This window comes from Streptomyces sp. NPDC054794 (assembly GCF_053611585.1).
On the sequence record NZ_JBSHAQ010000063.1, the window covers coordinates 1 to 55780 of the forward strand.

Here is a 55780-nt window from a genome sequence, read left to right on the forward strand (position 1 = left end):
CGCCCGGTTACATTCCGAACCCGGAAGCTAAGCCTCACAGCGCCGATGGTACTGCAGGGGGGACCCTGTGGGAGAGTAGGACGCCGCCGAACAAATTTTGAGAAGGAGCCCCAACTCCGGGTGAAAACCCGTGAGTTGGGGCTTTTTCGCGTTCACACCACGGTCATGTCCACGCCATGGCGGGTCCATGGAGTCGTCAACGCTCCGTGTCACCGTCGTGACCCATGGTCCGCAGACGCAGAAACAGACGTCGAGTTGTCACTGTGCTGGCAGGTGCCGCCGTGCTCGTCACCGGAGCCGCTGTCGCCCTCGCGGCCGTCGGTGGACAGGGCACCGCAGGACCGAAGGACGACGGGACCGCCGTAACTCCCGTCGGCTACAAGGTCACCCCCGCCGGGCTCCAGTCCCGGCTCGGCAATCTTCCCCTCAACGCCGTGCTGTCACCGGACGGGAGCATGCTCCTGGTGACCAACGCCGGCCAGGGCACCCAGTCCCTCCAAGTGGTCGACCCCGAGGACTCGGAGGTCGTACAGACCATCTCGTACCCCAGCCCCCAGGCCGTCTTCACCGGGCTCGCCTTCAGCCCCGACGGCAGGCGTGCCTACGCCAGTGGCGGTGGACGGGAGATCATCCACACCTACGACGTGCGCGACGGCCGGCTGACCGAGATCAGCCCCATCAAGCTGCCCACGAAGAACCCCGAGGGCCAGCCGGTGAACATGTATCCGGCCGGTCTCGCCGTGACCCCCGACGGCAAGCGGCTCGTCGTCGCCGACCGGCTCGCGGATGCCGCCACCGTGGTGAATCTGGGAGACGGATCCATGGCGACCGTGGCCGTGGGGCACGCGCCGTACGCCGTCGCCCTGGCGGAGGACGGCAGGACCGCGTTCGTGACCAACCAGGGCGGGGACACCGTCAGCGTCCTCGACCTCAGCGGGGCGAGTCCCGTCCAGCAGACCGCGGTCAAGGTCGGCACCCATCCCAACGCCGTCATCACCGACGCCGCGCACCGTACCCTCTATGTCGCGAACGGAGACAGTGACCAGGTCAGCGTGGTCGATGTCGTCACGCGCAAGGTGACGCGGACGATCGGGCTCGCGCCGTACAGGCACGCCCCCGTCGGCAGCAATCCCGACGCGCTCGCCCTGTCGGAGGACGGCCGGTGGCTCTACGTCGCCAACTCCGGCAACAACGACATCGCCGTCGTCGAGCTGAGGAACGGGCGTACGGCCGGGCTCATCCCCACCGCCTGGTATCCGACCGCCGTCGTCGCACACCACGGGAAGCTGTACGTCACCAACGCCAAGGGACTCGGGGCCGGCCCCAACAACGGTCCCGGATACCCGAATCCGACCTCCACCGCCCCGACCTCGCCCGACCAGTACTCGGGTTCGATGATGAAGGGCACCCTGTCCACCATCGCGCTGGACGGCGGGGCGAAGCAGCTGCGTCGGTGGACGCGGACCGTCGTCGCCAACAACGGGTTCGCCGAGGGGAACGGCCCGCGGGCCGTCGGTGCCGTCGTGCCGCGGCGGATCGGGGAGAAGACGCCGATCAAGCACGTCATCTACGTCGTCAAGGAGAACCGGACCTACGACCAGGAGTTCGGCTCCCTGGAACAGGGCAACGGGGACGCCTCCCTCAACCTCTTCGGGGACGAGTCCGCGCCCAACGCCCGCGCGCTGCAGCGGCAGTTCGTCACCCTCGACAACTTCTACGCCGACGCCGAGGTCAGTGCCCAGGGCTGGAACTGGACCGTGGCCGCCAACTCCAACCCCTACAGCGAGCAGGGCTGGCCGGCCAACTACTCCGGCCGCAACCACACCTACCCGTCCGAGAACGGCGATCCGGCGATCGCGCCCAACAAGGACCCCGAGCACGCCTATCTCTGGCAGCGGCTCCACGACAAGGGCGTGAGCTTCCGCAACTACGGGTTCTATGTGGGCGCGGATGCGAGCGGGAAGGCCGTCGCCGAGGATCCCGTGCTGAACGCGGGCACCGACCGCGACTTCGGGCCGTACAACCTCAGTTGCCCGGACTCCGCCGGCACTTTCCCGGCGCGCTCCGCGATCTGCGGCAGTCCGCGGATCGAGGAGTGGAAGAAGGAGTTCGCCCGGTACGAGGCGAGCGGGGAGCTGCCCGCCTTCGAGATGGTGCGGTTGCCCAATGACCACACCTCGGGGACCAAGGCCGGTATGCCGACCCCGAAGGCCTATGTCGCCGACAACGACTGGGCGCTCGGGCAGCTCGTCGACGCCGTCTCGCATTCGAAGTTCTGGAAGTCCACCGCGATCTTCGTGACCGAGGACGACGCCCAGAACGGTCCCGACCATGTCGACGCGCACCGGACGATATCGCAGGTCATCAGCCCGTACACGCGCACCGGGCGGGTCGACTCGACCTTCTACAGCACCGCCTCCATGGTGCGGACGATCGAGCTGCTGCTGGGGCTGTCGCCCATGACGCAGTTCGACGCGTACGCCACCCCGATGGTGAACTCCTTCACGGCCCGGCCCAACGCGGCGCCGTACGACGCCGTGCGGCCGACGACCGACCTCACGGCGGTGAACACGGCCGGCTCTCCCCTGGCCGAGGTGTCGGCGAAGCAGGACCTCACCAAGGAGGACCAGATCGACGAACGGACCTTCAACGATGCGATCTGGAAGAGCGTGCGCGGGGCCGGGTCCGTGATGCCGGAGCCGAGGCACGACCTGTACGGGGCCGTGCCGAACGACCAGGCCGAGGAGCTGGAGGACGGCGACTGACCGGACGGCCGACGCGCCGGCCGTCCCGGGACGCGGCTAGAAGGTCACCTCCGCCGTGTCGACGGTCCCGCCCTTGCGGCCGGGTGCGCCGTGGAACTTCCAGTAGAGGTTCGTGTGGGCGATCACCAGGTCCGGGGCGGGAGCGCCGTACTTGGTGAGGTCCTCCGTCGTGTGGGCGTCGGCGACCAGCGTCGCGTCGTACCCGCGAACGATGGCGCCGTGCAGCGTCGAGCGCACGCACATGTCGGTCTGGGCGCCCGTGACGACGAGCCGGCCCACACCGTGCTCGGCCAGCACGGACTCCAGGTCGGTGTCCTCGAAGGAGTCCGGGTAGTTCTTCGCGACGAGGGGCTCGGTGTCGCGGCGCTTGAGTTCCGGGACGTACTCCCAGCTCTCGCTGCCGTGGACGAGCTCCTCGTCGGAGTGCTGCACCCAGACCACCGGCACGTCCTGTGCGCGCGCCCGGTCGACGAGGGTGTCGATGTTGGCGATGACGGTGTCGCGGTTGGGGGCGCCTGCCACCACGCCGTTCTGGACGTCGATGACAAGCAGTGCGGTGTTCGGGCGGTTCGGCAGAGTTGTCATGGGAGTCACGGTAGACCGTGCCACTGACAACGGCCCCGGCTTATATGAGGTGAAGGGCCGGCGAGCGGGTACTAGCGTGGCCGCATGAACAGCTTGATCAGCGACGACTATGTGATCCGGGCGATACGAGCCGACGAGTGGCCCGCCGTGCGGCGGTTGCGGCTCGACGCGCTGCGGGACCCGGTCGCGCCGCTCGCCTTCCTCGACACGTACGAGGACGCGGCCGCCCGGGCCGACTCCTTCTGGCAGGAGCGGGCCGCGAACTCCGCCGAGAACGCGAGCGGGGTCCGGCAGCTCATCGCCGAGGCCTCGGACGGGGAGTGGGTCGGCACGGTGACCGTGCTGGTCGAGGAGGCCGGGTCGACCGATTGGGCGGGATTCCCGGTCGAGCGGCGGCAGGCGCATGTCGTCGGTGTGTTCGTACGGCCCGAGCACCGCGGGAACGGGCTGATCAAGGCGCTGTTCGAGGCCGGCCTGGAGTGGGCGTGGGAGCGCGGTGCCGAACGGGTGCGTCTGCTCGTGCACGAGGACAACTCCCGGGCCCAGGCCGCCTACCGGAAGGTGGGGTTCGCGCCGAGCGGGGTGACCGTGGCGCTCGCCGGGGACACGGGCGAGCAGGAGCTGGAGTTCGTCCTGCCGCGCTCCTAGGGCCCGTCCGGCGGATCGGGCCCTGACGGGGACCTCTGTCCCCGAGAGAAGGTCTGTGTGGGGTATCCCGTGGACGAGTGCGGATTCGTACACTCAACTCCATGGGAAAACAGGACCACTCCATCATGCACCTCCTGCCCGACGAACTGCAGCGGGCGCTGCGGGCGCAGGGGACGGAGGTGCGGTTCCCGGAGGGGCAGGTGATCTTCTGGGAGGGGCAGCCCTCCCACTCGGTGCTGGTCATCGAGGAAGGTCATGTGAAGGTGACGCAGCGCGCGAGCGACGGCGCGGAGGTCATCCTGGCGATCCGCGGTCCCGGTGAGGTGATGGGGGACGAGGGCGTCCTGATGGAGGAGCCCCGGTCCGCGACGGTCACGACCATCACCGATGTCGTCGGGGTCGACATCGCGGCCGACGACCTCCTGCGGTTCGTGGAGGAGCAGAGGCTGTGGCCGGAGATGTACAAGGCGGCCGTCCGGCGCCGCCGCCAGTCCGACCAGCAGGTGCTCCTCGCCCGGCTCGGCGTGCGGAACCGGCTCGCCCGTTGGCTGCTGGAGCTGGCCAACGAGATCGGTGAACAGACCGGCGACGGCTGGGTGCTGGCGGTGTCGATGTCCCAGCAGGACCTGGCCAGCCGGATCGGCGCGTCGCGCGACGCGGTCGCCATCGAGCTGCGCAAACTGCGCGAGCAGAAGCTGGTCACCACGGGACGGCGTCAGATCACCTTGCACGACCTGGAGGCTCTCCGCAGATTCACACTGTGAGCCGTATGGACACCCATCCGAGAGTGTGGAAAATTACATACAGGCAAGCTGAATGACTCGTCGAGGGGGATGTATGAGTCTGCAAGTGCTGGGCGCTGTATGTATCGCCGTCGCGATCGTCGGAGGGGGGTTGAAGATCAACGAAGTGGAGATCCCGCAGCTCTCCCAGCGCCGGATGATCACGCTGGTCCTGGCGGGATTCCTGTTCCTCGGCTCGGGGTTGCTCATGGGGCAGGGGGTCGACCCGGCGGTACTGACGACGTAGACAGAAGGTGGCGGCGTGGAGGAAGAGCTCGGTCCGTTCCAGGACATCTGGGATGCCTGGCAGGAAGTGCACGACGAGGTGGCCGACAAGCCCCTGTCCCACTTCCGGCGAGCCACGGACATCCAGTTCGACGAGCTGGAGGAACATCTCGCGGTCGGCGACCGCGACGCCGCCGCCCGGGAAGTCGTGGACATCATCAGCATCGCGTTGAACACCATGCGCTGGCTCGGGCACACCCCCGCGGAGATCGCCGAGATCGCGCGGGCCCGAGCCGAACACCGCATGAAGGGGCAGGCGGCCCAGATTCTCGCCAAGTACCAGGAGAAGTACGGGATCTGACAGCCGGTCCGGCCGCGGCTCACACAGGCAGTTCGTGGTGCGGCCAGCGGGCGCGGCCCTGCTCGTGGGAGCGGAACAGGGCCAGCGTCGGCATTCCCCGCTCCGCCCCGCCGGCCAGCAGGTCCGGGAGCCCGGGGAGCGGGGCGACGGCAGCGATGTCGTCGAGCACGAGGGTCAGTGGTGGGTCGAGCCGACCGGAGGATGACCGTTCGGCCATGCGCCGGCCGCGCTCGACCACGCTGGAGACGAGGGCCGTCAGGAGGGGCATCGCCCCGGGGTTGGTCCTGGGGTCCTCGATGGATTCACCGACCACATAAAGCGTGCCCCCTTCGTTGACGAAGGAATCCAAGGCAAGCGCATCATTTCGGTTTGCGGTGCACGACTCGCGGATGTTGACCGTGGAGAGCGCGGACAGCGCGCGGCTCGTCAACTGCTGCGCCATGTCCCGGCGTTCGGGGTGTCCGGTGAGCGCCGCTTCGAGCTCGCCCGCCGCGCCGGGGGCCGCCTTCGGATTCGTGCGCAGGGTTCGTACCGCGTCCTGGATCTGGGTGCCCTGGGTCCAGCGGTGTACGTGGCGGATGGTGCGGTTGTCGATGGCGGCGCCGTGCAGATAGCTCCGCAAGAGGGTTTCGGCGGTGTCCGCGAGGGCCTGGTCGACCTTGGCCGTGGGTCTGATGGGGGCGAGGAGGGCGGCCGCTCTCGCCGCCGCCGTCTGCTTCTCCTCGCAGCCCGTCGTGGGCGGCCAGTGCAGGCGGGCCGGGGTGTCGCAGAGGTGGGTGGGGTCGTAGAGGAGGGTGGGGCCGAGTTTGGCCCGGGCGTCCTTCGTGTCCAGCCAGAGGGCGGGGTTGGAGGTCACGACCAGGACGGGGCCTTCCGCGTCGCGGATCGCCTGGGCCGCGGTGGCCTGCCGGCTCTCCCGCGGGGCCACGAGGGTCTTTCCCCATCCGTCCACGCGATCGCCGTCGGCCGGGAAGCGGGGGGCGGGCTCCTGCGGGGCCGTCGCCTGCAGGACCTTCGTCTGCTGCGGCTCCGGCTGCGGCCGGGATTCGGGGACCGGCGGTGCTTCCGGCTCCGGGGCCGCTGACTGTGCCTCTCGCTGCGGCTGGGACTGCGGCTGGAGGTCCTGTTCCTGGCGCGGTACCGGTACCGGTACTTCGTGCCGCGGCCCGGTCGCCGCGGCCGCGCGCCCCTTCGCCGCCCGCTGCTCCGAGCGTCGCCGGGCCTTCCCCGCTCTCCAGCGGGCCAGTGTCCCCATGACGAACACGGTGAGGACGAACAGCACCATCAACTGGCCGATGAACAGGCCCCAGAACAGCCCGTACCCGGAGAGCTGGTCCGCGGGCGTGTCCGGCCAGGCGCCCGTGATGTCGTGCGGACTGCCGATGAGGTGCCGCATGGCCAGGGGGGTGCGGGTGAAGGTGACGGCCGACGGCCAGGCGCCCCGCGAGAACCACCCGGCCAGTCCCGTCGCCGTCCACACCAGCAGGGTCATGCCGAGGAGGAACGCGAGTATCCCGATCAGCAGGCCGTCGGGAATCCCGCCCTGGGTCTCCCGCCGGCGGTCTTGGTGATCGTCCGGTCTCACGATGTCCCCCTACGCCACCGTCGATTCGGAGTCCCCGAGGTGCTGCTCCACGAAGGCCGCCGCCCGTTCCTCCGCCTCCAGCTCGGCGGCCCGCAGCGCGTCGTCGGCCTCCAGGTCGGTGGACGACTCGGTCATCGCGCGGTCGGTGAAGACCAGCGGCCGCTCCGTCTCGGTCACCAGGTGCTTGACCACCTGGACGTTGCCGTTGACGTCCCACACCGCGATACCGGGTGTGAGAGTGGGGATGATCTCCACCGCCCACCTGGGCAGGCCCAGCACCCGACCCGTCGCCCGTGCCTCGTCGGCCTTCTGGGCGTAGATCGTCCGCGTCGACGCCATCTTCAGGATCGCCGCGGCCTCCTTCGCCGCCGCGCCGTCGACGACGTCGGACAGATGGTGGACCACCGCCACGAACGACAGACCCAGCCGCCGCCCGAACTTCAGCAGCCGCTGGAACAGCTGCGCCACGAACGGGCTGTTGATGATGTGCCAGGCCTCCTCGACCAGGAAGATGCGCTTCTTGCGGTCGGGGCGGATCCAGGTGTGCTCCAGCCACACGCCGACGATCGCCATCAGGATCGGCATGGCGATGGAGTTCCGGTCGATGTGCGAGAGGTCGAAGACGATCAGCGGGGCGTCCAGGTCGATGCCGACCGTCGTCGGGCCGTCGAACATGCCCCGGAGGTCACCGTCGACCAGGCGGTCCAGGACCAGCGCCACGTCCAGGCCCCACGCCCGTACGTCGTCTATGGCGACGTTCATCGCCTCGGCCGACTCCGGCTCGGGGTGCCGTAGCTGCTCGACGATGTCGGTCAGCACCGGCTGGCGCTCGACGATCGTCTCGTTGACGTACGCGTGCGCCACCTTGAGCGCGAACCCGGACCGCTCGTCCAGGCCGTGCCCCATCGCGACCTCGATGATCGTGCGCAGCAGCGCCAGCTGACCGGTCGTCGTGATCGACGGGTCGAGGGGGTTGAGCCGGATCCCGTGGTCCAGTGCCGCCGTCGGGTCCAGCCGGATGGGAGTTATCCCCAGCTCCTGGGCGATGAGGTTCCACTCGCCCACCCCGTCCTCGCCCTGCGCGTCCAGGACGACGACCTGCCGGTCGCGGAAGCGCAGTTGGCGCAGGACGTACGTCTTCTCCAGCGCCGACTTGCCGTTGCCGGACTCCCCGAGGACCAGCCAGTGCGGGGCCGGGAGTTGCTGGCCGTACAGCTGGAAGGGGTCGTAGATGTAGCCCTTCCCGGAGTACACCTCGCGGCCGATGATGACGCCGGAGTCGCCGAGGCCGGGGGCGGCGGTCGGGAGGTAGACCGCCTGGGCCTGGCCCGTCGACGTGCGCACCGGCAGCCGGGTCGTCTCGACCTTCCCGAAGAGGAAGGACGTGAAGGCGTCGGTGAGGACGGACAGCGGATCCCGCATGCTTTGCCCTACCTTCGGATGCCGGTGGCGAACGGGAGTGTGTTCACGAAGGCCCGGTGGTGCTCTCGGTCGCACCATTCCAGCTTCAAGTACGACTTTCCGGCCGAGGCCCTTATCGTCCGCTTGTCGCGGGCCAGGGACTCCGGGGAGCGGGAGGACACGGTGATGTAGCCGACCAGGTTGACGCCCGCGGCGCCGCTGGCGAGGTCCTCGCCGCGCTGGTCGAGACGGTTGTGGGCGGCGACGTCGCGCGGGTCGACGGTGCGGTTCATCTTGGCGGCGCGGCTGGCCTCGGCCTCGTCGTTCGTCTTCTCGGTCAGCATGCGCTCGATGGCGACCTCGGTGGGTTCGAGGTCCATCGTGACGGCGACCGTGCGGATGACGTCCGGGGTGTGGACGAGCAGCGGGGCCAGGAAGTTGACGCCGACGGGCGTCATCGGCCACTCCTTCACCCAGGCCGTGGCGTGACACCAGGGCGCGCGGGTGGCGGACTCCCGGGTCTTGGCCTGGAGATAGGTGGGCTCCATGGCGTCCAGCTCGGCCGGCCAGGCGTTGCGCTTCGTCATCGCCTGGATGTGGTCGATCGGGTGGTCCGGGTCGTACATGGAGTGCACGAGCGAGGCGAGCCGGCCCTGGCCGAGCGGCTGCCGCACCCGGATGTCCGCCTCCTGGAGCCGCGAGCAGATGTCGGTCAGCTCGCGCGCCATGACGACCGCCAGCCCCGCGTCCCGGTCCAGCTTCCGCCCGGACTGCGGCCGCGCGGCCCGCGCCATGGCGTGCGCCTCGGCGGCCAGTTCGCGCGTGTAGTGCATGCAGGCCACGAGATAGGCGCGGTGCTGCTCGCTGCTGGTGGACACCATCGACTGCAACTGGTCGTACGACTGCTGCAGCCACGTCAGCGCCTTCTCGTCGCCGCGCAGCGCGACGTCCTTGGCGTGGGCGTCGGGGTCGGCGGGCAGGGTGCGGGCGAGCATCTGGAGCCGGGTGACGAAACCGTCGCCGTTGGCCACGTGCTTGAGCAGTGTCCCGAAGCGGTCGACGAGGGCCTCCTGGTCCTCGGAGTCGCGCAGGCCGACGCCGGGTCCCTCGATCTCGATGGCGGCGGTGACCATCTTGCGGTCCGCGTGCAGCAGGACGGCGATCTCGTCCGGGCCGAACGGCGCGGCGAGCCAGGTGATCCGCCCGATCCCGGGCGGCGGCCCGACCTCGATCTCCCGCCCGTCGAGATGCGTACCGGCCTCCATCACGCCGCTGCGGTACACGGTGCCCCGCCGCAGGGTCCGCTTGTAGCTGCGGTTGATCTCGAACCACTTGTAGAACGTCCGGCGCTTGTACGGCACGTACACCGCCATCAGCGCCAGCAACGGGAAGCCCGTCAGCAGCACGATGCGCAGGGACAGCACGGGCACCAGGAGACCGCACATCATGCCGAGGAACGCGCCCGCGACGATCAGCGCGATCTCGCCGGACTCACGGTTCCGGCCGACGATCGCGTTCGGCCGGGCGCGGCCGATGAGATATGTACGGCGGGGCGTGACCGGATGGGACATGTGGGACTCGGTCGTCAACGCCCTTCACCTCCCGAGCGGTTGCTGCTGTTGCGGGTGTTACTGGCATGCGGAGTGTTCGCGGGGCTGGGCGCGCGCGGTGCGGGTGTGGCGGAGGGGACGGATCCGCCGCCGCCACCGTTCGAGGAGCGTGTGCTGTGCGCGGCGACTCCGCCCTGGGCCGGGTTGGCCGGGCGGGGGCCGCCGGAGCCGGACTGGCCGCCGCCCCCGTTGTTGTCGGCGCGGGCGCTGTGCGTCTTGATGCCCTGCGCGACCAGGGTGGCGGGGGAGCTGATGACCGCGGCGGCCTTGCCCTCCGCGCCCTGCATGATGCGGTTGTTGCGGCCGTTCGCGATCTCGTCGCCGAAGCCCGGGACGAAGCGGTAGATCATCGCGCTGGCGAAGATGGCGAGCAGGATGATGGCGAGGCCGGAGACCACGGCGGAGAACGCGTTGGGGCCGTCGTCGCCGGACAGGGCGCCGGCGAGGCCGAGCACGATGACGATCACCGGCTTGACCAGGATGACGGCGATCATGATGCCGGCCCAGCGGCGGACGTGGCCCCACAGGTGCTTGTCGACCAGCCCGGCGTAGACGACGGTGCCGAGGAGGGCGCCTACGTACAGCAGGGCGGCGCGGATGACGAGCTCCAGCCACAGGATGCCGGCGGCGAGGATCGACACCAGCGACACGACGATCAGCATGATCGGGCCGCCGCCGATGTCGTCGCCCTTGCCGAGGGCGCCGGAGAAGGTGCCGAAGAAGGTGTCCGTCTGGTCGCCGGTGGCCTTGGCGAGGACGTCGGTGACGCCGTCGGTCGCGGAGACCACGGTGTACAGGATCAGCGGGGTGAAGGCGGACGCCAGCACCGTCAGCCACAGGAAGCCGATGGCTTCCGACAGGGCGGTGGTGAGGGGGACGCCGCGTACGGCCCGCTTGGCCACGGCCAGCAGCCACAGCAGGAGCGTGAGGATCGTCGAGGCGGCGAACACGACGGCGTACTGCTGCAGGAACTTGGCATTCGTGAAGTCGACGTTCGCCGTCTCCTTCACCGCGTCACTCAACTTCCCGATCGTCCAGGACGCGGCATCCGCACAGCCCTTGGCAAGCGAGGAGAGGGGGTCGAGGGTGGTGGAGAGGGGGTCGGTGCCGGTGCCGGTGATGCCTTTGGAGCCGGAGTCTCGTTCGCAGTATTGCTTGGCGGGGCCGATCAGCAGGTCACACGGGTTGTTGCTCTTCGACGGTGACGGACTCGGAGTAGGTGCGGCGACGGCACGGGCGGCCAGGAGTACGGCGGTTGCCTGCACAGCGGCCACCGTGCCGGTGAGCCTGAGGACGCGACGCGGGTTACCGGGCATACGTGAACCCTCCGTACTCCTCGATGGCCTTGCTGATTTCGTCGGAGCCTGCGGCCTTGTCGTCTCCGGGGACTGGTGCGGGGCCGTCCTTCTGCGTGTCCGTGTCGATCTTCCAGTCACCGTCGACCCACTGAAGGTCGAAGGTCCAGGTCTTCCAGGTGGAGCTCACCGGGTCGGTCGAGTTCGACGACGACATTCCGATGAGGCCCATGTACCAGACCGAGATTTTGGCGCTGCTGCCGCTGTACTGCTCGCCCTTGGTTCCCACAGGAATGGTGCGCGATACGAAGTTGCTGCCCTGTGGCGCGTTGCCGTTCGCGTCGAGGCCCAGCTTGCTGAGGAAGCCGGCTGAATAGGCCTGGTCCATTGCGTTCTGGAGCTTGGACACTGCAGTCGGTGTGTAGACGCTGTCGACGATTCTGTGCCGGCTGTCCTTGTTGAACATGCCCGTCGAACCCAGCACCACCGCGTAGTTCGCCGCCGCACTCTGCGCCCCCTGCTCACTGTGCGCGAACCCCGAAGGAATCCCCCCGGCCTTCGACTCCACCGGCTTTTCTCCGGTTGCCGCGGTTGGTGAAGTTGCCGGCTTGTCCTGGTTGGTGTCGGAGGGCGACTTCGTGTCGTCGCCGCCGCGGTTCGCGAACGCGATCGCGGCGATGAGGAGGACGACCACACCGACGACCGTGACCAGGCTTCTGGAGGAGGACCGGGCGCCCCGGCGCGCACCGCCGTACGGATCGCCCTCGGGGAGCCGCGTGCGGGTCTGCCCCGTCTCGGCGTAACCCCCGGAGGAACCGTGCTCGTCATCGAGACTCATGCCGCGTACGCCCCCTCGACGTCGTACCGGACACCGTAGAAGTACGACGGTAGCCGTGCTGGTTCCCGCGCGGGCGCGGTGTGATGACTCGACATCAGGGAAACGTAACCTCAGCCGGTGGGCGCGACGGGCGGGTGAAGTCGGGGGGACCGGGCGTGCCCGGAGCGGACGCGAGGACGTGAGGGGCCTGCGGCTACACGGCCATGCCGTAGACGATGGTGAACAGCGTGCCGAGCGAGCCGATGATGAAGACTCCGGTCAGACCGGCGATGATGAGGCCCTTGCCCTGCTCGGCGCTGAAGGTGTCCCGCAGGGCCGTGGCGCCGATGCGCTGTTTGGCGGCACCCCAGACGGCGATGCCGAGGCAGAGCAGGATGGCCACGGCCATCACCACCTCGATCATCACCTTCGCCTCGTTGCCCAGGCTGCCGAAGGGGCCCCAGTCCGGAGCGATCCCGCCGATGATGGTGTTGATGTCTCCCTTGTCGGCCGCAAAGAGCATGTAAGTCACCGCCCCTGGTGGGTAGTTCCGCTAGCCCCCTGCGCTGCGCAGAGGTCAGGCCTCATTCTCGCCGACAATGACGCCGTCGTATGTCGACTTGACGTCATTGATTGGCGGGTTTCGTACACGTGCCCCGTACGGTCACTCTGTGTATCACGGCAGGTCACGCCGGGCAATGAGGCCTGAGCGGAACCTGTCGTGTGGTTCCGTCGTTGACCCTCTTCACGGCCGACGCGGGTTTTTGACGGCTGGTCGGGTGAGTGGTCGACTCGATGTTCTCACGCCGGCCCGGGCGGCCTGAACGGCCGCATGTCCGCACGGACTTCCGCGTTGCAGGCTCAGCGGGGCTTGAGGCCGTGCAGCAGGTGGTGCACGTGCTCGTCCAGGCCGGCCAGGGCCTGTTCCGCCGGGATCGAGCCGTTGGCGGCGAAGGTGGCGAGGCCGTGCAGGCTCGCGGCCGCGACCAGGGTGATGCGTTCCGGGTCGCCCGCGACGACCTCGCCCCGCGCCTGTGCGTCCGCGACCAGTCGCATGAAGGAGCCGACGGACCGCTCGACTTCGGCGGCGAGCTGCGCCGAGGCCTCGGGTTCGTGCTTGCGCGTGAACATCAGCTCCAGCAGCGCCGCGTTCTCGACGGCGAACCCGACGTACGCCTTCGCCAGTGACGACAGCCGCGGCTCCAGGGGGAGCGCGGGGTCGTCGGCGGACTCCAGTGTGCGCGCCAGCCGTTCGTACCCCGTCACCGCCAGGGCGTCGAGCAGTGCCTGCTTGTCCTTGAAGTGCCGGCCGGGGGCGGCGTGGCTGACCCCGATCTCGCGGGCCAGTTCGCGCAGGGACAGCGCGCCGGCGCCGCGGTCGCGCAGGGTGCGCTCGGCGGCCGTGAGGAGGGCGGAGCGCAGGTCTCCGTGGTGGTAGGGGCGGCTCTCGGGCATGCGGACCATCGTATCGGGATGTAGTCGGCGGCAGCATTGTTGTCGCCGTCACCATTGTTGTCATTGACAGCATTGTTGCCGCTGCCTACATTGGCGGCATGGCTGACAAGACCGACGCGCTCAAGGCGCGCACAGGGAACGCGACCCACCTCCCCGACCTCTCCGGCCGCACCGCCGTCGTCACCGGCGCCAACAGCGGCATCGGTTTCGCCGCCGCCGACGCGCTGGCCCGCGCGGGCGCGCACGTGGTGTTCGCCGTACGGGACCTCGAACGCGGCGGGGCCGCCGCCGCGCGGGTGGGCGGCAGTACGGAGGTACGGCTCCTCGACCTGGCCGACCTGGCCTCCGTGCGCGAGTTCGCCGCCTCCTGGGACGGCCCGCTGGACCTGCTGATCAACAACGCGGGCGTCATGATGCTGCCGGAGCAGCGGACCGCGGACGGCTTCGAGATGCAGTTCGGCACGAACCACCTCGGCCACTTCGCCCTGACGAACCTGCTGCTGCCGTACGTCACCGGCCGGGTGGTGACGGTCGCCTCCGGCGCCCACCGCATGGGCGACCGCGTGATCCACTTCGACGACCCCAACCTCACGGGCCGCTACACCCCGCAGCGCGCCTACTCCCAGTCCAAGCTGGCGAACCTCCTGTTCACCCTGGAGCTGCAGCGCCGCCTCACCGAGTCCGGCTCACCCGTACGGGCCCTCGCGGCCCACCCCGGCTGGGCGGCCACCAACCTCCAGAGCCACACCGCGAACCCGGTCGCCCGCGTCCTCATGCAGGTCGGCAACCGTTTCCTGGCCCAGGACGACACGGCGGGCGCCCTGCCCACCCTCTACGCCGCGACCCAGGACCTCCCCGGCGCCAGTTTACGTCGGTCCCGACGGCCTGGGTGAGATGCGCGGCGCGCCCACCCTCGTGGGCCGTATCGCGGCGGCGAGCGACCCGGTGGCGGCGCAGCGGCTGTGGACGCTGTCCGAGGAGCTGACCGGGGTCAGCTGGGGGCTCAAGATCGCCGCCGTCCTGTGACCGGGGCGGCGGGACCGGGGCGAGCGGGCACGGTTACCGTGAGCGGAATCAACCGTTCAAGGAGGTGGCCGGATGTGCTCGGGCGTCGTGGACTTCACACTCGGCGGGCGTACGGCCCTGGTCACCAGCTCGTCACGGGGCCTGGGCCTGGAGATGGCCCGTGGCCTGGCCGGGGCGGGCGCCCGCGTGATCCTCAACGGACGCGACCCCGCCGCCCTGGACGCCGTGGCCGCGCGGCTGCGTGACGATGGGCTGGACGTGCTGTGCGCCGCCTTCGACGTCACCGACCGCGTGGCCGCCGAGGAGGCGGTGACCGCCCTCGGCCCCATCGACATCCTGGTGAACCACGTCGGCCACCGCCGCAGCGGCATCGAGAAGATGACCCCCGACGAACTGGACCGCCTGCTCGACGTCCACCTGACCTCGGCGTACGCCCTGAGCCAGGCCGTCGCCAGGGGGCTGTCCGAGCACGGCAGGCCCGGCCGCGTCATCAACGTCTGCTCGACCGTCGGCGAGCTCGCCCGCACCGGGGACGTCGCTCACGCCACCGCCAAGGCGGGCCTCGACGGCCTGACCCGCGCCCTCGCCGCCGACCTCGGCCCCAGCGGGACCACGGTCAACTCGGTGGCGCCGGGCACGTTCGCGACGGAGGCCGACGGCCGAGCGGCGGACGACCCCGCACGGGACCGCTGGCTGCGTACCCGCACCGCCCTCGGCCGCTGGGGCCGTCCGGCCGAGATAGCGGGCATCATCGTCTTCCTGGCGAGCGACGCGGCGTCCTTCGTCACCGGCCAGACGATCGCGGTCGACGGCGGCATGACGACGACGTTCTGACGTTCCGACCTCTGCCCTCCCGGGCGATTCACGGAAAATTCTCAGTCACGTCGGGGAGCGATTCTCACCTTCCTGGGACAGAGTGATGCCTGATGAAGCGCTGCTCACGCATCTCAGGTACCTCGCGTCCCGTCCTGCTCGGCGGCGTGATGGTGTTGCTGGCCGCCACCTCGGCTTCCGTGGCCGCGGCCGACGACGGGCCGGGCCCGCTGGGGGTCACGGCCGTGGCCGCCACCGGCGCGCACAGCGTGCGGGTCGGGGCGTTGTTCAGCGCCGACCGGGCGGACCGCCTGGCCGGGGGCCACTTCTGCACCGCCTCCGTGGTCCACAGCCGGGGGCGCAACCTCATCGTCACGGCGGCGCACTGCGTGGAGACCGACACCGACGACGATGCCGACCTCGTGTTCGTCCCCGGCTATCGGGACGGGAAGGCGCCGTACGGGGTGTGGCGGGTCGGCCGGAGATTCCTGCCCGACGGCTGGTCCAACGGGCAGGACGAGGACAGTGACGTCGCCTTCGCCGACGTGGACGAGCGGGACGGGAAGCAGATCGAGGACGTCGTGGGCGGGAACCACTTCGCCGCGGGGGTGGCGACCGGCGCCACGGCCGTGACGGTCACCGGCTATCCCGACATCCGCGAAGCCCCCATCAGCTGCACCAACAAGCCCTCCGCCCACAGCAGCACCCAACAGCGCATCGACTGCCCCTCCTTCAGCAGCGGCACCAGCGGCAGCCCCTGGGTGAACGGCGACCACGAGGTGGTGGGCGTACTCGGCGGCCACGAACAGGGCGGTTCCACGGACGACACGTCGTACAGCGTGGTCCTGGGCGAGGAGGCGGCGCGGTTGTACGAGGACGCGGCGCGGGCGAACTGATCTTTGTGGCAAGGTCGGTCGGGTGGACCCACTCAAGCCTCAGGACCCGGCGCACATAGGCACGCACACGCTGCTCGCACGGCTCGGCGCCGGCGGCATGGGGCAGGTGTACCTCGGACGCTCGCCCGGCGGGCGGCTCGTGGCCATCAAGGTGATCCGGGACGAGATCACCGACCATCCCGAGGCACTGGCCCGGTTCCGACGCGAGGTGGAGACGGCCCGGGCGGTACGCAGCGCGTACACCGCCAACCTCATCGACGCCTCGTTGGACGCGGCGCCGTACTGGCTGGCCACGGAGTATGTGGCGGGGCCTACGCTCGGTGGGGCGGTCGGGAAGAGTGGGGCCTTCCCCGTGGACAGCGCGCGGCGGTTGTTCGCCGCCCTCGCCGAGGCCCTGGCAAGTGTGCACGGGTACGGGATCACCCACCGGGACCTCAAGCCGCAGAACGTCATTCTGTCCCCGCGCGGGCCGCTGCTCATCGACTTCGGCATCGCGCGCGGCGTGGCCGACACCGCTCTGACCCAGACCGGGCTGGCACCTGGGACGCCCGGGTACACCGCGCCCGAGGTGCTGACCAGCAATCAGGTGACTGCGGCTGCGGATGTGTTCGCCCTGGGTGCGACGCTGGCGTACGCCGCCACCGGCCGCCCCCCGTTCGGCTCCGGACCTGCGCACGCGGTGTCGTACCGGGCCGTGCACGAGGAGATCGACCTCGCCGGCGTCGAACCGGACCTCGCGGTGCTGATCCAGGAGTGTGTCGCCAAGGATCCGGCCCAGCGGCCTGAACTGGGCTCGGTCATCGGGCGTTGTGCGGTGTCCTCCTCCCTGGCCGAGGACCCGTTCTACGGGCGGCTCACCGCCGACGCCGAAGTGCCGCCCGCCGATCTGCCCGCCGCCGTCGCGTCCGGGCTGGTGGCGCCTGGGGCCCAGCAGCCCACTGTCGGGCCCGGATACGCGCCCGTGCTCGCGCCGGGATACGTGCCGACGCTCGCCCCCGGCGCCCAGCAGCCCACCGTACCGGTGGGCAGCCGCTCGCGACGTACTCCCTGGATCGTGGCCCTCTCCGTCGCGGTCGTGGTGGGGGCTTCGTCCGCCGTCGTGCTGAGGATGATGGAGGGGGGAGGGAAGGGCGGGAGCGGATCGGCGAAGGGTCCCTCGGCCCAGGCCCCGTCCTCGTCCTCCTCGTCTCCCTCCACCGCGGCGGCTCAGAAGGTGCCCTCCTACATCGAGAACAACCGGATCTCCCGCGACTACTGGACGCTGTCGACGAATCCCGACGAAGCGGCACACGGCATCGGCCAGTGCCGGCAGATCGGCACGGTGAACCCGCCGGCGGAAACGCAGACCAGCGTGGGCGACGTGGACGACCCCGAGGCTGCCTCCGTCCATCAGAGGGCGAGGATCGCCTTCCGGTTCAAGTACGCGGAGCTCAAGCCCGAGAAGCCCCAGCCGTACTACGTCTCGGTCGGGGTGAAGCCGCCGCACGAGATCGACTCGGACACGGGCAAGCCGTACGACGTGATGATGGAGAGCAAGAACGTCGGCTACACCAGCAAGCCCGTCGACATCTACACGCACTGGAAGGACGGCGGGTTCATCGAGTTGACGTATCCGGAGGACTTCCAGAGCCACTTCGAGGGCGAGACCCGACCCGCGATCCCCGTCGCCAACGATCCGGGCGACTGGACGGCGGTGCTCTACCACGTCAAGGGCGGTCCGACCGACTACGAGAGCTTCGGCTGCACCGGCTTCCACGTCGAATAGGTCGAACAGGCCGTGGGCGTAGACCGTGAGAGCGTCTTGAATAGGCCGAAATGTTGGTGGGGCGGGCAGGCGCGACCACAAAGGTGACGTGAACGGGCCGTCGATGGGGGAGGGTTGAGCCGTGCGGAAAGTATGGGTGGCCGGTGCGGCGGCGGTGGGGCTCGGGCTGAGCTTCGTCATGCTGCTCGTCATCGGGGTGTACGTCGTCGCCGGGAACCTCGTCAACGGCGTCGGCCGGGGCAGCGTGGGGCTCGCCAAGGGAGCCGTTCCGGCTGCCTACACGACGCTCGTTCAGAAATGGGGCAACCTGTGCCCCTCCCTCAACCCGGCTCTGCTGGCCGCGCAATTGTACCAGGAGAGCGGCTTCAACCCGAACGCCAAGAGTCCGGCGAAGGCGCTGGGGATCGCGCAGTTCATCCCGGGGACGTGGGCGACGCACGGAGTTGACGGGGACGGCGACGGCGACCGCGACGTCTGGGACCCGAATGACGCGATTCCGTCGGCCGCGTCGTACGACTGCGAGCTCGCGAAGTACGTCAAGGACGTCCCGGGGGACATGTCGAGCAACATGCTCGCCGCCTACAACGCGGGGGCGTACGCGGTCATCAAGTACGGGGGTGTGCCGCCGTACAGCGAGACCCGGAACTACGTGAAGACGATCACGACCCTGGAGAAGAGCTTCGCCGCCCCCGTCTCCCGCGTGGATCCCTCCCGGCAGGCCGCCGGGGCCATCTACTTCGCTCAGAAGAAGCTCGGTACTCCCTATCTGTGGGGTGGTAACGGCACTGCTGACCAGGGTGGGCGGTTCGACTGTTCGGGGTTGACGAAGGCCGCCTACGAGAGTGTGGGGGTCACGCTTCCTCGGGTCGCCAACGATCAGTACAACGCGGGGGCGCATCCGGACCGGGACGAACTGCTGCCGGGCGATCTGGTGTTCTTCTCGGACGATCTGACCGACTCCCGGGCCATCCGGCACGTGGGCATCTACGTCGGCGGCGGGTACATGATCGACGCACCGCGGTCGGGGGCCGTGATCCGGTTCGACCCGATCGACACCCCGGACTACTTCGGTGCCACCCGCGTCACCGAAGATGGCGCGAAAGCGCTGCCCACGACGGTGTGAGCGGACCGTGAACCCACCCCCTGAGCTGCGGCGATGTGTCTCTCTTCGATAACGTCTGCGTGATCATTCGGTGGAGTGTGGAACGTATCAACGGGGGTCGTGCGTTCCTGTTGACGTAGCCGAGCGGACGTCAGTGCAGCGGAAGCGGATCTACAGACCACGGGGGTGGCAGGAGCGGCGCACGCGAGGTGCGTCCGGGAAGACGACGAAGGGGCCGCAGCACGATGGCTGTACTCGCCGAATCCGGATCGAACCCCGACGTCAACCTGCTCTATGACATCAACGGCCTGGCCAAGAGCGCGCCCGCCTGGTTCGACCGGGTCATGGAGTTCGTGGGTGAGTACGGGCTGTTGATCGCGCTCGTGCTGCTCGTGGTCTGGTGCTGGTGGTCCGTGCGGCGGCGCGGCGCCCAGGATGCCCCGTCGTCGATCGCCGCGCTCGTGTGGGCGCCGCTGGCCGCCGCCATCGCCGTCCTCGTCAACGTGCCGATACGGGGGTTCGTCGAGCGGCCCCGGCCGTTCCGTGATCACCAGGGGCTCGACGTCCTCGTCTCCGGGAAGACCGACTACTCCTTCGTGAGCGACCACGCGACGATCACCATGGCCCTGGGGGTAGGGCTGTTCGTCGCCAACAGGAAGTTCGGTCTGGCCGGCATCGGGCTCGCGCTGCTCGAAGGGTTCTGCCGGGTGTACATGGGCGTGCACTACCCGACGGACGTCGTCGGCGGGTTCGCCCTCGGCACGGCCGTGGTGCTGCTGCTGTCGCCGCTGGCCATGGCCCTGCTCACGCCGGTGATGAAGGCGGTCGAGCGGTCCCCGAGGGCGGGCCGGCTCATCCGCCGGACGGCTCCGGCGACCGGCACGGGCGACGCCCTGGTCCCCGGCTCCCGGACACCGGCGGCGTCCGGGGAACGGGACCTGGCGGCATGACCCCGGCGTTCGAGACACGGGGCCCGGCCGCCCAAGGGGGACCCGGCCGTCCGGCCCGGACTACAGCGCCTGCGGGTAGCTGAAGAAGCGGTTCGGGTCGTACTTCGTCTTCACCTGCTTCAGGCGGGCCGCCGCGTCCCCGTAGTACGCCTTGCGCCAGTCCTTGAGCGTCGGGTCCGTGTAGTTCTGGTACGCCGCCCCGGACGCGTACGGCTTCATCGCGTCGTGGGCCGATGTCAGCCAGGACTGGGCAGCGCTGCCGGAGGCGCCCGCCCCCCAGGAGGCGATGTACTGGGCCAGCATGCGGGAGCGGCGGTGGACGAACGCCGTCGCCGTGGGGGAGACCCGGTTGACCGCGCCGCCGAGCGCGGTGAGGGCGATGCTGCCGGCGCCGCCCCGGACGGCAAGCATCTGCGCGAGCAGCGTCTGGATGCCGGCCGCCGAGAGCGAGCGGTCGAAGAAGTCGGAGCGGGCCGCGTAGGTCTCGCGTCCCAGCGCGCCCCGGGCGGAGCGGCCGGGGGTGGAACCCGGCAGGTGGCACTGGGCGTCCGTGGAGAAGGAGGAGCAGCCGGCGTAGATCTCCATCGCCTCCTCGTAGCCGCGGCGGTGCAGCGACACGCTCGTCGCGTTGGCGCCGACCTTGTCGGCCAGGCGGTCCACCGCGTTCTTGAGTTCGCCGTAGGTGCCCAGGGAGAAGGCGGCCACCGAGATGGTGGGGGAGCCGCCCTGCGACTTCGCCAGGTGGAGCGAGGACCAGATCTCGTCCGGCTGGCTGGGGCCCCACTCCTGCCATGCCTTGATCACCGCGGCCGCCTTCGCCCACGGCCAGGTCAGGTAGCCGGTCACGGCCTGGGGCGCGGGGTGGGTCTTGAACTGGAGCTCGGTGACGACGCCGAAGTTGCCGTTGCCCGCGCCGCGCAGGGCCCAGAACAGATCCGCGTTGGTGCTCGCGTTGGCGGTGAGCTGCTTACCGTCCGCCGTGATCAGCGTGGCCTGGGTCAGGCTGTCGCAGGTCAGGCCGTAGGCGCGGGACACCACTCCGTGACCGCCGCCCAGGACCAGGCCGGACACTCCGACCGTGGGGCAGGAACCCGCCGGGATGGTCACGCCCTTCGCGCCGAGCGCGCGGTAGACGTCGATCAGCTTGGAGCCGGCCCCGACCACCGCCTGGCCGCCGCTCACCCGGATGCGGTTCAGCTTGGAGACGTCGAGTATCAGGCGCCCGTTGCCCGACGACCACCCCGCGTAGGAGTGGCCGCCGTTGCGTATCGCCACGTGTATGCCGTGGGCCCGGGCGTACGCCAGCGTCGTACGGATGTCGTCCGGGTGGGACACGTAGGCGACCGCGGCGGGCTTCAGCCCGTCGAAGCGTGTGTTGTACAGCTGGTGTGCCGTCTTCCACGTAGCGTCACCGGGGCGGATCAGGGGGCCGTCGAGGTCACGGGCGAGGGCCGCCCAGTCGGCCGCGGCCGCAGCACTGGTGGTCTTCAGCGACGTACGCGAAGATGTGGTCGAAAGTGACGTACCGGCCGTACCGGGCGAGGAGCTCGTGGCGGCCGGGCCGCCGCCTGTGCCGCATCCCGCCACCGTGGCCGTCGCCAACGCGGCCGCGCCGCCTGAGATGAACGTACGCCGTTCCATACCCGTGCCTTTCGTCGGCTTCCGTGGAACGAGACGAACCCGTGGGTCGGAGGGTTCCACCGGGTTCGCATACGTGTGCGCGGCGGGTTTGCACTCATCGCGGATGCCGCGCGGACCGCCTGTGTAACCCTTGGGAAGTCGGGACCTGCGCGTGCCCTCCCCGTGAGCATTCCGTGACCTAACCAGGCCGACGGCAGGGGTTCACCCGCCGTTCACTTATGGCCTTCGGCGGCTTCACCTGTTCTGCCTAATTTCGGCCTTACCCGGTGCGGAGTGCGACCTAGTCGGCACTCGCACCACGACGACTTCGCACGCCGCCGACGGTGGCGGCTCCTGGAAGGAACTCCCGAAAGTGAAGCTTCAGCGCAAGAACCGGCTGCGCGCCCTTTCCCTCGGTGCTGTCGCCGTCTCCGGCGCCCTGGCCCTGACGGCGTGCGGCTCGGACGACACCGGCAAGAACGACTCGGGCAGCAAGTCGACGGCTTCGGCCAGCGCCGGCTCGATCAAGTGCGACGACGCCAAGGGTCAGCTGCTCGCCGACGGCTCCTCCGCGCAGAAGAACGCGATCGACGCCTGGGTGAAGCAGTTCTCGCAGGCCTGTGGTGTGCAGATCAACTACAAGGGCGGCGGCTCGGGCGCGGGCGTCACCGCGTTCACGCAGGGTCAGGTCGCCTTCGCCGGCTCCGACTCCGCGCTGAAGCCCGAAGAGGTCACCGCCTCCAAGAAGGTCTGCTCCGGCGGCCAGGGCATCGACCTGCCGATGGTCGGCGGCCCGATCGCCGTTGGTTACAACGTCCCGGGTGTCGACAACCTGGTCCTGGACGCGCCGACGCTTGCGAAGATCTTCGACAGCAAGATCACGAACTGGAACGACGCGGCGATCAAGAAGCTGAACCCCGGCGTGAAGCTTCCCGACCTCAAGATCCAGCCGTACCACCGCTCGGACGAGTCCGGCACCACGGACAACTTCACCAAGTACCTGATCGCCACCACCCCGAACAACTGGAAGTACTCCGGCGGCAAGGCCTGGCAGGCCAAGGGCGGCCAGTCCGCTCCGCAGTCCGCGGGTGTGGCCCAGCAGGTGAAGCAGACCTCCGGCGCCATCGGTTACTTCGAGCTGTCGTACGTCGCCGACGGCATCAAGGCGGTCTCCATCGACACGGGCGCCAGCAAGCCGGTCGCGCCCAGCACCGACAGCGCCACCGCCGACATCGCGGCCGCGAAGGTCATCGGCACCGGCAAGGACCTGTCGCTCCAGCTCGACTACAACACCAAGGCCGAGGGCGCCTACCCGCTCACCCTGGTCACGTACGAGATCATCTGCGACAAGGGCAACAAGGCGGACACCCTGCCCGCCACCAAGGCCTTCCTGCGCTACATCGCCAGCGAGGACGGCCAGAAGGTCCTTTCGGGCATCGACTACGCGCCCGTTCCCGACGACATCATCGCCAAGGTCCGCACCACCATCGAGGGCCTGAGCTGACCTGATCCGAGTGTGCGGGCCCGATCCCAACCAGGTCCGGGCCCGCACCGTCCGGTGCACCGCCGCCCGGAGCCCCGCACCCGTGAGATCACCTCACGGGTGCACCGGCTCCATGGAGCCGCCCACCCCGCGGCTCCGCAGACCGGAGAACCCGATGGACATATCGACACAGACGACAGACGCATCTCCCCCCACCCCCCAGCCTTCCGCGGCCGAGCAGAAGCGATCCGCCCGCGGTGCCACCCGGCCCGGTGACCGCATTTTCCTCGGTCTCTCCCGCGGGTCGGGCATTCTGCTGCTGGTGATCATGGCCGCGATCGCGGTCTTCCTCACCTACCGCGCCTCCCTCGCGATCAGCAAGGACCACGGCAACTTCCTCACCACCTTCGAGTGGAACACCAACCTCACGCCGCCGACCTTCGGCATCGCGGTGCTCGCTTTCGGCACGATCGTCTCCTCGATCGTCGCCATGGTCATCGCGGTCCCGATCGCGGTCGCCATCGCGCTCTTCATCACGCACTACGCGCCGCGCAGGCTGGCCGGCCCCGTCGCGTACGTGATCGACCTCCTCGCCGCCGTGCCGTCCATCGTGTACGGCCTGTGGGGTGCGCTCATCCTCGTACCGCACATGAACGGCCTCTACGGCTGGCTCAACGACTACTTCGGCTGGACCGGCATCTTCTCCTGGCAGGGCGGCGCCCCTCGGTCGATGCTCACCGTCGGCATCCTGCTCGCGATCATGATCCTGCCGATCATCACCAACGTGAGCCGTGAGGTCTTCCGCCAGGTCCCGCAGACGCACGAGGAGGCGGCCCTGGCCCTCGGCGCCACGCGCTGGGAGGTCATCCGCATGTCGGTGCTGCCCTTCGGCCGCTCCGGCGTGATCTCCGCCTCGATGCTCGGCCTCGGCCGGGCCCTCGGCGAGACGATGGCCGTGGCCACCGTCCTCTCCCCCAGCTTCGACATCCAGGCCAGCCTGCTCGACCCGGGTGGCGGCACCTTCGCCCAGAACATCGCCAGCAAGTTCAGCGAGGCGACACCGGACGGCCGTGACGCGCTGATCGCCTCCGGTCTGGTCCTGTTCGTCATCACCCTGCTGGTCAACGGCGCGGCCCGCGCGATCATCGCCCGCCGCAAGGAGTACTCGGGGGCCAACGCATGAGCACCGCAGCCGTCAGCCACAAGCGCGTCAGCACGCTGCGCGGCGCCAGCCTCCCGAAGTGGTCCCCCTGGGCCATCGCCGGCGGCTCCCTCGCCGTCGCGATCGGCATCGGCCTCGGGGCCGGCCTGGACAGCAAGGTCCAGTGGGGTCTGATCGCCGCGGTCCTCTTCCTCCTCGGCACCTACGGCATCGCTGCCAAGGTCGAGGGCCGGCGCCAGGCCAAGGACCGCATCGCGACCTCGCTCGTCTGGGTCGCCTTCCTGCTCGCCGTCGTCCCGCTGGTCTCCCTGATCTGGGTGACCGTGGCCCGCGGCGTGAAGGTCCTCGACGTCTACTTCCTGTCCCACTCCATGGGTGTCGTCGCCGACTCCGAGCCGGGCGGCGGCATCTACGCCGCCATCATCGGCAGCCTGGAGCAGGTCGGCCTGGCCACCCTGATCGGTGCCCCGATCGGCATCCTCACCGCGATCTACCTGGTGGAGTACGGGCGCGGGAACCTCGCCCGTGCGGTCACGTTCTTCGTCGACGTGATGACCGGTATCCCGTCGATCGTCGCGGGTCTGTTCATCCTCAGCCTCATGCTGATCTTCGACATGCAGCCCTTCGGCTTCGCGGGTTCGCTGGCCCTGGCCATCCTGATGATGCCCGTCGTGGTCCGCTCCACCGAGGAGATGCTCAAGCTCGTACCGAACGAGCTGCGCGAGGCCTCGCTGGCGCTCGGTGTGCCGAAGTGGCGGACTATCCTCAAGGTCGTCCTGCCGACCTCCATCGGCGGTATCACCACCGGCGTGATGCTGGCCATCGCCCGTATCGCGGGTGAGACCGCGCCGGTGCTGCTGCTGGTCTTCGGCAACCCCTTCATCAACAACAACCCGTTCGAGGGCGCGCAGGCGTCGCTGCCGCTGTACATCTACCAGCAGTACTCGCAGAGCGCGGGTGCCAACGCGGCGTACGACCGCGCGTGGGCCGCCTCGCTCACGCTGATCGCCTTCGTGATGATCCTCAACATGGTGGCCCGCGGCATCGCCCGCTGGAAGGCCCCGAAGACCGGTCGCTGACGCGGCCATACAGCGACCGAAGCTTGAATTTCTGGAAGTGAAGTAGACACATGGCCAAGCGAATCGACGTAAGCGGACTCACCGCCTACTACGGCTCCCACAAGGCGATAGAAGACATCTCGATGACGGTCGAGCCGCGCTCCGTGACCGCGTTCATCGGTCCCTCCGGCTGCGGCAAGTCGACGTTCCTGCGCACCCTCAACCGGATGCACGAGGTCACCCCCGGTGGCCGCGTCGAGGGCAAGGTGCTGCTGGACGACGAGGACCTGTACGGCGCCGGCATCGACCCGGTGTCGGTCCGCCGCGAGGTGGGCATGGTGTTCCAGCGCCCGAACCCGTTCCCGACGATGTCGATATTCGACAACGTCGCGGCGGGCCTGCGCCTGAACGGCAAGTTCAAGAAGAGCGAGCTCAACGACGTCGTCGAGAAGTCGCTCAAGGGCGCGAACCTCTGGAACGAGGTCAAGGACCGGCTGAACAAGCCCGGCTCGGGTCTGTCCGGTGGTCAGCAGCAGCGTCTGTGCATCGCCCGCGCGATCGCGGTCGAGCCGAAGGTGCTGCTCATGGACGAGCCCTGCTCCGCCCTGGACCCGATCTCCACCCTCGCCATCGAGGACCTGATCGGTGAGCTGAAGGAGCGCTTCACGATCGTCATCGTGACGCACAACATGCAGCAGGCGGCGCGTGTCTCCGACCGTACGGCGTTCTTCAACCTCGCCGCCGTCGGGCAGCCCGGCCGGCTGATCGAGATCGACGACACGGAGCGGATCTTCTCCAACCCGTCGGTCCAGGCCACGGAGGACTACATCTCCGGCCGCTTCGGCTGAGCCGATGCCGGTGGAATAGAACCCCTCGCGGTGCTGCATGGCGGTGCCACCGCGAGGACGAAAAGGGCCCGCCCCTGGCTCCCGGGGGCGGGCCCGTTCGTTTTTCCCGTGTCCCGGTACCTGCCGCCACGCCCCCAGGGGGCTCCGCCCCCTGGACTCCCGCCCCTGCGCCCACCCACCACCCGACTCGGTTGGCCGGGAGGTGAGGGCTTGGGGTGCGGGTTGGTGGGGCGGCGAGTGCTCGGTGGACCGACGGCGAACCCTCGGTGTGCTGGAGGCAGGCGCTTGGCGGGCCGGCGGCAGGTGCTCGGTGGCTCGGAAGTGGGCGTGACCGTGTTGCCCGGGGGCACCTTTCAGGTCACCGAGAAGGGTGGCTGGGTGGGTGGGAAACAAAGGGGCCCAGGGAGCCGAGCCCCTCGGGCTACAGGAACACCAGGTTCACGGCGCCGAAGGCGAGCGCGGCGACCGCCGCTGCCGCCGGCATCGTGATGAACCAGCCCATGACGATGTTCTTGGCGACCCCCCACCGCACGGCGTTCACCCGCTTCGTCGCACCGACACCCATGATCGCCGACGTGATGACATGCGTCGTGGAGATCGGCGCCTTGAAGAGATACGCCGTGGTGAACATGATCGACGCACCGGTCGTCTCCGCCGCGAACCCCTGCGGCGGATCCAGCTCGATGATCTTCCGCCCCAGCGTGCGCATGATCCGCCAGCCACCCGCGTAGGTGCCCAGCGACAGCATCACCGCACAGACGATCTTGACCCACGCCGGGATCGGGTCGCCGTACGTCTCATGGCCGGAAATGACCAGGGCCATCACCACGACGCCCATGGTCTTCTGCGCGTCCTGCAGACCGTGTCCGAGGGCCATGCCCGCCGCCGACACCGTCTGCGCTATCCGGAAGCCGCGCTTGGCCTTGTGCGGGTTGGACCGCCGGAAGATCCACATGATCGCCGTCATGACCAGGTAGCCGACGACGAGGCCGACCAGCGGCGACAGGAACATCGGGATGATGACCTTGTCGAGGACGCCGTTCCACAGCACGGTCGTGCCGCCGGCGAGCGCCGCGCCCACCAGGCCGCCGAACAGGGCGTGGGAGGAAGAGGAGGGCAGACCGAAGTACCAGGTGATCAGGTTCCAGGTGATCGCGCCGAGGAGCGCCGCGAACAGGATGCCCATACCGTGGGAACCCCGGGGCGTCTCGATCAGGCCTTCACTGACCGTCTTGGCGACACCGGAGCCCAGGAAGGCACCGGCCAGATTCATGACCGCGGCCATCGCCAGAGCCGCCCGCGGCGTCAGCGCCCGCGTCGACACCGACGTCGCGATGGCGTTCGCCGAGTCGTGGAAGCCGTTCGTATAGGTGAAGAAGAGCGCGACCGCGATGGTCACGACCAGAGCGAAGGTGTCCATGGACGCCTCAGGACTCCTTGACGGCGATGGTCTCCACCGTGTTCGCCACGTGCTCGAAGGCGTCCGCCGCTTCCTCCAGGACGTCCACGATCTGCTTCAGCTTGAGCACCTCGATCGCGTCGTACTTGCCGTTGAAGAGGTGGGCGAGAAGCTTTCTGTGGATCTGGTCGGCCTGGTTCTCCAGCCGGTTGACCTCGATCCAGTACTCGGTGAGGTTGTCCATGGTGCGCAGGTGCGGCATGGCCTCCGCGGTCAGCTCGGCCGCCCGCGCCAGCACCTCGATCTGCTGCTCGACGCCCTTGGGGAGCTCCTCGACGTTGTAGAGGACGACCAGGTCGACGGCCTCCTCCATGAAGTCCATGATGTCGTCCAGGGACGACGCGAGGGAGTAGATGTCCTCACGGTCGAACGGCGTGATGAACGAGGAGTTCAGCTGGTGGAAGATCGCGTGCGTGGCGTCGTCACCCGCGTGTTCCGCTGCCCGCATACGCTCTGCGATCTCGGCCCGGGCGGATGCGTCCGCCCCGAGCAGTTCCATGAGGAGTTTCGAGCCAGTGACGATGTTGTCCGCGGATGCGGCGAACATGTCATAGAAGCTCGTCTCCCTGGGGGTCAGACGAAATCGCACGTGGGGTCCTCGGGGTGCTTCGGTTTCGGTCAGGCTGATGCTAGGCGCAACATTCGGCCACGGCTATTGGGCCGTCCTCAAGTGTCGCCCATTGGACAAAGTGATCATCACGGGGGCGTTCACCAAGGGCCCTATACCCAGCAAAGTTCGCTACGATATACCCTCTAGGGGTATCTGTCTGGACCGTCTGAGAGGGAGGCCGCGATGACGACCACCGAGGCCGATGCGACAGCCCCCTCCGGGGGCCCCACGCACGGATACCACAAGCGGAAGGAAGAGCACCTCAAGCGGCTGCGCCGGATCGAGGGGCAGATCCGCGGTCTGCAGCGCATGGTCGACGAGGACACGTACTGCATCGACATACTCACCCAGGTGTCCGCCTCCACCAAGGCCCTGCAGTCCTTCGCGCTGCAGCTGCTGGAGGAGCACCTGCGGCACTGCGTCGCGGACGCGGCCCTCAAGGGCGGTGACGAGATCGACGCCAAGGTGGAGGAGGCGACGAAGGCGATCGGCCGGCTCCTGCGCACCTGAGCCACGCCCCGCGGATGCGGGCTCGGCGCGTACCCGGGCTCACTGCGCGGAGGCGTCCCGCTCCTCGGCCACGCGCAGCACCTCGTCGATGCTCTCCAGGCTGAGCCGCTCCTCGGCGGCCGAGGCCGCGATGATCAGGTCTCCGCACAGCTCGATCTCGGCGAGGGCCACGTGGTCCTGTACTGCCGTACCGCCGACCGGAGCCACGCGCATCACCTCTTCTCTGCCGTACCGACTTCCTAGAGTAGGCAGTGGTCTACACACCGCGCATGGCACGGAAGGGCTAGTTCGCGAGATGGTTACCGGCTAGTTCTCCGGCTGATTTTCGGCGATTCGTCCCGCGTAGATGTCCTTCGAGCGCGGCAGCCGTACGTCCGCCGGGACGCCGAAGTCGTACAGCAGCGTCGTCGAGGCGACCGCCACGGTGGCCTTCTGCTGCCCGTTGACGAAGCTGAAGCGCTGCCGGAGCTTGCGGATGCGGCCCTGGTCGTCGAGGTAGGCGTCGAACGGAACCTCGGCCGTGGCGAACCCTTTCGCCGCCGCTGCCAAGGAAGGCTTGTTGCCCGCCGAGGCGCTCTTCGCCGCGGTGGCGAGATCGGCCGTGCCCCGGAAGTGCCGCACCTCGGTTCCGGCCAGCTCGGTCCGCCCCAGGTAGGTCGCCGTGCGGGTGCCGCGCAGCAGCTCCGCCGCGGCGTACGGATCCGTCGCGCCGCCCGTCACGAGGTTGCCGTCGGAGAGCGTCGCCGTCTCGACCCGGACCCACTTGTCGGCGGGCACGCCCGCGCCGCGGTTCTTCATGAACAGGGCGCCGGGCGCGAGGAGCTCGGTGATCGGCCGGTGCTCGTCGGCCCCCGAGGGGTCCTGCGGCAACTGCACGGTGAGCCGGCCCAGCCGGCGCCGGTAGTCGTACACGCCCCTGCCGCGGATGGTGACCCGAGTGCCGCCGGTGGCCATCTCCATCGAGGTGGTGGCCTTCGAGCTGCCCGCGTCGCGCAGGGCGTCGGCGGCGCGATGCAGCGTGCCGACGGCGTCCTCCGCGCCGCGGGCGTCCTCCGCGGCGGCGCCGCTGCCCGCGCACCCCGTGCCGCACACCCCCAGCCCGATCACGAGTCCCATCGCGGCGACCGTCACACCCGCGCCCCTGTACTGCCGCCGATCCATCGCCTGCCTACCCCCAGCCGGTACGTCCGTCACGGGCCCCCTGTCGTTCCGGTTAACGACGGGCGGTCCCGGGCCGTCACGCGTTGGCCGGGGCATACCGAAGGGTGGGAAGGGCTTTACTCCGGTGTGGGTAACGTTGTCCATGTGACGCAGCAGGAGGGGCCGGAGCGCGCCCCGCAGTTCCCGGAGCACCACACCACGACGTATGAACAGGGCCGCTTCTGCCTCGCCCGGTGCACCTGCGGCTGGCGCGGCCCGGCCCGCAGAGCCAGAAGCCAGGCCAGGACGGACGCTCAGGGCCACCGGGCGGGCCACTGAGAGCAGGGGGCGGGCCGCGCGGCCCGCGGCCCTTCTACGAACGCTCCGGGCCGCCGGCTACGTGTGTTCGAACTGCCGGATCAGTGCGTCGACGAGTTCCCGGTCGCGCGGCTGAGTCAGGCGTGCCCGGGCCGCGGTGGGGGACAGCCACAGGATGCGGTCCACCTCGTCGTTCGGGGTGAAGCGACCCGAGACGGCCTCGGCCGCCCAGTAACGGACCTGCTTGGGGCGGCCGTTGGCCAGATAGTGCGCGGTGGGCAGCGCGGCGCCGACGACGGCGGAATAGCCGGTCTCCTCCGCCACCTCCCGCACCGCCCCGGCGAGCGGGTCCTCGCCGCGCTTCAGCTTGCCCTTGGGGTGGGACCAGTCGTCGTACTTCGGCCGGTGGACGAGGCAGACCTCCAGGCCGCCGTCCACCGGCGAGCGACGCCACAGAACGCAGCCCGCGGCCTGGACAGTGGTGTCCTTCGCATACGTCACCGGATGTCTTCACCGCCTCCTGGGGAGGGTCAGGGTGCGCTAACCGTCTGTTTCTGCCACGACTGCTGGAACGCGAACCGCGCCGCCTCCACCTCGTGCCGCTGATCGGCATGGAGCACGCCGAGGGCGTATGCCGTCGCCGGGGCGATGCGCGGGGTGCGCGCCGCCTGGGCCGCGGCCGCGGCCGCCTCCGAGGCGTCGCGGTGCCGGTTCAGGGCCTGGCCGGCGGCGAGCAGGCGTACGTCCACGGGTGCGCCGCTCCCGTAGAGGACCTCGCGGGCGTAGCGGTGCAGGCGCAGCAGCAGGCGGACCTGGTGCCAGGGGCCGTCCTGCGGGTGCGGGGCCGGGTCCGGGGACAGGCCGTGGATCAGCGCCTCCGCGTTGTAGGGGTGGCCGGCGGTGACCAGGGGCAGCGTGGCGATCGCGTCCGTCAGCCGCTCCTGGGCAGCCGCGGCGTGCGGCCGCAGGTCGGCGGTGGGGGCGGCCGGGGTCAGCGGCACCTCGCTGGCCAGCACGGCGACCTTGTCGGCCACCGCGTGGAAGCGCGAGGAACCCAGGGCCTGGAGCGCGGTGGAGTGGGCGCGGGTCCGGGCCAGGGTGAGCTGCCGTTCGAGCAGCGCCCCGGCCTTGGCCGCGCCGACGGTGAGGTTGCCGCGCTCCGGGACGGCCGGGGCCGGCACGGCCGGACCGGTGCCGCCGGATGCCCTCGCGCCCGCGGACCGGCCGGCTCCCGCGGAGCCGGCCGTCTGTCCCGGGAACGCGGTCGACCCCGACAGCCGGTGCAGCGCGAGCAGCAGCCGTTCCAGCCTCGCCTCGTACGCGTGCTCCAGCCCCAGCGTCCCCGACAGCCAGGCCAGTTCGGGGCGGATCTCCTCCGACCAGTCGGAGTCGAGGAGCGGGCGGAAGGTGTGCAGGCTGCCGCTGATACGGCGGGCCGAGCGGCGCAGGGCACGCGCCGCGTCGACGGATTCCTCCGGGCCGCAGGCCGCCCCGTTCTCCCGGTGCAGCCGCAACGCACGGAGGAACTCCGTGGCCTGGGCACGCAGGTAGCCCGCCAGGGCGTCCCCGATGGGGGCGCCTCCCTGCTCGAGCGCAGTCGAGAGCTTGGGGGAGACCGCGGCCGAGGGGTCCGTCGGGTCAAGGTGTTGCTGTGCCACGCCGGCGCCTCCGGGCGTCTATGAGCATCTCCTGGATGTTGCGGAGGGGCTGTCCGTCCGCATCCGTCGCGTGCCGGGTCCACTCCCCGTCCGGGCCCAGGTGCCAGGAGGAGGTGGTGTCGGACATGCCGGTTTCGAGGAGCCGGTTGAGCGCGGCTCGATGCGCGGGGTCGGTGACCCGGACCAGCGCCTCTATCCGGCGGTCGAGGTTGCGGTGCATCATGTCGGCGCTGCCGATCCAGACCTCGGGCTCGCCGCCGTTGCCGAAGGCGAACACCCGGGAGTGCTCCAGGAAGCGGCCGAGGATGGACCGTACGCGCATGTTCTCGGACAGGCCGGGGACGCCCGGGCGCACCGCGCAGATGCCGCGCACCCATACGTCGACCGGCACGCCCGCCTGGGTCGCGTGGTAGAGCGCGTCGATGACGGCCTCGTCGACGATGGAGTTGACCTTGAAGCGGATGAACGCCGGACGGCCCGCACGGTGGTGCTGGACCTCCTTGTTGATCCGTGAGATCAGGCCGTCGCGCAGGGACTTGGGGGCGACCAGCAGCCGGCGGTAGGTCTCCCGGCGGGAGTAGCCGGACAGCCGGTTGAACAGGTCGGACAGGTCCGCGCCGACCTGCGGGTCGGCGGTGAGCAGGCCGAGGTCCTCGTACAGCCGCGCGGTCTTCGGGTGGTAGTTGCCCGTGCCGACGTGGCTGTAGCGGCGGAGCGTCTCGCCCTCCTGGCGCACCACCAGGGACAGCTTGCAGTGCGTCTTCAGGCCGACCAGGCCGTAGACGACGTGGCAGCCGGCCTCCTCCAGCTTGCGCGCCCACTTGATGTTGGCGTGCTCGTCGAAGCGGGCCTTGATCTCGACCAGCACGAGGACCTGCTTGCCGGACTCGGCGGCGTCGATGAGCGCGTCGACGATCGGGGAGTCGCCGGAGGTCCGGTACAGGGTCTGCTTGATCGCGAGGACGTCCGGGTCGGAGGCCGCCTGCTCCAGGAAGGCCTGCACGGACGTCGAGAAGGAGTCGTACGGGTGGTGCAGCAGCACGTCCCGGCTGCGCAGCGCGGCGAAGATGTCCGGCGCGGAGGCGGACTCCACCTCGGCCAGGTCGCGGTGCGTGCCGGCGATGAACTTGGGGTACTTCAGCTCGGGCCGGTCCAGGCCGTGGATGCGGAACAGGCCGGTGAGGTCGAGCGGACCCGGCAGCGGGTACACCTCGGCCTCGCCGATCTTCAGCTCGCGCACCAGCAGGTCGAGGACCTCGCGGTCGATGGACTCCTCGACCTCCAGGCGCACCGGCGGTCCGAAGCGGCGCCGCATGAGTTCCTTCTCCAGGGCCTGGAGCAGGTTCTCGGTGTCGTCCTCCTCGACCTCCAGGTCCTCGTTCCGGGTGAGCCGGAACGCGTGGTGCTCCAGGACCTCCATGCCCGGGAAGAGCTCTTCCAGGTGGGCGGCTATGACGTCCTCCAGCGGGACGTAGCGGCCCGGGGCGGCCTCCAGGAAGCGGGACAGCAGCGGCGGCACCTTCACGCGGGCGAAGTGCTTGTGGCCGCTGACCGGGTTCCGTACGACCACGGCCAGGTTCAGGGACAGGCCGGAGATGTACGGGAAGGGGTGCGCCGGGTCGACCGCCAGCGGGGTCAGGACCGGGAAGATCTGGTGCCGGAACAGCGTGAAGAGCCGGGCCTGCTCCTTCTCCGTCAGCTCGCTCCAGCGGACCAGGTGGATGCCCTCCTCCGCGAGGGCGGGCGCGACGTCCTCGTGGTAGCAGGCGGCATGCCGGGCCATGAGCTCGCGCGAGCGGGCCCAGATCATCTCCAGCACCTCACGGGGCTGGAGGCCGGATGCCGAACGGGTGGCGACACCCGTCGCGATGCGGCGCTTCAGACCGGCGACCCGGACCATGAAGAACTCGTCCAGGTTGCTGGCGAAGATCGCCAGGAAATTGGCACGCTCCAGAAGGGGCGTGTTCGGATCCTCGGCGAGTTCGAGGACGCGCTCGTTGAACGCGAGCCAGCTGCGTTCCCGGTCGAGGAATCGACCCTGCGGCAGCTGGGACCCGTCAGCCTGCGACTCCTCGTACGCGTCGAGGTCGGCGTCGATGTCGGGTTCCAGGTCGGAGACCGCCGCCGCCACCGTGTGGGGGCGGTGCGCGGCTATGGAGCCCACGGAGGGCTGCGCGTGCTGGACCTGTGCCTGGGCGTTTGGCTGACTCATGACCCCATTGTTCCGCGCCAGGGGCGTGTCGGGCGCGTCGGAACGTGCGGGTGGGAGCGTCACGGAACCGTTGCGCGCGGGCCCCTCGGGGGGCTGTGAAGGCTCTGGCACGGCAGGCTGCATTGGCTGAGGGTCGCAAGTCCACCTGAATCGATGGTTACGGAGACATGACGTGCGGGATATGCGGGAGCGGCTCCCGGGCGTCTACGCCGACCGGGTTCCCGTACTACGCCGAAGGTGGCGGCGGCTGCGCCGAGCGTCTGGCGGCGGGCCCGGAGCCGCTCCCGTACGTGCCTCTTTCGTGACCGTGAGCCACGGTTTCACGTCTCCGTGCGGTACATCAGGTCCGTCTCGTGCGTCAGGAAGCCCAGCCGCTCGTACACCGAGACGGCCGCCTTGTTGTCGGCGTCCACGTACAGCATCGCCGTCGGCATGCCCTGCGCGGCCAGGTGCCGCAGGCCGACGGTGGTGAGGGCCTTGCCGAGCCCGCCGCCCTGGGCCCCCGGGGCGACCCCGAGGACGTACACCTCGCCGAGTCCCTCCTCGGCGTGCACCTTGGTCCAGTGGAAGCCGACGATCCGGCCCTCGCGCTCGGCCAGGAAGAAGCCGGCCGGGTCGAACCAGGGCTCGGCCATGCGGTCGTCGAGGTCGCGCTGGGTCAGGGAGCCCTGTTCGGGGTGGTGCGCGAAGGCGGCGGCGTTGACGGCGAGCCAGGCCGCGTCGTCCTGCCCCGGCGCGAAGGCGCGCACGCGCACACCGTCCGGCAGCTTCGGGTCGGGCAGCTCCAGGTCGGTCAACGGCCGCCGCATCTGCCGCAGTTCACGGAACAGGGTGAGCCCCAGGACCTGGGCGAGGTGCCGGGCGGCGGAGTGCCCGCCGTGCGCCCACACCCGCAGCCGCTTTCCGGAGGCGGCGAGCAGCGCCGAGCCGAGCGCCCGCCCGTGCCCGTGCCCGCGGTGCGAGGGGTGTACGACGAGTTCGGCGGCCGGCGCCTCGACCGGATCGGTGTCCTCCAGCTGGGCGTACCCGACGAGTTCGCCGCCCACGGTCAGCAGCAGATGCGAGACGCCCTCGCGCGTGCCTCCGCGCAGTTGCAGCCGCCCCTGCTCGGACACCGGCTGCTGCCCGTCGGTCCGGGCGGCCTCCGCGAGCAGCCCGAGCACGGCCTCGGCCTGGTCATCGGAGAGCGCGGAGTAGGTCTCGATGGAGCGGGAGGGAAAGGCCCGTACGGTGTCGTCGCTGGTCATGCGTATGAGGGTACGGCGAGCCCCAGGCAAAGTGGCGGTAAGGGAACAGGCAAAGGAAAACCAGGATGTAACCACGAACCCCCTGTCCCGCTACGCGCGTTGACCCTAGGCTGCGCCGGACCGGCCCACTTCCAGCACAGCCGACCCACAGGGGGGTCCCATGCCAGCCACGCCCCGTGGCACCAGACGCCGCACGTACGCGCTCCTCGCGACGACGGCCGCCCTCGCCACCGCCGCGGCCCTGGCCGCCGCGCTGCCGGCCCAGGCGCACGGCGACGAGCAGGGCGCGCAGCGCCCGAGCCGTTACCAGGACGTCCAACTCCTCTCGTTCAACGACCTGCACGGCAATCTCGAACCGCCCTCCGGTTCCTCCGGCCGGGTCACCGAACTCCAGCCCGACGGCACGACGAAGACCGTCGACGCGGGCGGTGTCGAGTACCTCGCCACGCATCTGCGCCAGGCCCGCCAGGGCCACCCGTACTCCATCACCGCGGCCGGCGGCGACATGGTCGGCGCCTCCCCGCTGATCTCGGGCCTCTTCCACGACGAGCCCACCATCGAGGCCCTCAACGGCCTGAAGCTCGACGTCACCTCGGTCGGCAACCACGAGTTCGACGAGGGTGCCCGGGAGCTGGCCCGGCTGCAGAACGGCGGCTGCCACCCCACCGACGGCTGCTACGGCGGGGAGGAGTTCCAGGGCGCGAACTTCCCCTACCTCGCGGCGAACGTCCAGGACGAGAAGACCGGCAGGCCGATCCTCAAGCCCTACTGGGTGTGGAAGAAGCGGGACGTCAAGATCGGCTTCATCGGCGTCACCCTGGAGGGCACGCCGGACATCGTCTCGGCGGACGGTGTCAAGGGCCTCAAGTTCAAGGACGAGGTCGAGACGATCAACAAGTACGCCAAGGTGCTGCAGCGCCAGGGCGTCCAGTCGATCGTCGCGCTGATCCACGAGGGCGGCCTGCCGTCGTCCTCCGCGTACAACTACGACTGCGACTCCCCGGGCGCGGGCGCCGGCATCTCGGGCCCGATCGTCGACATCGCGAAGAACGTCACGCCGGCCGTGGACGCGCTGGTCACCGGCCACACCCACACGGCGTACGTGTGCACGGTCAACGACCCGGCGGGCCGCCCGCGCATGGTCACCTCGGCGGCCTCCTTCGGCCGGCTCTACACGGACACCACGCTGACGTACGACCGTTGGACGGGTGACATCGCCCGGACGGCCGTGAAGTCCGCGAACCACGTGGTCACCCGGGACGTCGCCAAGGCGCCCGACATGACCGCGCTGATCGACAAGTGGAACACCCTGGCCGCCCCGATCGGCAACCGCGCCATCGGCTACATCTCCGGCGACGTCAACAACACCGGCACCGAGTCCCCGATGGGCGACCTGATCGCCGACGCGCAGCTGGCGTACGGCAAGGAGCTGGACCCGCAGACGGACCTCGCCCTGATGAACCCCGGCGGGGTGCGGGCCGGTCTGACCTACGCGGCCAAGGGCAGTGAGGGCGACGGCGTCGTCACCTACGCCGAGGGCTTCACGGTCCAGCCGTTCTCCAACACGGTCAACCTCCAGGACTTCACCGGTGCCCAGCTGATCCAGGCACTGAAGGAGCAGGTGAGCGGCTCCAACACGGCCGCGCCGAAGATCCTGCAGCCGTCCTCGGGCCTCACCTACACACTGGACATGACGAAGGCGGGCGCGGACCGGGTGGTCACCGACTCGATCAAGCTGAACGGTGCCGCCATCGACCCCGCCGCCACCTACCGTGTCGCGACGAACAGCTTCCTCGCGGGCGGCGGCGACGGCTTTCCGACGCTCGGTCAGGGCACCAACGACCTGGTCGGCACGGACGACTTGGCCGCGCTGGAGAAGTACCTGCTGGCCAACTCCTCGCCCAGCACGCCGATCGCGCCCCCGGCCGCGAACCGGATCACGATCGTGAAGTAGACACCACCGCGGCTCGCCGCCGGGCCCGGCACGTACCCTGCGTACGCGCCGGGCCTGTCCTTTGCGCGTGGGCTGACGGCTTACGGCGCCTCGGGCGGTGCCGTAGGGGCGCCCGGGAGGCGGATCGTCGCCGTCGTGCCGCCGCCCTCCGCGCGGGTCACCGACACCTCGCCGCCGGCCTGCTGGACCGTGCGGGCGACGATGGACAGGCCCAGGCCGGAGCCGGGCAGGGCGCGGGCGCTCGGGGAGCGCCAGAAGCGGTCGAAGACGTGCGGGAGTTCGTCCTCGGGGATGCCGGGGCCGTGGTCGCGGACCGTCAGGACGCCCTTCTCCAGCCGCACGTCGATCGTGCCGCCGTCGGGGCTGAACTTCACGGCGTTGTCCAGGATGTTGACCACCGCGCGTTCGAGCGCCGACGGCTCCGCCTGGACGTACCAGGGCTCCATGTCCGCCGTGATCGTCAGCTCCGGGCCGCGCAGGCGGGCGCGGCCCAGGGCCGCCGTCACCGTGTCCTGGAAGGCGACCACCTGGACGCGTTCGCCGCGCTGGCCCGCCGAGCGGGACAGCTCCTGCAGATCGCCGATGAGCGAGGCCAGTTCCGTCATCTGCGCCTTCACCGAGGCGAGCAGCGCCTTGCGGTCCTCCGGCGGGATCGGCCGGCCCGTCTCCTCGCTCCGGGTGAGGAGTTCGATGTTGGTACGCAGGGAGGTCAGCGGGGTCCGGAGTTCGTGGCCGGCGTCGGCGATCAGCTGCTGCTGCAGCTCGCGCGAGCTGGCCAGGGCCGAGGTCATGGAGTTGAAGGAGCGGGACAGGCGGGCGATCTCGTCCTCGCTGTCCTCCTCGACCGGGATGCGGACGCTCAGGTCCTCGGTGCGGGCCACCTGCTCGACCGCCTCGGTGAGCTTGTCGACGGGACGCAGGCCCGCGCGGGCCACGGCCAGACCGGCCGCACCGGCGCCGACGACCCCGACACCGGAGACGAGGAGGAGGATCAGGGCCAGGTCGTTGAGGGTGGACTGGGTGCCCTTCAGGGGCACGGCGGCCATGAGCGCGGCGTTGGTGGCGGTCCCCTTGGCGGGATCGAGCAGGACCGTGGGGATGGTCAGCACGCGTACGTCGTCGCCGTCCGAGGCGGTGGCGTTGTGGAAGACGCCGTGGGCATCGGGGCCGCTGGCGTTCTTGACCACGTCCTTGTCGGCCTGGCCGACGTTGACCCGCCCCACCGAGGACTGGAACAGGCAGGGGGTGCCGTCCTCCCTGACCACCTGCGAGTAGGTGCTCCGCAGGCCGCCGCCGAAGGTCTCCTGCGGAGTCTGGGTGCAGTCGGCGAGGGCGCCGTTGATCAGGTCCGACTGCTGCAGCCGGGGCATGGACACGGCCTTGCGCAGGTCGTTGTCGACCTGGTCGTACAGCTTCCGCTGCACGATGAACCAGCAGGTGACCGAGACCGCCGCCACCGCGAACGCCACCGCCGCCGCCACCAGCAGGGACAGCCGCGCCCGGATCGGCAGTACGCGGAACCGGCGCCCGATCCTGTTCACTCGGCGCCGCCCTGCCGCAGCACGTACCCCACGCCACGGACCGTGTGCACGAGCCGCGGCTCGCCGCCCGCCTCGGTCTTGCGGCGCAGGTACATGACGTAGACGTCCAGGGAGTTCGACGACGGCTCGAAGTCGAAGCCCCACACCGCCTTGAGGATCTGCTCGCGGGTGAGCACCTGGCGCGGGTGGGCCATGAACATTTCCAGCAGCGTGAACTCGGTGCGGGTCAGCTCCACCTTGCGGCCGCCGCGCGTGACCTCACGGGTCGCGAGGTCCATGCGCAGGTCGGCGAAGGTGAGCGCCTCGTCGTCCGCAACCGTGCCCGCGACCGCGGCCGCGTACGAGCTGCGCCGCAGCAGGGCCCGGATGCGGGCGAAGAGCTCGTCCAGCTCGAAGGGCTTGACCAGGTAGTCGTCCGCGCCGGCGTCGAGCCCGGTGACGCGGTCGCCGACCGTGTCCCGTGCCGTCAGCATCAGGATCGGCGTGGTCTCCCCGGCGCCACGGATCCGGCGGGCCGCCGTCAGACCGTCCATCCGGGGCATCTGGATGTCCAGGACGACCAGGTCGGGCCGGTAGGCGGTCGCCTTCTCCAGGGCGTCCGCGCCGTCGACCGCGACCTCCGTGTCGTACCCCTCGAAGGCGAGGCTGCGCTGGAGTGCCTCGCGCACGGCGGGCTCGTCGTCGACGATCAGGATGCGCTGGGGTTCACGGTCGCCTTCGGCGGGGCTCATCGCTCGCGGTCCTCGGGGGTGCGGTGGGTTGTGGACGGGGGTCGTGGGCGGGTCCTCATCAGCCTCGCACGTTTCCGGTGCGTGAGGGTGGGCGAGCCGCCCGGGGCGGCGAGCAGGGGCGGGCAGGGGTTCAGCCGCGCAGCGTGTCGAGTCGCTTCAGCGGGACCTTGTGCAGGTGCGGGCGGGCGGCCGGCATGCGCAGGCCCATCATCTGGGGCACCGCGACCTCCGGGGCCCGCGGCGCGAGTCGAGGGGCCGGCGTCGGCTCGACGGGGGCGTGGAGCGCGTACGCCACGTGCAGGGCCAGCGTCAGACCGGCCGGGCCGGTGTCGGTCATCGGGTGCGAGATCTTCCTGATCATGACGTGCCTCCTGTTCCCCCTGTTCCCCGCTCGGGGTGTCGGGGTGTCTCAGCTGGTGGAGCCGGCCCGCAGCTTGGCCAGGTCGGCCTTGACGGTGTTGACGGGGATCGCGAAGCCGAGGCCGACGCTGCCCGCCTCGGACGACGAGGACGCGGAACTCGACGAATACATCGCGGAGTTGATTCCGACGATGTTGCCGCCGGCGTCGATCAGCGCGCCGCCGGAGTTGCCGGGGTTGAGGGACGCGTCGGTCTGGATCGCCTTGTAGGTCGTGGTGGACGACCCCGTGTCGCCGTTGAACTCCCGGCCGCCGAACTGGAACGGCCACTGGCCGTCGCCGCCCTGGTTCTGGCCCTGGTTCTCGTCGGTGGAGACGGTGACGTCACGGTTGAGGGCGGAGACGATGCCGCTGGTGACGGTGCCGGTCAGGCCCTCGGGCGAGCCGATCGCCACGACCGTGTCACCGACCTGGACCCCGTCGGAGTTGCCGAGGGCGGCGGCCTTGAGGCCGGAGGCGTTGTGCAGCTTGATGAGCGCGAGGTCCTTGGAGCTGTCGGTGCCGACGACCTCGGCGGTGTAGCTCTTGCCGTCGCTGGTCGTCGCCTTGATCGACGAGGCGCCGGAGACGACGTGGTTGTTGGTGACGATCTCGCCGTCGGACGTGATGATCACGCCGGAGCCGGTGGACGAGCCGTTGTCGAGCGTCGCCTTGATCTCGACGACACTCGGGCTGACCGCGGAGGCGATGGCGGCGACGTCGCCCTTCTTGCCGGCCGGCACCACGTTCGTGGTGGTGCTGGTGGCGACGGTGTCCTTGCTGGTCAGCTCCTGGAACGCGTACGCGGTGCCGCCGCCCACGGCCGCCGCGACCAGCGCGACCGCGGCGAGCAGGGCCGCCGTGCCCCGGCTGCGCTTTCGCTGCGGCGCGGGACCGGCGCCCGCCGGGACGGTGGGCAGGAGAGCGGTGCCGCCGCCGTGGCCGCCGTCGCCGCCCGTCGCGGTCGCGGGCGGCCGGACGGTGGTGCCCGGCTCGACGGTGATCGGCTGCGCGGGGCGGTGGGCCGGCGGGGCCGGCCACTGCGGGTCCACGGGGGTGGACGCGTGCTGCTGCTGGGGGTACGCGGCCTGGTAGGCGTCGCCCTGAGGGTTCTCGTACGCGCCGCTGCGGCGGAAGCTCTCGGTCATGACACAGAGCTTGTCCCGCGACCATGAGAGCTTCCTGAGTGCTCCCTGAGAAGCCCGGCAGAACCTTGTTCGCCCGATGTAAAGAGCGTTCCCGCCGCTCGGTGAGCGTTCTCAGCCGGCCTTCAGGAAGGCAGGTCGTCAGGAACGCGGGTTGTCAGGAGCGCGGGCCGTCGCTCACTCGCAGCCGCAGGACGTCCGGACCACCAGGCGCGACGGGAAGGTCTTCAGCCGCTCGCGACGCGACCCCGCCACCCGCAGCCCGTCGTCGAGGACGAGGTCCACGGCGGCCCGGGCCATCGCCGAGCGGTCCGACGCGATCGTCGTCAGCGGCGGGTCGGCCAGCGCCGCCTCCTTGATGTCGTCGAAGCCGGCCACCGCCAGCTCACCCGGCACGTCGAGGCGCAGCTCGCGCGCGGCACGCAGCAGACCGATCGCCTGGTCGTCGGTGGAGCAGAAGACCGCGGGCGGACGGTTCGGGCCGGACAGGACGTCCAGGGCCACCCGGTAGGCGTCGTAGCGGTTGTACGGCGCCTCGAACAGCCGGCCCTCCGTCGGGATCCCGGCCTCGGCCATCGCGCGCCGCCAGCCCTCGACGTGGTCGGAGACCGGGTCGCCGACCGCGGGGGTCTCGGCGGTGCCACCCATACAGGCGACGTACTCGTAGCCGTGTTCCAGGAGGTGGCGCACGGCGAGCTGGGCGCCGCCCAGGTCGTCCGTGACGACGGCGACGTCGTCGATCGCCTCGGGCCGCTCGTGCAGCAGCACCACCCGGGCGTCCCAGGCCTCGATCTCGGCGGCGGCCAGGTCGTTCAGCGCGTGGCTGACCAGGATCAGGCCCGAGACGCGCATGCCGAGGAAGGCCCGCAGATAGTGGACCTCGCGTTCGCTGATGTAGTCGGTGTTGCCGACGAGCACCATCTTCCCGCGCTCGGAGGCGGCCTGCTCGACCGCGTGCGCCATCTCCCCGAAGAAGGGCTGGCGGGCGTCCGGGATGATCAGGCCTATGAGGTCCGTGCGCCGCGAGGCCATGGCCTGGGCGACCCGGTCGGGCCGGTACCCCAGTTCCTTGATCGCGGCGAGGACACGCTCGCGCGTGGCCGGGGCGACCGGCCGGGGTCCGTTGTTGATGACATAGCTGACAACGGCGGTGGAAGTACCCGCCAGCCGCGCCACATCATCCCGAGTCACCTTGGCCACGCGCGGAGTCTACGCGGATGGACCCGCTCTGGGCAGGGCGTATCGCAGCTTCCCTGTGCGGAAGCAATGCCCCGGCCCGGCGTCGGCTATGCCTCGGCCGGTACCTCGGCGGTGTCCGGGACCGCCGATGTGCCCGCATCCTCCTGGTTCGGCCGGGCCGCCTTGGCCTTCGCCTCGTCCGAGGAACGGTCGCCCTTCTCGGGGGTAACGAATCGATAACCGACGTTTCGGACGGTGCCGATCAGGGACTCGTGCTCCGGTCCGAGTTTGGCGCGAAGCCGCCGTACGTGGACGTCGACGGTCCGGGTGCCGCCGAAGTAGTCGTAGCCCCAGACCTCCTGCAGCAGCTGGGCGCGGGTGAAGACGCGGCCCGGGTGCTGCGCGAGGTACTTGAGGAGCTCGAACTCCTTGAAGGTGAGGTCCAGGACGCGGCCCTTGAGCTTGGCGCTGTAGGTCGCCTCGTCGACGGACAGGTCGCCGTTGCGGATCTCCATGGGGGAGTCGTCGTTGACGATCTGCTGTCGGCCCATGGCCAGGCGCAGGCGCGCCTCCACCTCGGCGGGGCCGGCGGTGTCCAGCAGCACGTCGTCGATGCCCCAGTCGGCGGTGACGGCCGCGAGGCCGCCCTCGGTCACGACCAGGATCAGCGGACTGCCGGGGCCGGTGGAGCGCAGCAGCTGGCACAGGCTGCGCACCTGGGGCAGGTCGCGGCGTCCGTCGATCAGGATGACGTCGGCGCCCGGGGTGTCGACGAGCGCGGGTCCCTCCGCCGGAGCCACCCGCACGTTGTGCAGGAGCAGACCGAGGGCCGGAAGCACCTCCGTCGACGGCTGGAGGGCGTTGGTCAGGAGCAGCAGAGAACTCATAGGTCTGGTTCCTCCTCGGTCCCCGCGAGGACGTTTGTGGCACTTCGACACTGCTCTGCGATCCCGGTGCCCCGTACACCTGCGGTTTCCCGCTTCGTATACAACGCTTCCGAAAGCACAAAAGGACCCGGGGGCTGCGCTGCCCGAGTCCTCTGCCCAGCAGAATAGCCGACATGAGCAACGGTCCGGCAGGTCATGGGGCACGTTCCACCGTTTGTCCGAACTGCGAGACGAGCAGACGCACACCTATGCGGACGTTTCTGCACACGGCCGACGGGGTTTCCATCGATTCCGTATACAACCCGGGAGCGGTCGTATACGACGGGTCCCCGTCACCCTCCCGTGGCCTGGTGTTCGTCGTCGCGCACGGCTTCACCGGCGACGTCGACCGCCCGCACGTGCGCCGCGTGGCCTCCGTGCTCGCCCGGCACGGCGCCGTCGTCACCTTCTCCTTCCGGGGCCACGGCGCCTCCGGCGGCCGCTCCACGGTCGGCGACCGGGAGGTGCTCGACCTGGCGGCCGCCGTGGAGTGGGCGCGCGGGCTCGGGCACGCGCACGTGGTGACCGTCGGCTTCTCCATGGGCGGCTCGGTGGTGCTGCGGCACGCGGCCCTGTACCCGGGCGTCGACGCGGTGGTCTCGGTCAGCGCCCCGGCCCGGTGGTACTACCGGGGGACCGCCCCCATGCGCCGCCTGCACTGGCTGGTCACCCGCCCCGAGGGGCGCATGGTCGGCCGCTACGGCTTCCGTACCCGCATCCACCACCGCGAGTGGAACCCGGTGCCGCTGTCGCCGGTGGAGGCGGTCCCGAGGTTCGCGCCGACCCCGCTGCTGATCGTGCACGGCGACCGCGACGCCTACTTCCCCCTCGACCACCCCCGGATGCTGGCCGCCGCGGCCGGCGAGCACGCGGAACTCTGGCTGGAGCCCGGCATGGGCCACGCCGAGCACGCCGTCGACGAGGACCTGCTGTCCCGCATCGGGGACTGGGCGGCCGCCCGGGCGGGCCGGCCTGACGGGCTAGCCTGACGGGTGTTGATGTGCGGATGCCGATCCGCCGAGGACCAGAGGGACGAGATGGCAAAGGTCACGGTGCGCTATTGGGCCGCCGCGAAGGCCGCCGCCGGGGTGGCGGAGGAGCCGTACGACGCGGCGACCCTCGCCGAGGCGCTGGACGCCGTGCGCGAGCGACACCCCGGTGAACTGGCGCGCGTGCTGCTGCGATGTTCGTTCCTCATCGACGGTGACCCTGTGGGCACCCGCGGACATGAGACGGTACGGCTGGCCGAGGGCGGCACGGTCGAGGTGCTCCCACCGTTCGCAGGAGGGTGAGCGATGACCGATCAGCCGTATGAGGGCTACCAGGGGTACGAGGGCCATCAGGGGTACGCGGGTCACGACCCGTACCAGCAGGCACCGAACGCCGCTCCCCAGGCAGCGCAGGGATGGTCCGGCCAGCAGGGCTACGACCAGCAGGGCTACGGCCAGCAGGGCTACGGCCAGTCCGGCTACGGGTCCGCCGCCCACGGGGCCGCCGGTTCCGGCTACGGGACCCCTGGTTTCGACGCCGCCGGCTACGACCAGCAGCAGTACACCCAGCAGTGGCAGGGCCAGACCTGGGAGACGCAGGCGCACGCGCCGGTGTCCGCGGCGGAGACGGCGTACATGCCGCCGCAGAACTACGACCGGCCGCCCGTGGCCCCCGGCTATCAGCAGGCGGCCCCCGCCGCGCACCAGGGCCCGGTCGCTCCCCTGCACCAGCAAGGTCAGGCTGCTCCCCAGCACCAGCAGGTTCAGGCTCCCGTCCAGCAGCCGGAGCCCACCGCCGGCCCCGGCGCCGGGGCCGAGGATGCCGAGGGCGGGCCCACCTACGGTCCCGCCACGCTCGCCGGCAACTCCCGTGTCACCGACGCCCAGCGTGCCCGGATGGAAGGGCGTTCGCCGATCATCGAGCCCGGTATGCAGCCGGCCGCGCTGACGGCGGTGCTGGGCCTGCTGCTGGCCGGTACGGCGGCTGTCGGCTCGTACGCCCTGGTCGTACCACTGGTCGTGCTCCAGGCCGTCACGGCGGCGGGCTGGTTCCGGCTGAACGGCATGTGGCCGGCCCGGCAGGGCATCGCCCTCGCCTTCGCCGGCGGGCTCACGGCGGACGCGGCGGTGCTCGTGGCGGGCCGCGACCAGGCGCCGGCGGCGATCCTGGGCCCGCTGGGCGTCTGGGTCTTGCTGTCCCTGATCCTCCAGCTCCGCTCGCACGCCTCCCCGGACGAGCGCATGTACGGCCTGATGGCCACGGTCGCCTCCTCGGCCCTGGCGATCATCGCGACGGGCTACCTGGGCGCCGACGCGCACGCGGCGTCGGTGGGCGCGGCGGCCGTCGCGGTCGCCGTCCTGGCCCGGGCCCTGCCGCTGCCCACCCCGGCCTCCGTGGCCGTCTCCTTGCTCGCCGCGGCCGGCGCGGGGATCGCGGTGGGCGGCATGACCGGGCTGGGCGCGAAGGGCGCGCTGCTCGGCGCCGCCGCGGCGGTCTGTGCCCTGATCGGCCACCGGGTCGCGAGCTACGACTACCCGTCCCGGTTCGTGCACTTCACCGCGGGCGTCGCCCTCCCGCTGTCGGCGGCGGCGCCGGTGGTGTGGCTGCTGGGACGGGCGCTGGGCTGACCCGACGGGCGGGCCCCGGGCCCGCCCGTCACCCGCCGCCGTCCCGGGCGGCGTCCGGTGCCGCCTGTCACAGGTGATCGACAAATTCCCGGCGGCGGCGCCGCGCGCGGATACGGTTGAAGTCAGCCGACCGCCTAGCCGGGGGAACACCAGAATGCGCGCCCTGCGAATATTCCTGATCGTCGTCGTGATCATCGGCGCTCTGTTCGTGATCGCCGACCGCGTCGCGGTCCACTTCGCGGAGGGCGAGGCCGCGGACAAGCTGCGGACGACGGAGAACCTGGCCGCCACCCCGGACGTGTCCATCAAGGGCTTCCCCTTCCTCACCCAGGTCGCGGGCGGCTCGCTGGACGACGTCGAGGTCGGCATCAAGGACTACGAGGCGGCCACCGGCAACGGCGCCGAGAAGATCCGGATCGACGACCTGCAGGCCCATATGAAGGGCGTCGAGTTCTCCGGCGACTACAGCTCCGCCACCGCGGCCACCGCCACGGGCACCGCGACGGTCTCCTACGACGAGTTGCTGAAGACGGCCAAGTCCGAGCCGACCCCGGTCGCCCCCGGCGTCACCGCCCGCGTGGTCGGCCTCTCCGACGGCGGCAACGGCAAGATCAAGGTCGCGGTGGAGGTCAAGGTCCCGGCCCTCAAACTGCAGAAGACGCTCTACGCGCTCAGCTCGGTCACCGTCCAGGACAACAAGGTCAAGGTGCACGCCGACAACATGCCGAGCCTCGGCGGCATCGACCTCGCCGAGAACCGGGTCCGGGAGATCACCGACTTCCAGCAGGCCATCGACCAGTTGCCGGGCGGGATCCAGCTGGACAAGGTACAGGCGGCGCAGGACGGCGTGGACATCACCGTGAAGGGTTCCCACGTCAAGCTGGCCGGGTAGGAAACGCGGTGGTGGACGCCGGCCGTCCGAAAGGCGAGACGCCCACGTCCGTACCGTAGATGCGTGGCGCGAAACGAGCGCCCGGGAGCCGTGCGGCGGCACCCCGGGCGGTCATCTGTTCTCACATCGCGGACGATCGCATCTCAAAATACGACACCCCGGTGACACGCCCGGCTGTCCGTCCCTACGATCGACCGCATGAAGCGACAGGCGGATCTCACAAAGCGGCGGGCAGTAGACCTGTGCCGCGTTGCCGCCATGCTCTGTCGCCCCTTCTGAGCGGAAACTCGCGTCTTTCCGCATCCCTCGCCCGCCCTGCTGGAAGGGCACCCGTGCGCCGCCCCCGGCCCGAGCCGGAGTCCGCACCCTCACTTCGCACGCCCCGCCGCAACTGCCCCGGAGGAGAAAAGCATGAGCCGCAGCGACGTCCTGGTCGACGCCGACTGGCTTCAGGAGCACCTGGACGACTCGAACATCGCCGTCGTCGAGGTGGACGAGGACACGTCCGCCTACGAGAAGAACCACATCAAGAACGCCATCCGGATCGACTGGACCAAGGACCTTCAGGACCCGGTCCGCCGCGACTTCGTCGACCAGGAGGGCTTCGAGAAGCTCCTGTCGAAGAAGGGCATCGCCAACGACACCCTGGTGATCCTGTACGGCGGCAACAACAACTGGTTCGCCTCGTACGCCTACTGGTACTTCAAGCTGTACGGCCACGAGAACGTCAAGCTCCTCGACGGCGGCCGCAAGAAGTGGGAGCTGGACGCCCGCGAGCTGGTCGACGGCACCGACGTGCCCGAGCGCGCCGCCACCGACTACAAGGCCAAGGCGCAGGACGTCTCCATCCGCGCCTTCCGCGACGAGGTCGTCGCCGCGATCGGCTCGGAGAACCTGGTCGACGTCCGTTCGCCCGACGAGTTCTCCGGCAAGCTGCTCGCCCCGGCGCACCTGCCGCAGGAGCAGTCCCAGCGCCCCGGCCACGTGCCGACCGCCCGCAACATCCCGTGGTCCAAGAACGCCAACGACGACGGCACCTTCAAGTCGGACGACGAGCTCAAGGAGCTCTACGCCGAGGAGAGCGTCGACCTGGCCAAGGACACCATCGCCTACTGCCGCATCGGTGAGCGTTCCGCGCTGACCTGGTTCGTGCTGCACGAGCTGCTGGGCGTGCAGAACGTGAAGAACTACGACGGCTCCTGGACGGAGTACGGCTCCCTCGTCGGCGTGCCGATCGAGCTCGGCGCCAACAAGTAGGACCTTCGACCGACCTCTCTAGACCCCTCTCCAGCCCCTTCTTCAGGAGTAAGACATGTGTGGAGCGAAGGCCGGCGGCCCGGACGCCTCGACGATCAAGCCCGGTGAGACCACGATCCAGGGTCAGGTGACCCGCGACGGTGAGCCCGTGGTCGGCTACGTCCGTCTCCTCGACTCGACCGGCGAGTTCACCGCGGAGGTCCCGACCTCCGCCACCGGACAGTTCCGCTTCTACGCGGCCGAGGGCACCTGGACCCTGCGCGCCCTCGTGCCCGGCGCCACCGCCGACCGCACGGTCGTCGCCCAGCACGGCGGGCTGGCCGAGGTCGCGATCGCGGTCTGACGGACCCCGTACGGCTGAAGGGCCGCGCCCACCGGGTTGGACACCTCTCGGGCGCGGCCCTTCGGCATGCTCGGGCCTACGCTGGAAGCATGTACGCACGGCGACGGCACCTGTACTTCGCCATGATGGGGACCTGCGTCACGCTCTTCGTCCTGGCGTGGGCGGTCGTGCGTCTGTGGTCGATTCCCGCGGCCGTGGGCATGTGCCTGGTGGCCATGGTCATCCCGCCGGTGGCCGCGATGGTCGCCAACCGGCGGGGCCCCGACGACCGCTGGTGGGACGACCCGTCGGGCGATCCCCAGTCGGACGAGTGGTGGGACGAGCTGGACGGCAAGAAACGGCCGCGGTCCTAGGGCAGGCCCTGTGCGGCCGTTCCCGTGCCGGTCTCAGTAGACGAGGGCCTGGGTGTCGTCACCCATGATCTCCTGCACGAAGACCTGCGCGCCCGCGATCCGTACGCCCTCGATGACGTCCTTCTCCGTGATCTCGCGGCGGGCCGCGCACTGCGTGCACAGCGTCACGCCGCCACCGGCCAGGATCGAGTCGAGCAGGTCGGGCAGCGGGGCCGCGTGCGGCAGCTCGAACTCGGCGGCCCGTCCCGGCAGCGCGAACCACGAGGACTCACCGGTCAGCCACAGCGAGACCGGCACCCCACTGGCCACGGCCACCGCCGCGACCGTGAACGCCTGAGAGCAGCGTTCGGGAGCGTCGGCCCCCGCTGTCACCTTGATCACGAGCTTCTTCGCCATGCCGGAAGAGTAATGCGCGTCTTCACGGCCCGGATCGCGGTGGGCACCCCGCTTGTCGTTGCGTAGGGAGCGGCGGCGCTCCTTGGCCCGTCCGGGTGGACAACGGCGGGCGGATGGACCGGTATCGAACGGATGACGACCCCTCCGGCCGATCATGAGCACCGGCGGAACGAACCTGTCTCCGCCCTCTCATATCGCGTTCAGGGGTTGGTGTATGAACCGCACGCGCAGACCGGTGACCCGCCTCCGGCTGACGGGCCGTCGGCTGCCGGGGTTCCTGACCGCATTGCTGACGGCCTGTCTGTTGCCCGTGGCGTCAGGAGCGTTGCCGCTGCTGACGGCCTCGCCGGCGCGCGCCGACGTCACGACGGTCTCGACCGACACGCTCCGTACCGGCTGGGACTCCGACGAGCCCGGTCTGTCGCCCTCCCAGGTGTCCAGCTCCGACTTCGGCCGGCAGTTCTCCACCGCCGTGGACGGCCAGGTCTACGCCCAGCCCCTGGTGGCCGGAAAGACCGTCGTCGCCGCCACCGAGAACAACAAGGCCTACGGACTGGACTCGGCGACCGGAAAGATCAACTGGACGAGGGACTTCGGTGCGCCATGGCCGGCCTCGGCCATCGGCTGCGGTGACCTGACGCCCAACATCGGGGTGACCTCGACCCCCGTGTACGACCCGGCCACCAAGACCGTCTACCTCACCGCGAGGGTCAATGACGGTCCCGACACCAAGCATCCCAGCTGGTACATCCACGCCCTCGACGCGGCCACCGGTGCCGAGCGCAGCGGCTGGCCGGTGAAGGTGCAGGGCGCGCCCACGAACGACCCCGGCCACCCCTTCAACGCGTACAGCGCCGCCCAGCGCCCCGGCCTGCTCCTGATGAACGGATCGGTCTACGCGGGCTTCGCCTCGTACTGCGACCTCGGCACCTACGTCGGCTATGTGCTGGGCGTCAACACCACGACCCGTGCGACCACGCTGTGGGCCACCGAGGACTCCGCCGCCAACGGCATGGCCGGCATCTGGATGAGCGGCGGCGGCCTGGTCTCCGACGGGCCCGGCAGGATCTTCTTCACCACCGGCAACGGAGTCTCCCCGGCGCCCGGCCCCGGCTCGAAGCCTCCGGGCCAGCTCGCCGAGTCGGTGGTGCGGCTGGGCGTCAACAGCGACGGCACGATGTCCGCCCAGGACTTCTTCAGCCCCACCAACGCCCCGCAGCTCGACCAGAACGACACCGACCTCGGCTCGGGGGGTCCGGTCGCGCTGCCCGGCTCGCCCTTCGGCACGAGTCAGCATCCCCACCTCATGGTGCAGATCGGCAAGGACGGCCGGCTCTTCCTCCTCGACCGGGACAACCTCGGCGGCCGCAGCCAAGGGCCCGGCGGTACCGACGGGGTGCTCGGCAACTTCGGTCCGTACGAGGGCGTCTGGGGGCACCCGGCCGCGTACGGGGGCGAGGGCGGCTATGTGTACACGGTCGGCAGCCACGGCCCGCTGCGGGCCTTCGCCTACGGAGTCACGGGCTCGGGACTGCCCGCGCTGTCCAGTGCGGGCGCGAGTACCGGCAACTTCGACTACACCACGGGCTCGCCGGTGGTCACCTCCACGGGCACCACACCCGGTTCCGCCCTCGTCTGGGTTGTCTACCCGGACGGCAGCAACGGCCAGCTGCGGGCCTACGACGCCGTGCCGGTGAACGGAACGATGAAGCTGCGCTGGTCCGGCCCGATCGGCGTCGCGTCCAAGTTCACCGTGCCCGCCACCGACGGCGGACGGGTCTACGTCGGCACGAGGGACGGCCATGTGCTCGCCTTCGGCCGTCCGTCGAGTACCGCGCTGACCGGCAACCCGGTCGACTTCGGGAAGGTACAGGTGGGCAGTACCGGCAAGGCCACGGCCACCGTCACCGCGACCCGTGACGTGACCGTCACAGCGGTGTCCACGCAGTCGGGCAGCAGGTTCTCCGCCGCACCCACCGGTCTTCCGGCGACGCTGCACGCCGGCGACACGTACTCGGTGCCGGTCTCGTTCTCACCGACGACGTCCGGGGCGGACAGTTCGGTGCTGAACTTCACCACCGATGCCGGCACGATCGGGCTCGGCCTGACCGGATACGGGGTCCAGTCCGGCCTCAAGGCCGTCCCGGCCGCGCTGGCCTTCGGCACGGTGGCCACCGGCACGTCCAAGACCCTGGGCGTGAGCTTCACCAACACCGGCACCGAGGCCGAGACGATCTCGGCCACCAGTCCGCCGAGCGCCCCCTTCAGCGTCACCGGTCTGCCCGCGGCCGGCACCGTCGTCCAGCCCCAGCAGTCCGTCACCGTCCAGGTGAAGTACACCCCGACGGCCGCCGGCGACAACGCCGGGACGCTCTCGGTCACCGGGCAGAACGGCACGGCGACCGTGAACCTGACCGGCACGGCGGTGGTCGGACAGGCGCGGCTGACGGTCACGCCCACCTCCACCGACTTCGGGCAGGTACCGGTCGGACAGTCGGTCACCAGGACCTTCGACATCAGCAACACGGGCAACATCCCGCTCACCATCACCAAGGCGGCACCGCCCACGGCTCCGTTCCAGGTCAGCAACCCGCTCAGCGAGGGCCAGGTCATCGGCCCGGAGGACGTGGTGCACCAGGCCGTCACCTTCTCCCCGACCTCCGCCGGTGCCGCCACCGGCACCTACCTGCTCACCTCGGACGACGGCCGCGGCCCGCAGAACGAGACGCTCACCGGTACGGGAACCACGGCCGGCACCGGGGTCACCGTCCCGGCGCCATCGGCCGGCGGCTGGAAGCTCAACGGATCCGCGCAGCTCTCCGGCAACGACCTCCAGCTCACCCAGGCCGTGAGCAACCAGGCGGGCTCCGCGGTCTTCCCCGTCCCGGTGGTCACCGACGGCCTCAAGGCACAGTTCACGACCGTCATCGGCGGCGGGGGCGGCGCCGACGGTCTGACCTTCAGCCTCCTGGACCCGGCCAGGACCACCCCGACCGCGCTCGGCGGCACGGGAGGGAGCCTCGGCTGGTCGGGACAACCGGGTGTGGCGGTCACCTTCGACACGTACCGCAACGGGTCCGAACCGTCGGCGAACTTCGTCGGCATCGCCACCGCGGCAAGCGGCGACAACCTCACCTACGCGGCGACCACCACCGCCGTGCCCGACCTGCGCTCGGGCACCCACGCCGTCTCCGTCTCCGTCACGGGAACCACCCTCACGGTCACCATGGACGGCACGCAGCTGCTGCGGACCGCGGTGCCCTCGCTCGGCCCCACGGCCCTGCTGGCCTTCACCGGCGGCACCGGCGGGCTCACCGACATCCATACGGTCCGGAACGTGAGCATCACCGCCCCCGCCTACGCGGTGCCGCCGCCCGGGCCCAACGGCTGGACCTTCAACGGTTCGGCCGGGCTGTCCGGCACCAACCTGGTGCTCACCAAGACGGACGCCAACACCAAGGGGTCCGCCCTCCAGGCCACCGCCGTACCGTCGGCGCGGCTGCAGGCGCACTTCACCGCTTCGATCGGCGGAGGGAGTGGCGCCGACGGCATGGCCTTCCTCCTGCTCGATCCCGCCAAGGCGCCCCCCACGTCGCTGGGCGCGGGTGGCGGCGGCCTCGGTTATGCGGGACTGCCGGGCATCGCCGTCGCCCTGGACACCTTTCGCAACGGCAACGACCCTTCGAGCAACTTCGTCGGAGTGGCCGTCGGCGGTACCGGCGACACACTGCAGTACACGGCCACCTCGACCGCGATTCCTTCCCTGCGGTCCGGTACCCACGCGGTCGACGTGAGCGTGGCCGCCGGGCACCTGCTGGTCAGCCTGGACGGCCAGCAGATCATCGACACCGCGGTGACCCTGCCCCAGAACGTACGGGTCGGGTTCAGCGGGGCCACCGGCGGATACACGGACAATCACACGGTCCTCAGCGGCGTCAAGATCGCCTACTGAGGCTCCGGTGGGCTGGAGAGAGCACCATGCAGAGACCGATGACTCCCCTGCTGGCCGCACTGGCCGTCGCGTCCTGCATGGGCGCGGCCCCGCAGCAACACCCCGCGGCAGCACCCACGCCCCCGCCGCTGACCGTCATGGTCGCGGACACGGACGCCCTGGGCCGCGTCCTCACGGCTCCGGACGGACACACGCTCTACCGCTACGACCGCGAGGACGGCGGCACCGTCGCCTGTGTCACGACCTGCACGGACACCCGTAAGCCACTTCTCACCCGACCCGGTACCGAACTCCGGCTGCCGCCCGGCATCGTCGGCACCCTCGGCACGGTCTCCCGCCCCGACGGCGGCGATCAGGTCACCTACGACGGTTCGCCTCTCTACACATACGCCGCGGACGAGCAGCCGGTCGACGCCAACGGAGTGACCCTCCACTGGCATGTGATCCAGCCGCGCAATGTCCCGGCGGCCCCGGCTGTGGCGGCACCAGGGGGGTGACATCAAGTCGTAACCGAACTCCCGTACAACCACGGGTGTTACCCGAGAGTCTCTGTGAAGCGCGCACACGGAATGCGCGCTTCACGCTGTGTGGGGGGACGTCTTGGAAGTACCCGAGAGAGCGGAAGAAGAAGTCGGAGCGGTGGGGGCGATAGGCCCGGTCGAGGCGGCGGGGGCGACCGCCGAGGCGGAGCGGGCGGCCGAGTCGCCTCAGGCCTTCGCGCCGCTTCCCCGGCGGCGGGGCCGCACGACGCTGATGATCGCCACGGCCGCCGTACTCGGCGTCGTGACAGGCACCTGCACCGGCTTTCTGATCCAGGCCGGACGCGAGCCCACCGCGCTGCCCCCGCTCTCGCAGCCCGTGGTCGACCAGGCCAAGGGCGAGCCCGAGCCGCTGTCGGCCGCGCAGGACCGCCGGGTCAGGACCGACGGCGACCTGCGCAAGCTTCTCGTTCCGCGGCCCGAGGGTGCCCGGGACACGAAGTACGTGGTGGACGTCGACGGCTGGGTGGACCTCCCCGCGTACGCGGACAGTTACGAGAGGCCGGGCAACGCGTTCAACAACCTCGTCGACGACGAGATCCGCCGCGTGGCCGCCACCTCGTGGCGGGTGGGCGACGCGCACGATGTCGAGATCCACCTCGTGCAGTTCCGGCAGGAGAGCAAGCCGGCGGCGTCCGAGTGGGCCGCGAACGGCTCCTACTGGGCCGAGCACCGGGGCGACGCTCGCAGCTGGCCCGTCCCCGGCACCGGGGACGGGAACGGGATGGCGTTCGTGCAGGACACTCCCGACCGGAAGGCGGGCTACCTCCCGCTGTACATGGCCCAGGCGTACGCCTGGCGCGGCGATGTCTGCATGGAGGTCGAGATCTACGACAGCAGGCCGATACCCAAGGCGGAGATCATGGAACTGGCCGAGCGGCAGTTGGGGCGGCTGTGAGCGAGAACCCCGAGACCTCCGAGATTCCCGGGACCCACGAGATCATCGAGAGCGGCGCGGCCGAGTCCGCGGCCGAGTCCGGCGCCGGCAAGCCCGTTCGCACCGTCCGCACCGGCCGTATCGCCGCCGTGGCCGGCCCTCTGCTGCTCGCCGGCGCGCTGCTGATCAGCGGCGTCGGCTACACCGTCCTGACCGTGCAGGACGCGGACCGCGACCCCGGCAGGCCCACGTGGAGGTTTCCGGCGGCCGCCGAGGACGACGAGAAGTCCGCGAAGGACGACACGAAGTCCGGGTCGGGGCTCAGCGCGCTGCTCCTGCCGTTCGGAACCGACGACTCGAAGCGCGGACCCGACGTCCAGGGGTTCGGCGCCGACGCCGAGCTCAGCGGGGCGCAGGCCACCGCCGTGCGCAAGGAGTCGCTCAAGGACCTGCCCGGATCCACACGCCGGGAACTGGAGAAGCTGATCGACAAGCAGCGCATCCGGGGCATCGCGATGCGGAGCTACGTCTTCGGCCGAACTGCTTACAACAACAGGGACGTGATCACGATCGGTGTCACGGTGGAGCGCCTGGACAACCGCACCGCCGTGCGCCGGATGGCGACCTCCTTCAACGCCTTCCTCGCCGCCACGGACGTCTTCCGCAAGGGCCCGAAGATCGAGGGCCACAAGGATGCGCGGTGCTTCCTGACGCCCAAGGGCGGCGACGACGACCTGGGCAGCGCGTTCTGCACTGCGTACGTCGGAAACGTGCTGGTCAGCGTCACGGCGGACGCGCCGGACCCGGTCGACGGGAAGTTCGTCGCCAAGTTCTTCGCCGCACAACTCGACCGCATCGACGATCCGGGACAGGCCGTATGAGCGATCAACCGCAGACGGCGGCGGACACCTCCCAGCCGGCCGCCCAGCCGCCCGCCCCGCAGTCCCCCGCAAGGGACCGCCGCGCCCTGCGCGCCGTACTTCGGTGGACCGCCGTCGTCACGGCGTTCGCCGCGCTCGGGGCGGGCGCGGCGTACGGGATCACGCGTATGGACCGCACCGACGTGCCCGGTCTCGCCACCGAGTCGGACGGGCGCTGGGCGTACCCGGAGATCACCAGGCCGCCGCTGCCGTCCGGCAGCCCGAGCCCGTTCGCCAAGAGGAACTGGGCCAAGTCACACTTCGCGGACCTGCGCGCGCTGCTGCTGCCCGCGCCCGAGGGGGCGACGGACGACAAGGGGCTGCGGGGCAGGGACGGCTGGCTTGCCACGAAG

At 70.3% G+C, this 55780-nt stretch carries 54 protein-coding genes, 1 rRNA gene and 1 pseudogene (1 of these 56 cut by a window edge); 32 read left to right on the plus strand and 24 right to left on the minus strand.

From position 1 onward, the window contains the following. Nucleotides 1–92: ribosomal RNA gene (rrf, locus tag ACWGKT_RS41140) — 5S ribosomal RNA — on the plus strand; the annotation flags it as partial. A 189-nt stretch (nt 93–281) separates the two neighbouring features. Beyond that, nucleotides 282–2765, plus strand: a complete 2484-nt coding sequence (locus ACWGKT_RS41145; protein WP_453277712.1) for a bifunctional YncE family protein/alkaline phosphatase family protein — start codon at nt 282–284, stop codon at nt 2763–2765. Nucleotides 2766–2801: 36 nt separating this feature from the next. Here the strand turns inward: ACWGKT_RS41145 and ACWGKT_RS41150 are convergent, their stop codons facing one another. Further along, a complete protein-coding gene (locus ACWGKT_RS41150) occupies nt 2802–3350 on the minus strand; it encodes a cysteine hydrolase family protein (protein WP_356148821.1) in 549 nt (182 codons plus the stop codon). Between the two features lie 84 nt (nt 3351–3434). Between ACWGKT_RS41150 and ACWGKT_RS41155 the strand changes: the two genes are divergently transcribed. The 4 genes from ACWGKT_RS41155 (at nt 3435) to ACWGKT_RS41170 (ending at nt 5366) form a co-directional block, all read left to right on the plus strand. Next, nucleotides 3435–3998, plus strand: a complete 564-nt coding sequence (locus ACWGKT_RS41155) for a GNAT family N-acetyltransferase (protein WP_453277713.1) — start codon at nt 3435–3437, stop codon at nt 3996–3998. Nucleotides 3999–4099: 101 nt separating this feature from the next. Beyond that, nucleotides 4100–4762 (plus strand): Crp/Fnr family transcriptional regulator, encoded by a 663-nt coding sequence (locus tag ACWGKT_RS41160; protein WP_453277714.1) that lies wholly within the window; start codon nt 4100–4102, stop codon nt 4760–4762. Between the two features lie 73 nt (nt 4763–4835). Beyond that, complete coding sequence (locus tag ACWGKT_RS41165) at nt 4836–5027, plus strand: hypothetical protein (RefSeq protein ID WP_235459452.1); 192 nt, start codon at nt 4836–4838, stop codon at nt 5025–5027. Between the two features lie 15 nt (nt 5028–5042). Beyond that, on the plus strand, nt 5043–5366 hold the full coding sequence (locus tag ACWGKT_RS41170; protein WP_453277715.1) for a hypothetical protein: 324 nt from the start codon (nt 5043–5045) through the stop codon (nt 5364–5366). Between the two features lie 19 nt (nt 5367–5385). Here ACWGKT_RS41170 and ACWGKT_RS41175 read toward each other — a convergent pair whose 3' ends face one another. From ACWGKT_RS41175 to ACWGKT_RS41205, 7 genes are all read right to left on the minus strand, one after another. Continuing rightward, the gene (locus ACWGKT_RS41175) at nt 5386–6951 is read right to left on the minus strand and encodes a type VI secretion protein (protein WP_453277716.1); all 1566 of its coding nucleotides are present in this window, start codon (nt 6949–6951) and stop codon (nt 5386–5388) included. Nucleotides 6952–6960: 9 nt separating this feature from the next. Further along, on the minus strand, nt 6961–8373 hold the full coding sequence (locus tag ACWGKT_RS41180) for an ATP-binding protein (protein WP_453277717.1): 1413 nt from the start codon (nt 8371–8373) through the stop codon (nt 6961–6963). Between the two features lie 8 nt (nt 8374–8381). Then, complete coding sequence (locus tag ACWGKT_RS41185; RefSeq protein WP_453277741.1) at nt 8382–9923, minus strand: SCO6880 family protein; 1542 nt, start codon at nt 9921–9923, stop codon at nt 8382–8384. A 14-nt stretch (nt 9924–9937) separates the two neighbouring features. Next, complete coding sequence (locus ACWGKT_RS41190) at nt 9938–11278, minus strand: hypothetical protein (RefSeq protein ID WP_453277718.1); 1341 nt, start codon at nt 11276–11278, stop codon at nt 9938–9940. Next, complete coding sequence (locus tag ACWGKT_RS41195; RefSeq protein ID WP_453277719.1) at nt 11268–12095, minus strand: hypothetical protein; 828 nt, start codon at nt 12093–12095, stop codon at nt 11268–11270. The genes ACWGKT_RS41190 and ACWGKT_RS41195 overlap by 11 nt, the downstream gene beginning before the upstream one ends. Nucleotides 12096–12288: 193 nt before the next feature. Beyond that, nucleotides 12289–12597, minus strand: a complete 309-nt coding sequence (locus ACWGKT_RS41200) for a hypothetical protein (RefSeq protein WP_014673544.1) — start codon at nt 12595–12597, stop codon at nt 12289–12291. 338 nt (nt 12598–12935) lie between these two features. Continuing rightward, nucleotides 12936–13538 (minus strand): TetR/AcrR family transcriptional regulator, encoded by a 603-nt coding sequence (locus ACWGKT_RS41205; protein WP_453277720.1) that lies wholly within the window; start codon nt 13536–13538, stop codon nt 12936–12938. Nucleotides 13539–13627: 89 nt separating this feature from the next. Here ACWGKT_RS41205 and ACWGKT_RS41210 point away from each other — a divergent pair. The 6 genes and pseudogenes from ACWGKT_RS41210 to ACWGKT_RS41235 all read left to right on the plus strand — a co-directional run bounded on the left by ACWGKT_RS41210 (nt 13628) and on the right by ACWGKT_RS41235 (nt 20081). Continuing rightward, nucleotides 13628–14555: pseudogene (locus ACWGKT_RS41210) on the plus strand (oxidoreductase). Nucleotides 14556–14627: 72 nt separating this feature from the next. Further along, complete coding sequence (locus tag ACWGKT_RS41215; protein ID WP_453277721.1) at nt 14628–15389, plus strand: SDR family oxidoreductase; 762 nt, start codon at nt 14628–14630, stop codon at nt 15387–15389. A 92-nt stretch (nt 15390–15481) separates the two neighbouring features. After that, nucleotides 15482–16264, plus strand: a complete 783-nt coding sequence (locus ACWGKT_RS41220; RefSeq protein WP_356148859.1) for a trypsin-like serine peptidase — start codon at nt 15482–15484, stop codon at nt 16262–16264. Between the two features lie 22 nt (nt 16265–16286). After that, nucleotides 16287–18029, plus strand: coding sequence for a serine/threonine protein kinase (locus tag ACWGKT_RS41225; protein WP_453277722.1), 1743 nt, complete (start codon nt 16287–16289; stop codon nt 18027–18029). A gap of 178 nt (nt 18030–18207) precedes the next feature. Continuing rightward, nucleotides 18208–19152, plus strand: a complete 945-nt coding sequence (locus ACWGKT_RS41230) for a C40 family peptidase (RefSeq protein WP_453277742.1) — start codon at nt 18208–18210, stop codon at nt 19150–19152. Between the two features lie 224 nt (nt 19153–19376). Continuing rightward, nucleotides 19377–20081, plus strand: a complete 705-nt coding sequence (locus ACWGKT_RS41235) for a phosphatase PAP2 family protein (RefSeq protein ID WP_356148864.1) — start codon at nt 19377–19379, stop codon at nt 20079–20081. A 60-nt stretch (nt 20082–20141) separates the two neighbouring features. Here ACWGKT_RS41235 and ACWGKT_RS41240 read toward each other — a convergent pair whose 3' ends face one another. Beyond that, entirely contained in the window at nt 20142–21722 is a 1581-nt protein-coding gene (locus ACWGKT_RS41240; protein ID WP_453277723.1) for an FAD-binding oxidoreductase, read from the minus strand. A 352-nt stretch (nt 21723–22074) separates the two neighbouring features. Between ACWGKT_RS41240 and pstS the strand changes: the two genes are divergently transcribed. The 4 genes from pstS (at nt 22075) to pstB (ending at nt 26252) form a co-directional block, all read left to right on the plus strand. Beyond that, nucleotides 22075–23205, plus strand: a complete 1131-nt coding sequence (gene pstS / locus ACWGKT_RS41245; RefSeq protein ID WP_356148870.1) for a phosphate ABC transporter substrate-binding protein PstS — start codon at nt 22075–22077, stop codon at nt 23203–23205. A gap of 154 nt (nt 23206–23359) precedes the next feature. Beyond that, the gene (gene pstC, locus ACWGKT_RS41250) at nt 23360–24367 is read left to right on the plus strand and encodes a phosphate ABC transporter permease subunit PstC (RefSeq protein ID WP_356148872.1); all 1008 of its coding nucleotides are present in this window, start codon (nt 23360–23362) and stop codon (nt 24365–24367) included. Further along, a complete protein-coding gene (pstA, locus tag ACWGKT_RS41255; protein ID WP_356148875.1) occupies nt 24364–25425 on the plus strand; it encodes a phosphate ABC transporter permease PstA in 1062 nt (353 codons plus the stop codon). Before pstC ends, pstA begins: the two co-directional genes overlap by 4 nt. Before the next feature lie 50 nt (nt 25426–25475). Continuing rightward, nucleotides 25476–26252 carry a phosphate ABC transporter ATP-binding protein PstB gene (gene pstB, locus ACWGKT_RS41260; RefSeq protein WP_356148878.1) on the plus strand — a complete coding sequence of 259 codons (777 nt, stop codon included), beginning with the start codon at nt 25476–25478 and terminating at the stop codon, nt 26250–26252. Between the two features lie 421 nt (nt 26253–26673). On the opposite strand, the gene ACWGKT_RS41265 is transcribed toward pstB, so the two are convergent. Together ACWGKT_RS41265 and ACWGKT_RS41270 are read right to left on the minus strand one after the other, a co-directional pair. Continuing rightward, the gene (locus ACWGKT_RS41265; RefSeq protein ID WP_356148881.1) at nt 26674–27672 is read right to left on the minus strand and encodes an inorganic phosphate transporter; all 999 of its coding nucleotides are present in this window, start codon (nt 27670–27672) and stop codon (nt 26674–26676) included. A gap of 7 nt (nt 27673–27679) precedes the next feature. Further along, entirely contained in the window at nt 27680–28300 is a 621-nt protein-coding gene (locus tag ACWGKT_RS41270; protein ID WP_026252685.1) for a DUF47 domain-containing protein, read from the minus strand. Nucleotides 28301–28504: 204 nt separating this feature from the next. Between ACWGKT_RS41270 and ACWGKT_RS41275 the strand changes: the two genes are divergently transcribed. After that, nucleotides 28505–28831, plus strand: coding sequence for a metal-sensitive transcriptional regulator (locus ACWGKT_RS41275; protein WP_453277724.1), 327 nt, complete (start codon nt 28505–28507; stop codon nt 28829–28831). A gap of 39 nt (nt 28832–28870) precedes the next feature. Here the strand turns inward: ACWGKT_RS41275 and ACWGKT_RS41280 are convergent, their stop codons facing one another. Together ACWGKT_RS41280 and ACWGKT_RS41285 are read right to left on the minus strand one after the other, a co-directional pair. After that, nucleotides 28871–29044, minus strand: a complete 174-nt coding sequence (locus ACWGKT_RS41280) for a hypothetical protein (RefSeq protein ID WP_356148887.1) — start codon at nt 29042–29044, stop codon at nt 28871–28873. A 93-nt stretch (nt 29045–29137) separates the two neighbouring features. After that, the gene (locus ACWGKT_RS41285) at nt 29138–29992 is read right to left on the minus strand and encodes a hypothetical protein (RefSeq protein ID WP_235453520.1); all 855 of its coding nucleotides are present in this window, start codon (nt 29990–29992) and stop codon (nt 29138–29140) included. 144 nt (nt 29993–30136) lie between these two features. Here ACWGKT_RS41285 and ACWGKT_RS41290 point away from each other — a divergent pair, with 144 nt between their 5' ends. Further along, the gene (locus tag ACWGKT_RS41290; protein ID WP_356148892.1) at nt 30137–30310 is read left to right on the plus strand and encodes a hypothetical protein; all 174 of its coding nucleotides are present in this window, start codon (nt 30137–30139) and stop codon (nt 30308–30310) included. 57 nt (nt 30311–30367) lie between these two features. Here ACWGKT_RS41290 and ACWGKT_RS41295 read toward each other — a convergent pair whose 3' ends face one another. The 4 genes from ACWGKT_RS41295 to mshD form a co-directional block, all read right to left on the minus strand. Then, nucleotides 30368–30790: an NUDIX hydrolase gene (locus ACWGKT_RS41295; RefSeq protein ID WP_235453522.1), complete on the minus strand. Its 423-nt coding sequence runs from the start codon at nt 30788–30790 to the stop codon at nt 30368–30370. Nucleotides 30791–30819: 29 nt separating this feature from the next. Then, complete coding sequence (locus ACWGKT_RS41300; protein ID WP_453277725.1) at nt 30820–31947, minus strand: CHAD domain-containing protein; 1128 nt, start codon at nt 31945–31947, stop codon at nt 30820–30822. Beyond that, nucleotides 31928–34282 (minus strand): RNA degradosome polyphosphate kinase, encoded by a 2355-nt coding sequence (locus ACWGKT_RS41305; protein ID WP_453277726.1) that lies wholly within the window; start codon nt 34280–34282, stop codon nt 31928–31930. Before ACWGKT_RS41305 ends, ACWGKT_RS41300 begins: the two co-directional genes overlap by 20 nt. 197 nt (nt 34283–34479) lie before the next feature. Continuing rightward, on the minus strand, nt 34480–35406 hold the full coding sequence (gene mshD / locus ACWGKT_RS41310; RefSeq protein ID WP_356148901.1) for a mycothiol synthase: 927 nt from the start codon (nt 35404–35406) through the stop codon (nt 34480–34482). Between the two features lie 160 nt (nt 35407–35566). On the opposite strand from mshD, the gene ACWGKT_RS41315 reads away from it, so the two are divergent. Next, entirely contained in the window at nt 35567–37360 is a 1794-nt protein-coding gene (locus tag ACWGKT_RS41315) for a bifunctional metallophosphatase/5'-nucleotidase (RefSeq protein WP_453277727.1), read from the plus strand. A gap of 80 nt (nt 37361–37440) precedes the next feature. Here ACWGKT_RS41315 and ACWGKT_RS41320 read toward each other — a convergent pair whose 3' ends face one another. The 6 genes from ACWGKT_RS41320 to ACWGKT_RS41345 all read right to left on the minus strand — a co-directional run bounded on the left by ACWGKT_RS41320 (nt 37441) and on the right by ACWGKT_RS41345 (nt 43241). After that, the gene (locus ACWGKT_RS41320) at nt 37441–38901 is read right to left on the minus strand and encodes a sensor histidine kinase (protein WP_453277728.1); all 1461 of its coding nucleotides are present in this window, start codon (nt 38899–38901) and stop codon (nt 37441–37443) included. Next, a complete protein-coding gene (locus ACWGKT_RS41325) occupies nt 38898–39632 on the minus strand; it encodes a response regulator transcription factor (RefSeq protein WP_356148910.1) in 735 nt (244 codons plus the stop codon). Before ACWGKT_RS41325 ends, ACWGKT_RS41320 begins: the two co-directional genes overlap by 4 nt. Nucleotides 39633–39762: 130 nt before the next feature. Continuing rightward, nucleotides 39763–39993, minus strand: a complete 231-nt coding sequence (locus ACWGKT_RS41330; protein ID WP_235453529.1) for a hypothetical protein — start codon at nt 39991–39993, stop codon at nt 39763–39765. 48 nt (nt 39994–40041) lie between these two features. Continuing rightward, nucleotides 40042–41178: a S1C family serine protease gene (locus ACWGKT_RS41335; protein ID WP_453277729.1), complete on the minus strand. Its 1137-nt coding sequence runs from the start codon at nt 41176–41178 to the stop codon at nt 40042–40044. Between the two features lie 174 nt (nt 41179–41352). After that, complete coding sequence (locus tag ACWGKT_RS41340; protein WP_235453531.1) at nt 41353–42375, minus strand: LacI family DNA-binding transcriptional regulator; 1023 nt, start codon at nt 42373–42375, stop codon at nt 41353–41355. Between the two features lie 86 nt (nt 42376–42461). Then, nucleotides 42462–43241: a winged helix-turn-helix transcriptional regulator gene (locus ACWGKT_RS41345; RefSeq protein ID WP_453277730.1), complete on the minus strand. Its 780-nt coding sequence runs from the start codon at nt 43239–43241 to the stop codon at nt 42462–42464. 173 nt (nt 43242–43414) lie between these two features. Here ACWGKT_RS41345 and ACWGKT_RS41350 point away from each other — a divergent pair, with 173 nt between their 5' ends. From ACWGKT_RS41350 to ACWGKT_RS41385, 8 genes are all read left to right on the plus strand, one after another. Beyond that, complete coding sequence (locus tag ACWGKT_RS41350; protein ID WP_453277731.1) at nt 43415–44269, plus strand: alpha/beta hydrolase; 855 nt, start codon at nt 43415–43417, stop codon at nt 44267–44269. A 48-nt stretch (nt 44270–44317) separates the two neighbouring features. Next, entirely contained in the window at nt 44318–44572 is a 255-nt protein-coding gene (locus ACWGKT_RS41355; RefSeq protein WP_356148927.1) for a MoaD/ThiS family protein, read from the plus strand. A gap of 3 nt (nt 44573–44575) precedes the next feature. Next, entirely contained in the window at nt 44576–45898 is a 1323-nt protein-coding gene (locus tag ACWGKT_RS41360; protein ID WP_453277732.1) for a hypothetical protein, read from the plus strand. 154 nt (nt 45899–46052) lie between these two features. Beyond that, on the plus strand, nt 46053–46790 hold the full coding sequence (locus ACWGKT_RS41365; RefSeq protein ID WP_453277733.1) for an LmeA family phospholipid-binding protein: 738 nt from the start codon (nt 46053–46055) through the stop codon (nt 46788–46790). Nucleotides 46791–46988: 198 nt separating this feature from the next. Further along, the gene (locus ACWGKT_RS41370) at nt 46989–47069 is read left to right on the plus strand and encodes an Ms5788A family Cys-rich leader peptide (RefSeq protein WP_350751515.1); all 81 of its coding nucleotides are present in this window, start codon (nt 46989–46991) and stop codon (nt 47067–47069) included. Nucleotides 47070–47201: 132 nt separating this feature from the next. Beyond that, nucleotides 47202–48047 carry a sulfurtransferase gene (locus ACWGKT_RS41375; protein WP_356148936.1) on the plus strand — a complete coding sequence of 282 codons (846 nt, stop codon included), beginning with the start codon at nt 47202–47204 and terminating at the stop codon, nt 48045–48047. 55 nt (nt 48048–48102) lie between these two features. Continuing rightward, on the plus strand, nt 48103–48390 hold the full coding sequence (locus tag ACWGKT_RS41380) for a DUF1416 domain-containing protein (RefSeq protein WP_356148938.1): 288 nt from the start codon (nt 48103–48105) through the stop codon (nt 48388–48390). Between the two features lie 89 nt (nt 48391–48479). Continuing rightward, nucleotides 48480–48743 carry a DUF3099 domain-containing protein gene (locus tag ACWGKT_RS41385; RefSeq protein ID WP_356148941.1) on the plus strand — a complete coding sequence of 88 codons (264 nt, stop codon included), beginning with the start codon at nt 48480–48482 and terminating at the stop codon, nt 48741–48743. A gap of 33 nt (nt 48744–48776) precedes the next feature. Here the strand turns inward: ACWGKT_RS41385 and ACWGKT_RS41390 are convergent, their stop codons facing one another. Next, nucleotides 48777–49139 (minus strand): DsrE family protein, encoded by a 363-nt coding sequence (locus ACWGKT_RS41390; protein ID WP_235453540.1) that lies wholly within the window; start codon nt 49137–49139, stop codon nt 48777–48779. A 214-nt stretch (nt 49140–49353) separates the two neighbouring features. Between ACWGKT_RS41390 and ACWGKT_RS41395 the strand changes: the two genes are divergently transcribed. The 5 genes from ACWGKT_RS41395 to ACWGKT_RS41415 all read left to right on the plus strand — a co-directional run. After that, a complete protein-coding gene (locus ACWGKT_RS41395; RefSeq protein WP_453277734.1) occupies nt 49354–53091 on the plus strand; it encodes a choice-of-anchor D domain-containing protein in 3738 nt (1245 codons plus the stop codon). A 26-nt stretch (nt 53092–53117) separates the two neighbouring features. Continuing rightward, a complete protein-coding gene (locus ACWGKT_RS41400; protein WP_453277735.1) occupies nt 53118–53588 on the plus strand; it encodes a COG4315 family predicted lipoprotein in 471 nt (156 codons plus the stop codon). A 142-nt stretch (nt 53589–53730) separates the two neighbouring features. Next, nucleotides 53731–54528, plus strand: coding sequence for a hypothetical protein (locus ACWGKT_RS41405; protein ID WP_453277736.1), 798 nt, complete (start codon nt 53731–53733; stop codon nt 54526–54528). Continuing rightward, complete coding sequence (locus tag ACWGKT_RS41410) at nt 54525–55388, plus strand: hypothetical protein (RefSeq protein WP_453277737.1); 864 nt, start codon at nt 54525–54527, stop codon at nt 55386–55388. Before ACWGKT_RS41405 ends, ACWGKT_RS41410 begins: the two co-directional genes overlap by 4 nt. After that, on the plus strand, nt 55385–55780 hold the 5' portion of the coding sequence (locus tag ACWGKT_RS41415) for a hypothetical protein (protein ID WP_453277738.1). It continues 441 nt past the right edge of the window; the window shows 396 of its 837 coding nt (coding positions 1–396); it begins with the start codon at nt 55385–55387; the stop codon falls past the right edge of the window. Before ACWGKT_RS41410 ends, ACWGKT_RS41415 begins: the two co-directional genes overlap by 4 nt.

Excerpts from the sequence above, each read along its gene's own strand:
- ACWGKT_RS41150 (WP_356148821.1), bottom strand. The coding sequence starts at position 3,350 with ATGACAACTCTGCCGAACCGCCCGAACACCGCACTGCTTGTCATCGAC.
- ACWGKT_RS41155 (WP_453277713.1), top strand. The coding sequence starts at position 3,435 with ATGAACAGCTTGATCAGCGACGACTATGTGATCCGGGCGATACGAGCC.
- ACWGKT_RS41160 (WP_453277714.1), top strand. The coding sequence starts at position 4,100 with ATGGGAAAACAGGACCACTCCATCATGCACCTCCTGCCCGACGAACTG.
- ACWGKT_RS41165 (WP_235459452.1), top strand. The coding sequence starts at position 4,836 with ATGAGTCTGCAAGTGCTGGGCGCTGTATGTATCGCCGTCGCGATCGTC.
- ACWGKT_RS41180 (WP_453277717.1), bottom strand. The coding sequence starts at position 8,373 with ATGCGGGATCCGCTGTCCGTCCTCACCGACGCCTTCACGTCCTTCCTC.
- ACWGKT_RS41185 (WP_453277741.1), bottom strand. The coding sequence starts at position 9,923 with ATGTCCCATCCGGTCACGCCCCGCCGTACATATCTCATCGGCCGCGCC.
- ACWGKT_RS41190 (WP_453277718.1), bottom strand. The coding sequence starts at position 11,278 with ATGCCCGGTAACCCGCGTCGCGTCCTCAGGCTCACCGGCACGGTGGCC.
- ACWGKT_RS41195 (WP_453277719.1), bottom strand. The coding sequence starts at position 12,095 with ATGAGTCTCGATGACGAGCACGGTTCCTCCGGGGGTTACGCCGAGACG.
- ACWGKT_RS41200 (WP_014673544.1), bottom strand. The coding sequence starts at position 12,597 with ATGCTCTTTGCGGCCGACAAGGGAGACATCAACACCATCATCGGCGGG.
- ACWGKT_RS41205 (WP_453277720.1), bottom strand. The coding sequence starts at position 13,538 with ATGGTCCGCATGCCCGAGAGCCGCCCCTACCACCACGGAGACCTGCGC.
- ACWGKT_RS41215 (WP_453277721.1), top strand. The coding sequence starts at position 14,628 with ATGTGCTCGGGCGTCGTGGACTTCACACTCGGCGGGCGTACGGCCCTG.
- ACWGKT_RS41220 (WP_356148859.1), top strand. The coding sequence starts at position 15,482 with ATGAAGCGCTGCTCACGCATCTCAGGTACCTCGCGTCCCGTCCTGCTC.
- ACWGKT_RS41230 (WP_453277742.1), top strand. The coding sequence starts at position 18,208 with ATGCTGCTCGTCATCGGGGTGTACGTCGTCGCCGGGAACCTCGTCAAC.
- ACWGKT_RS41235 (WP_356148864.1), top strand. The coding sequence starts at position 19,377 with ATGGCTGTACTCGCCGAATCCGGATCGAACCCCGACGTCAACCTGCTC.
- ACWGKT_RS41240 (WP_453277723.1), bottom strand. The coding sequence starts at position 21,722 with ATGGAACGGCGTACGTTCATCTCAGGCGGCGCGGCCGCGTTGGCGACG.
- pstC (WP_356148872.1), top strand. The coding sequence starts at position 23,360 with ATGGACATATCGACACAGACGACAGACGCATCTCCCCCCACCCCCCAG.
- pstA (WP_356148875.1), top strand. The coding sequence starts at position 24,364 with ATGAGCACCGCAGCCGTCAGCCACAAGCGCGTCAGCACGCTGCGCGGC.
- pstB (WP_356148878.1), top strand. The coding sequence starts at position 25,476 with ATGGCCAAGCGAATCGACGTAAGCGGACTCACCGCCTACTACGGCTCC.
- ACWGKT_RS41265 (WP_356148881.1), bottom strand. The coding sequence starts at position 27,672 with ATGGACACCTTCGCTCTGGTCGTGACCATCGCGGTCGCGCTCTTCTTC.
- ACWGKT_RS41275 (WP_453277724.1), top strand. The coding sequence starts at position 28,505 with ATGACGACCACCGAGGCCGATGCGACAGCCCCCTCCGGGGGCCCCACG.
- ACWGKT_RS41280 (WP_356148887.1), bottom strand. The coding sequence starts at position 29,044 with ATGCGCGTGGCTCCGGTCGGCGGTACGGCAGTACAGGACCACGTGGCC.
- ACWGKT_RS41285 (WP_235453520.1), bottom strand. The coding sequence starts at position 29,992 with ATGGATCGGCGGCAGTACAGGGGCGCGGGTGTGACGGTCGCCGCGATG.
- ACWGKT_RS41305 (WP_453277726.1), bottom strand. The coding sequence starts at position 34,282 with ATGCAGCCTGCCGTGCCAGAGCCTTCACAGCCCCCCGAGGGGCCCGCG.
- mshD (WP_356148901.1), bottom strand. The coding sequence starts at position 35,406 with ATGACCAGCGACGACACCGTACGGGCCTTTCCCTCCCGCTCCATCGAG.
- ACWGKT_RS41315 (WP_453277727.1), top strand. The coding sequence starts at position 35,567 with ATGCCAGCCACGCCCCGTGGCACCAGACGCCGCACGTACGCGCTCCTC.
- ACWGKT_RS41325 (WP_356148910.1), bottom strand. The coding sequence starts at position 39,632 with ATGAGCCCCGCCGAAGGCGACCGTGAACCCCAGCGCATCCTGATCGTC.
- ACWGKT_RS41330 (WP_235453529.1), bottom strand. The coding sequence starts at position 39,993 with ATGATCAGGAAGATCTCGCACCCGATGACCGACACCGGCCCGGCCGGT.
- ACWGKT_RS41335 (WP_453277729.1), bottom strand. The coding sequence starts at position 41,178 with ATGACCGAGAGCTTCCGCCGCAGCGGCGCGTACGAGAACCCTCAGGGC.
- ACWGKT_RS41345 (WP_453277730.1), bottom strand. The coding sequence starts at position 43,241 with ATGAGTTCTCTGCTGCTCCTGACCAACGCCCTCCAGCCGTCGACGGAG.
- ACWGKT_RS41350 (WP_453277731.1), top strand. The coding sequence starts at position 43,415 with ATGAGCAACGGTCCGGCAGGTCATGGGGCACGTTCCACCGTTTGTCCG.
- ACWGKT_RS41355 (WP_356148927.1), top strand. The coding sequence starts at position 44,318 with ATGGCAAAGGTCACGGTGCGCTATTGGGCCGCCGCGAAGGCCGCCGCC.
- ACWGKT_RS41360 (WP_453277732.1), top strand. The coding sequence starts at position 44,576 with ATGACCGATCAGCCGTATGAGGGCTACCAGGGGTACGAGGGCCATCAG.
- ACWGKT_RS41365 (WP_453277733.1), top strand. The coding sequence starts at position 46,053 with ATGCGCGCCCTGCGAATATTCCTGATCGTCGTCGTGATCATCGGCGCT.
- ACWGKT_RS41370 (WP_350751515.1), top strand. The coding sequence starts at position 46,989 with ATGAAGCGACAGGCGGATCTCACAAAGCGGCGGGCAGTAGACCTGTGC.
- ACWGKT_RS41375 (WP_356148936.1), top strand. The coding sequence starts at position 47,202 with ATGAGCCGCAGCGACGTCCTGGTCGACGCCGACTGGCTTCAGGAGCAC.
- ACWGKT_RS41380 (WP_356148938.1), top strand. The coding sequence starts at position 48,103 with ATGTGTGGAGCGAAGGCCGGCGGCCCGGACGCCTCGACGATCAAGCCC.
- ACWGKT_RS41385 (WP_356148941.1), top strand. The coding sequence starts at position 48,480 with ATGTACGCACGGCGACGGCACCTGTACTTCGCCATGATGGGGACCTGC.
- ACWGKT_RS41390 (WP_235453540.1), bottom strand. The coding sequence starts at position 49,139 with ATGGCGAAGAAGCTCGTGATCAAGGTGACAGCGGGGGCCGACGCTCCC.
- ACWGKT_RS41395 (WP_453277734.1), top strand. The coding sequence starts at position 49,354 with ATGAACCGCACGCGCAGACCGGTGACCCGCCTCCGGCTGACGGGCCGT.
- ACWGKT_RS41400 (WP_453277735.1), top strand. The coding sequence starts at position 53,118 with ATGCAGAGACCGATGACTCCCCTGCTGGCCGCACTGGCCGTCGCGTCC.